This window comes from Halomonas sp. ND22Bw, from assembly GCF_003011945.1.
GTDB lineage: Bacteria > Pseudomonadota > Gammaproteobacteria > Pseudomonadales > Halomonadaceae > Halomonas > Halomonas halophila.
Window position 1 is genome coordinate 1 of sequence record NZ_PXWD01000013.1, and the last position, 57,079, is coordinate 57,079.

The 57,079-nt window shown below is 69.0% G+C and carries 46 protein-coding genes and 1 other RNA gene (1 of these 47 cut by a window edge); 27 read left to right on the top strand and 20 right to left on the bottom strand.

Annotation, left to right across the window (positions count from 1 at the left end; genetic code table 11):
• The first annotated feature begins 80 nt into the window (after positions 1–80).
• The 4 genes from CVH10_RS14385 (at position 81) to CVH10_RS14400 (ending at position 4,647) form a co-directional block, all read left to right on the top strand.
• Positions 81–737, top strand: coding sequence for an SOS response-associated peptidase (locus tag CVH10_RS14385; RefSeq protein ID WP_106489047.1), 657 nt, complete (start codon positions 81–83; stop codon positions 735–737).
• 246 nt (positions 738–983) lie between these two features.
• Positions 984–1,757, top strand: a complete 774-nt coding sequence (locus tag CVH10_RS14390; protein WP_200880077.1) for a glutaredoxin — start codon at positions 984–986, stop codon at positions 1,755–1,757.
• Between the two features lie 649 nt (positions 1,758–2,406).
• Positions 2,407–2,712: a hypothetical protein gene (locus tag CVH10_RS14395; protein WP_146142936.1), complete on the top strand. Its 306-nt coding sequence runs from the start codon at positions 2,407–2,409 to the stop codon at positions 2,710–2,712.
• A 144-nt stretch (positions 2,713–2,856) separates the two neighbouring features.
• Positions 2,857–4,647, top strand: a complete 1,791-nt coding sequence (locus CVH10_RS14400) for a diguanylate cyclase (RefSeq protein ID WP_106489049.1) — start codon at positions 2,857–2,859, stop codon at positions 4,645–4,647.
• Between the two features lie 23 nt (positions 4,648–4,670).
• Here the strand turns inward: CVH10_RS14400 and CVH10_RS14405 are convergent, their stop codons facing one another.
• The 9 genes from CVH10_RS14405 to CVH10_RS14445 all read right to left on the bottom strand — a co-directional run bounded on the left by CVH10_RS14405 (position 4,671) and on the right by CVH10_RS14445 (position 16,438).
• Positions 4,671–5,405, bottom strand: coding sequence for a hypothetical protein (locus CVH10_RS14405; protein WP_106489050.1), 735 nt, complete (start codon positions 5,403–5,405; stop codon positions 4,671–4,673).
• A 75-nt stretch (positions 5,406–5,480) separates the two neighbouring features.
• Positions 5,481–6,296, bottom strand: coding sequence for a cytochrome c (locus CVH10_RS14410; RefSeq protein ID WP_106489051.1), 816 nt, complete (start codon positions 6,294–6,296; stop codon positions 5,481–5,483).
• 94 nt (positions 6,297–6,390) lie between these two features.
• On the bottom strand, positions 6,391–7,158 hold the full coding sequence (locus tag CVH10_RS14415; RefSeq protein ID WP_106489052.1) for a copper resistance protein B: 768 nt from the start codon (positions 7,156–7,158) through the stop codon (positions 6,391–6,393).
• 9 nt (positions 7,159–7,167) lie between these two features.
• Positions 7,168–9,105, bottom strand: a complete 1,938-nt coding sequence (locus tag CVH10_RS14420) for a copper resistance system multicopper oxidase (RefSeq protein ID WP_106489053.1) — start codon at positions 9,103–9,105, stop codon at positions 7,168–7,170.
• A 45-nt stretch (positions 9,106–9,150) separates the two neighbouring features.
• Positions 9,151–10,494 carry an ATP-binding protein gene (locus CVH10_RS14425; protein WP_369335810.1) on the bottom strand — a complete coding sequence of 448 codons (1,344 nt, stop codon included), beginning with the start codon at positions 10,492–10,494 and terminating at the stop codon, positions 9,151–9,153.
• A complete protein-coding gene (locus tag CVH10_RS14430; protein ID WP_035595133.1) occupies positions 10,481–11,146 on the bottom strand; it encodes a response regulator in 666 nt (221 codons plus the stop codon). The genes CVH10_RS14425 and CVH10_RS14430 overlap by 14 nt, the downstream gene beginning before the upstream one ends.
• Positions 11,147–11,624: 478 nt before the next feature.
• On the bottom strand, positions 11,625–12,029 hold the full coding sequence (locus CVH10_RS14435; protein ID WP_106489054.1) for an STAS/SEC14 domain-containing protein: 405 nt from the start codon (positions 12,027–12,029) through the stop codon (positions 11,625–11,627).
• A gap of 153 nt (positions 12,030–12,182) precedes the next feature.
• Positions 12,183–15,296, bottom strand: a complete 3,114-nt coding sequence (locus tag CVH10_RS14440) for an efflux RND transporter permease subunit (RefSeq protein ID WP_106489055.1) — start codon at positions 15,294–15,296, stop codon at positions 12,183–12,185.
• Positions 15,296–16,438 (bottom strand): efflux RND transporter periplasmic adaptor subunit, encoded by a 1,143-nt coding sequence (locus CVH10_RS14445; RefSeq protein ID WP_106489056.1) that lies wholly within the window; start codon positions 16,436–16,438, stop codon positions 15,296–15,298. Before CVH10_RS14445 ends, CVH10_RS14440 begins: the two co-directional genes overlap by 1 nt.
• Positions 16,439–16,726: 288 nt before the next feature.
• Between CVH10_RS14445 and CVH10_RS14450 the strand changes: the two genes are divergently transcribed.
• Positions 16,727–17,902, top strand: a complete 1,176-nt coding sequence (locus CVH10_RS14450; protein WP_035595121.1) for an NAD(P)/FAD-dependent oxidoreductase — start codon at positions 16,727–16,729, stop codon at positions 17,900–17,902.
• A gap of 90 nt (positions 17,903–17,992) precedes the next feature.
• Positions 17,993–18,973, top strand: a complete 981-nt coding sequence (locus tag CVH10_RS14455; RefSeq protein WP_106489057.1) for a CHAD domain-containing protein — start codon at positions 17,993–17,995, stop codon at positions 18,971–18,973.
• A gap of 23 nt (positions 18,974–18,996) precedes the next feature.
• Here CVH10_RS14455 and CVH10_RS14460 read toward each other — a convergent pair whose 3' ends face one another.
• The 5 genes from CVH10_RS14460 to CVH10_RS14480 form a co-directional block, all read right to left on the bottom strand.
• Positions 18,997–19,731, bottom strand: a complete 735-nt coding sequence (locus CVH10_RS14460; RefSeq protein WP_035595192.1) for a ParA family protein — start codon at positions 19,729–19,731, stop codon at positions 18,997–18,999.
• A gap of 105 nt (positions 19,732–19,836) precedes the next feature.
• Positions 19,837–20,130, bottom strand: a complete 294-nt coding sequence (locus tag CVH10_RS14465; RefSeq protein ID WP_106489058.1) for a YqjK family protein — start codon at positions 20,128–20,130, stop codon at positions 19,837–19,839.
• A gap of 3 nt (positions 20,131–20,133) precedes the next feature.
• Complete coding sequence (locus CVH10_RS14470) at positions 20,134–20,529, bottom strand: phage holin family protein (protein WP_035595115.1); 396 nt, start codon at positions 20,527–20,529, stop codon at positions 20,134–20,136.
• Entirely contained in the window at positions 20,529–20,861 is a 333-nt protein-coding gene (locus CVH10_RS14475) for a YqjD family protein (protein WP_035595112.1), read from the bottom strand. Before CVH10_RS14475 ends, CVH10_RS14470 begins: the two co-directional genes overlap by 1 nt.
• A gap of 92 nt (positions 20,862–20,953) precedes the next feature.
• Positions 20,954–22,021 carry a phospholipase A gene (locus tag CVH10_RS14480; protein ID WP_035595110.1) on the bottom strand — a complete coding sequence of 356 codons (1,068 nt, stop codon included), beginning with the start codon at positions 22,019–22,021 and terminating at the stop codon, positions 20,954–20,956.
• Positions 22,022–22,174: 153 nt separating this feature from the next.
• Between CVH10_RS14480 and mscK the strand changes: the two genes are divergently transcribed.
• Positions 22,175–25,606, top strand: a complete 3,432-nt coding sequence (gene mscK, locus CVH10_RS14485) for a mechanosensitive channel MscK (protein WP_106489083.1) — start codon at positions 22,175–22,177, stop codon at positions 25,604–25,606.
• A 277-nt stretch (positions 25,607–25,883) separates the two neighbouring features.
• On the opposite strand, the gene CVH10_RS14490 is transcribed toward mscK, so the two are convergent.
• From CVH10_RS14490 to CVH10_RS14500, 3 genes are all read right to left on the bottom strand, one after another.
• Positions 25,884–26,639, bottom strand: coding sequence for a TlyA family RNA methyltransferase (locus CVH10_RS14490; RefSeq protein WP_106489059.1), 756 nt, complete (start codon positions 26,637–26,639; stop codon positions 25,884–25,886).
• A 63-nt stretch (positions 26,640–26,702) separates the two neighbouring features.
• Entirely contained in the window at positions 26,703–28,718 is a 2,016-nt protein-coding gene (locus tag CVH10_RS14495) for a hypothetical protein (RefSeq protein WP_035595101.1), read from the bottom strand.
• Positions 28,719–28,763: 45 nt separating this feature from the next.
• On the bottom strand, positions 28,764–29,987 hold the full coding sequence (locus tag CVH10_RS14500) for an acetyl-CoA carboxylase biotin carboxylase subunit family protein (protein ID WP_035595098.1): 1,224 nt from the start codon (positions 29,985–29,987) through the stop codon (positions 28,764–28,766).
• 247 nt (positions 29,988–30,234) lie between these two features.
• On the opposite strand from CVH10_RS14500, the gene ffs reads away from it, so the two are divergent.
• The 4 genes from ffs to cysK all read left to right on the top strand — a co-directional run bounded on the left by ffs (position 30,235) and on the right by cysK (position 33,268).
• An RNA gene (ffs, locus tag CVH10_RS14505) (signal recognition particle sRNA small type) lies at positions 30,235–30,331 on the top strand.
• Between the two features lie 185 nt (positions 30,332–30,516).
• Positions 30,517–31,236, top strand: coding sequence for a tellurite resistance TerB family protein (locus CVH10_RS14510; protein ID WP_035595095.1), 720 nt, complete (start codon positions 30,517–30,519; stop codon positions 31,234–31,236).
• A gap of 1 nt (position 31,237) precedes the next feature.
• On the top strand, positions 31,238–32,272 hold the full coding sequence (locus CVH10_RS14515) for a histone deacetylase family protein (protein ID WP_106489060.1): 1,035 nt from the start codon (positions 31,238–31,240) through the stop codon (positions 32,270–32,272).
• Between the two features lie 24 nt (positions 32,273–32,296).
• Positions 32,297–33,268, top strand: coding sequence for a cysteine synthase A (gene cysK, locus CVH10_RS14520; protein WP_035595089.1), 972 nt, complete (start codon positions 32,297–32,299; stop codon positions 33,266–33,268).
• Between the two features lie 49 nt (positions 33,269–33,317).
• Here the strand turns inward: cysK and CVH10_RS14525 are convergent, their stop codons facing one another.
• Positions 33,318–34,355 (bottom strand): sodium:calcium antiporter, encoded by a 1,038-nt coding sequence (locus CVH10_RS14525; protein WP_035595086.1) that lies wholly within the window; start codon positions 34,353–34,355, stop codon positions 33,318–33,320.
• A 134-nt stretch (positions 34,356–34,489) separates the two neighbouring features.
• On the opposite strand from CVH10_RS14525, the gene CVH10_RS14530 reads away from it, so the two are divergent.
• The 7 genes from CVH10_RS14530 (at position 34,490) to CVH10_RS14560 (ending at position 40,909) form a co-directional block, all read left to right on the top strand.
• The gene (locus tag CVH10_RS14530; protein WP_369335811.1) at positions 34,490–35,569 is read left to right on the top strand and encodes an endonuclease/exonuclease/phosphatase family protein; all 1,080 of its coding nucleotides are present in this window, start codon (positions 34,490–34,492) and stop codon (positions 35,567–35,569) included.
• A 145-nt stretch (positions 35,570–35,714) separates the two neighbouring features.
• Positions 35,715–37,814, top strand: a complete 2,100-nt coding sequence (gene dnaX, locus CVH10_RS14535) for a DNA polymerase III subunit gamma/tau (protein ID WP_106489062.1) — start codon at positions 35,715–35,717, stop codon at positions 37,812–37,814.
• Between the two features lie 100 nt (positions 37,815–37,914).
• Positions 37,915–38,241 carry a YbaB/EbfC family nucleoid-associated protein gene (locus CVH10_RS14540; RefSeq protein WP_035599551.1) on the top strand — a complete coding sequence of 109 codons (327 nt, stop codon included), beginning with the start codon at positions 37,915–37,917 and terminating at the stop codon, positions 38,239–38,241.
• A gap of 87 nt (positions 38,242–38,328) precedes the next feature.
• On the top strand, positions 38,329–38,934 hold the full coding sequence (recR, locus tag CVH10_RS14545) for a recombination mediator RecR (RefSeq protein ID WP_106489063.1): 606 nt from the start codon (positions 38,329–38,331) through the stop codon (positions 38,932–38,934).
• A gap of 34 nt (positions 38,935–38,968) precedes the next feature.
• Positions 38,969–40,096 (top strand): ribonuclease D, encoded by a 1,128-nt coding sequence (gene rnd, locus CVH10_RS14550; RefSeq protein ID WP_035599612.1) that lies wholly within the window; start codon positions 38,969–38,971, stop codon positions 40,094–40,096.
• 5 nt (positions 40,097–40,101) lie between these two features.
• On the top strand, positions 40,102–40,395 hold the full coding sequence (locus tag CVH10_RS14555) for a YcgL domain-containing protein (RefSeq protein WP_035599614.1): 294 nt from the start codon (positions 40,102–40,104) through the stop codon (positions 40,393–40,395).
• 61 nt (positions 40,396–40,456) lie between these two features.
• Positions 40,457–40,909: a YcgN family cysteine cluster protein gene (locus CVH10_RS14560; RefSeq protein ID WP_106489064.1), complete on the top strand. Its 453-nt coding sequence runs from the start codon at positions 40,457–40,459 to the stop codon at positions 40,907–40,909.
• A gap of 58 nt (positions 40,910–40,967) precedes the next feature.
• Here the strand turns inward: CVH10_RS14560 and CVH10_RS14565 are convergent, their stop codons facing one another.
• Positions 40,968–43,040 carry a S9 family peptidase gene (locus CVH10_RS14565; protein WP_369335812.1) on the bottom strand — a complete coding sequence of 691 codons (2,073 nt, stop codon included), beginning with the start codon at positions 43,038–43,040 and terminating at the stop codon, positions 40,968–40,970.
• 111 nt (positions 43,041–43,151) lie between these two features.
• On the opposite strand from CVH10_RS14565, the gene CVH10_RS14570 reads away from it, so the two are divergent.
• The 8 genes from CVH10_RS14570 to CVH10_RS14605 all read left to right on the top strand — a co-directional run bounded on the left by CVH10_RS14570 (position 43,152) and on the right by CVH10_RS14605 (position 55,066).
• Positions 43,152–43,583 carry a hypothetical protein gene (locus tag CVH10_RS14570; protein WP_046080143.1) on the top strand — a complete coding sequence of 144 codons (432 nt, stop codon included), beginning with the start codon at positions 43,152–43,154 and terminating at the stop codon, positions 43,581–43,583.
• Between the two features lie 9 nt (positions 43,584–43,592).
• On the top strand, positions 43,593–45,461 hold the full coding sequence (locus CVH10_RS14575) for a VWA domain-containing protein (RefSeq protein WP_035599568.1): 1,869 nt from the start codon (positions 43,593–43,595) through the stop codon (positions 45,459–45,461).
• Entirely contained in the window at positions 45,454–46,239 is a 786-nt protein-coding gene (locus tag CVH10_RS14580) for a class II glutamine amidotransferase (protein ID WP_035599571.1), read from the top strand. Before CVH10_RS14575 ends, CVH10_RS14580 begins: the two co-directional genes overlap by 8 nt.
• 148 nt (positions 46,240–46,387) lie before the next feature.
• Positions 46,388–48,079: an AMP-binding protein gene (locus tag CVH10_RS14585; RefSeq protein WP_106489066.1), complete on the top strand. Its 1,692-nt coding sequence runs from the start codon at positions 46,388–46,390 to the stop codon at positions 48,077–48,079.
• Between the two features lie 369 nt (positions 48,080–48,448).
• Positions 48,449–52,477: an ATP-dependent RNA helicase HrpA gene (gene hrpA / locus CVH10_RS14590; RefSeq protein ID WP_106489067.1), complete on the top strand. Its 4,029-nt coding sequence runs from the start codon at positions 48,449–48,451 to the stop codon at positions 52,475–52,477.
• A gap of 119 nt (positions 52,478–52,596) precedes the next feature.
• A complete protein-coding gene (locus CVH10_RS14595; protein WP_035599581.1) occupies positions 52,597–53,370 on the top strand; it encodes a VacJ family lipoprotein in 774 nt (257 codons plus the stop codon).
• A 9-nt stretch (positions 53,371–53,379) separates the two neighbouring features.
• Positions 53,380–54,570 carry a PP2C family protein-serine/threonine phosphatase gene (locus CVH10_RS14600; protein WP_106489068.1) on the top strand — a complete coding sequence of 397 codons (1,191 nt, stop codon included), beginning with the start codon at positions 53,380–53,382 and terminating at the stop codon, positions 54,568–54,570.
• Positions 54,557–55,066, top strand: coding sequence for an STAS domain-containing protein (locus CVH10_RS14605; protein WP_035599584.1), 510 nt, complete (start codon positions 54,557–54,559; stop codon positions 55,064–55,066). Before CVH10_RS14600 ends, CVH10_RS14605 begins: the two co-directional genes overlap by 14 nt.
• Positions 55,067–55,204: 138 nt before the next feature.
• Here the strand turns inward: CVH10_RS14605 and tal are convergent, their stop codons facing one another.
• A complete protein-coding gene (gene tal, locus CVH10_RS14610; protein WP_035599586.1) occupies positions 55,205–56,143 on the bottom strand; it encodes a transaldolase in 939 nt (312 codons plus the stop codon).
• Between the two features lie 130 nt (positions 56,144–56,273).
• Here tal and CVH10_RS14615 point away from each other — a divergent pair, with 130 nt between their 5' ends.
• Positions 56,274–57,079, top strand: the 5' portion of a protein-coding gene (locus tag CVH10_RS14615; protein WP_035599588.1) for a Bcr/CflA family multidrug efflux MFS transporter. Its footprint extends 379 nt past the window's final position; 806 of the gene's 1,185 nt are visible here — the first part of the coding sequence; the start codon lies at positions 56,274–56,276; the stop codon falls past the right edge of the window.

Genomic DNA, 57,079 nt, shown 5'->3' on the forward strand with positions numbered 1-57,079 from the left:
TCTATAACCCACGGGGGGCACTATGGCCACTTTGCTTTTCAGCGGCCGACTGTCAGGTAAATACCGTCACACCTCATACAATGTGCGGCCGCTTCGCTCTCTATAGCCCATATCCCAAGCTCTCCCAGGCTCTGCGCTTGCCGCTGGAGCCGGGAGAGCTGATGCCCCGCTACAACGTGGCGCCGGGCACCTGGATCACCGCGGTACGCCATCCCAGCGATGAGGCGCCGCTGGTGATGGACGAGGTGTGGTGGGGCTGCCGGCCGCACTGGGCGAAGGAGAAGGCGCCCGAGCCGATCAATGCCACCGTCGAGAAAGTGGCCACCTCCAACTACTTCAAAGGGGCTTTCGCCCATCACCGCTGCCTGGTGCCGGCGGATGGCTGGTACGAGTGGCTGCCGGTGGACGGAAAGAAGCAGCCGCACTTCCTGTGCCGCGAGGACCGCGAGCCGATCTGGCTGGCGGGCATCTGGAGCCAGCGGCCGGACGGCACGCCCGGCTGCGCGATCCTCACCGAGCCGGCCCGCGGCGTGGCGGCGGAGATCCACTCGCGCATGCCGCTGGTCCTGGACGCCGAGAGCCTCGAGCCCTGGCTCGATTCCCACCTGACCGACCGCGAGACGATCCGCCACGTCGTCCATCACATGCCCGCCGAGCATCTGACTCAGTGGCCGGTGAGTACGCGCGTGAACCGCCCCACTCAGGACGGTGCGGAACTGATCGCGCCCGTCGACTGAATTGCCTCGGATCTCCTGGACGCATTGAGTTCAATGTCGCCCGCCGTTCGTCCTCCATGGATGACAGGTCAGGCTCTGGCCGATCTGAAACTGCTCGGCAACGCGGTCCAGTCGAGGCGGGCGGTTTGACCTTTGGGTGGCACAAGGGTTCTAGGCTAGGAAATTCATGGAAGCCATGGCCGAAGCGCCTGGCCATGAATGCCACACGCGCGAATGCCTGTCAGGCACTGAAGGAGGTGAATGCCCATGAACAGCGTCTCATCGGCGTCTTCCGCACCGCACCAGACGGCCCGTGTCTACCGCATGAAGACGGACGAGCACCTGTGTCCGTTTGGGCTGAAGACCGTGGATCTGCTCAAGCGCAAGGGCTATCGGGTCGAGGATCACCCCCTCGCCTCGCGGGACGCGATCGAGGAATTCAAGGAGAAGGCCGGTGTCGATACCACGCCCCAGGTCTATATCGGCGAGGAGCGCGTGGGAGGCTATGAGGAGGTTCGCGCCCACCTTGGCATGAGCGTGCCCGGCGAGAAGGAGACCACCTATCAGCCGGTCATCGCCATCTTCGCGATTTCCTTGCTGATCGGCCTGGCGGTGAGCTGGGCGGCCAGTGGCACTCTGGTATCGCCACGCATGCCCGAGTATGCGGTTGCCACCGCCATGGTGCTGCTGGGGCTCCAGAAGCTGCAGGATGTCGAAAGCTTCAGCACCATGTTCCTCAACTATGACCTGCTCGCCCAGCGCCATGTCCCTTACGGCTACGTCTACCCCTTCGCCGAGGCCCTGGCCGGTATCCTGATGCTGGCAGGCGCCCTGATCTGGCTCGCGGCGCCACTGGCGCTGTTCATCGGCACGGTAGGGGCCGTGTCGGTCTTCAAGGCCGTCTACATCGACAAGCGGGAGCTCAAGTGCGCCTGCGTGGGCGGCAACAGCAACGTGCCCCTGGGCTTCGTCTCCTTGACCGAGAACCTGGTCATGATGGGCATGGGGCTCTGGATGCCGCTGAAACAGCTCATCCTGTGAATGATACGGAGGCGGATGGCCGAGTCCTCGGATCATACACCCGAATACCAAGAGGCTAACCCGACGCCGGCGGGCGCGGTTATCTCGGGCACGAGGGCATGATCGGGGCCGGCAGCTTCGCCCTGAGCGGCCAGGTGACACCGAGCTTCGGCGCGCTTCAGGCGTCGCCGAGCTGGAGCGACTACCCGGAGATCAGCCGTGCCCCTGGCGGTACCTGATATCGCAGCTCATGGCACGGGCCGGGCGGTGGCTGCTGGCCGGCGGGCCGGTCCGGATACCAGATGCGGCACTCACCGGGCGGTGGCTGGTGGCCGCTGGGCACAGGGGTTCCGTACCGGTGATAGCCATCGTCGCGATGCCGATCCTCGTATCCTCCATAGCCACCGTATCCGTCTGCGTACGCCACGCAGCCTGCCAGCGTTCCCAGCAGCCCCAGTGCGGCGCCAATCCTCGCGATTCTGATCATGACGTCCTCGGTGGGGAAGTGAAGCGACGGTCATTCTAGCCACCGTGGCAGGCAGGGCTGGCTCTCCACGGGTTCTTTCACGATATTGCCTCCAGCTGTTGCCTTTTTGCCACAGGGGCATCCCGGCAATGTCGGTTAACTTGCAGGTGACACTTGCCGCCGCACATCGCCGGGAGAGTTACCATGCGTTTTCCTCATATGCTGCTGTTCATCATTGCCCTGGCGAGCCTGGTGGGATGCAGCTATCAGCCTGCCCGGATCAGCTCGGTACCGGCCATCATCATCGATGACGGATACCATCGCGACCGTCATAGAGAGGATCGTGACTGGGATGACGATGACCGCTGGGAGCGAAGGAGAGAGTGGGAACGGGAGCGTCTCGGGGAGGCGCGCGAACGCCGGGAGGAGCGTCGTGAACGTGAGCGCCGGGAGGAGGCCAGGGAGCGTCAAAGAGAGCGCTGGGAAGAGGCGCACGAGCGATGGGATTGACCGCGCTTGCGCGATGACGGCTGGGGCGGCTGACTGGCTGAGGGAGGTCCGGTGCCGCCGTTGAGCCTCCGGTTTGCCTGTTTGGCCCCTCCATGAGTAGCCTTTCCGTATACGGCCTGCCGGCGCCTCCGAGGCTCATGCTGCATGATCCTGCGCGTTTCCTTCCCGAATATCCTGCTGTCGTGCGGTTTGCGCTCGATGCTGACGGCCATGGTGCTGCCGTTCTTGCTCTCCACCGGCGCCATGGCGTCGTCGGGGCCGCCGCCGACCATCGAGAGCGTCGCCATGCTGGACGATCCGGGAGGGCAGTGGCAGGCAAAGGAGCTGGTCGGCCGGGAGGATGTCTTCCGGCCGGTCGAGACGAGGGCTGACCTGAGCGTCGGCTACACCGGGTATCCGGTCTGGCTGCGGTTGCGAATCTCGGGCGGGGCGCATGGCGCGAGCGAGGCCGTGCTGCGTTTCGTCTATCCGCTGCTGGAGCACGTCTCGCTCTATCGGGTGCAAGGCGGTGCGATCGTGGACGCATGGCAGAGCGGGCTGGTGGTGCCGTCCGAGCGGCGAGCGGTGGCGCATCGCCTGCCTTCCTTTCCGTTGAACCTCGAGGCCGGCGAGACCGCCACGTTGCTGGCGCGGGTGGAAAGCGCCGGCAGCATGGCGCTCGGCGTCGAACTGCTGAGCCTCGAGGCCTTCCGGGTCGCCAACGACCGGGAGATGTTCTGGCTGTCGGCCTACGTCGGCCTGCTGGTGGCGCTGGGCGCCTACAATCTGCTGCTGTTCGTCGGGCTGCAGGAGCGCGTGTTCCTGCTCTATGCGCTGTTCGTCGGCAGCTTCTGCGTGGCGGTCATCACCGCCAATGGCCTCGGGCCGCTGCTGCTGTGGGGCGGACTGGGCGAGGCGACGGTTCGCTTCGTCACCTTAGGGTTCACGCTCTCGGCGGCGCTGGGCACGCTCTTCGCCCAGCAGTTCCTGCGTACCCGGCATTTCGCGCCGGGCTGGCATCGCGCCCTGCGCTGGCTGCTGATGGCGTGCCTGGCGGGCATGATCGGCGCCGTCCTTCTGCCGCGCCGCGGGGCCCTGCAGCTGATGGACGTGGTCGGACTGGTGACCTGCCTGTCGCTGCTGGCCTGTGCCGTCACCTGCGCCTACCGCCGCGTACCGGGCGCTAGGCTGTTCGTGCTGGCCTGGGCCTTCCTGCTGGTGGGCGCGTCGATCTTCGCCCTGCGCAACCTGGGCATCATTCCCTCGAACGCCTTCACGCTGTACGGCATCCAGGCGGGATCGGCGCTGGAGATGCTGCTGCTGTCCTTCGCCCTGGCGGCGCGCTTCAACACGCTCAAGCGCCAGAAGGAGAAGGCCCAGGCGCAGCTGGTGGCGTCGCTGAAGACCCAGGAATCGATCCTCGAGAAGCGTGTCGCCGAGCGCACCGCGGAGCTCGAGGAGATGGCCCGCCAGGACACCCTGACCGGGCTGTTGAACCGCACCGGCCTGGCCGATCGCGCGGCGGCGGCCTGGGGGCGCCGCGAGAAGAACGGCAGCCCGCTGGCGGTGCTGATGCTGGATCTCGACGACTTCAAGCCGATCAACGACCGGTACGGCCACGCCACGGGCGACAGCGTCATCCAGGTCATTGCCGGGCGGCTGCGCCACCAGATACGCCAGCACGATCACTGCGCCCGCATCGGCGGCGATGAATTCCTGGTGCTGTGTGAGGACCTGAGCGGCCCCGAGGAGGTCGAGGCGCTGAAGCAGCGCCTCGATGCCGCGATCCACCAGCCGATCCGGCTCTCGGACGACACGGCACTGCGGGTCGGGGTCAGCATCGGCATCGGCTTCGATGCCTCCGGCACCCAGGACCTCGAGTCGCTGATGCGCCGCGCGGACGCGGCGATGTATGCCAGCAAGCGTGACGAGCGGCGGTGCGCCGAAGGCTCGTGATGGCCGGCCGGAGAAAGCGATGCTTAACGAGCGTGGTCCGAGAGGCCGATCAGTCGGTCGGTGCGCTGGGCGCTGAGCCGCTGGATCAGCCGCCGCAGTCGACGTCGTTGCCGCCAGGACGCGAGGCGCTTGGTGTCCCAGCTCGCCGGCGTCAGGGCACACTGATCCCCGCGATCCTCGAGCCGGAAACGCCGCTCGGCGCCGACCGGCATGTCCTCTGGCCCGTAGATGCCGATGAGCCGGATCGTCAGGCTGTGCAGCACCAGATCATCCGCCGGGCGATGGCCGGCCATCTCGATGCCCTCCAGCTCGGCGATGCTGTGGATCAGCCCGGAAAAGGTGCCGATGTGCAGGAAATCGCCCGAGTCCAGCGGCCCCTGTCGGGTGTCATGCCGTCCGGCACTCGGGTCGTGGCGCCGCTCGGGGGGAGACCCGTCGTGCGTGGTCGTGTCGCCCCGCGTCTCGTCACCTTCGCTGTACTGCTGCTCGCGATCGGTCACGTCCACGGTGATGGTGCCCCGCGAGGTCTCGAGGTCGGCGACGATGTACTCGAGGAAGATCGATTCGGCGCTCATGTTGCTGATGATGCAAAGGGCATCGATGTCGCGTTTCTTGCCGCGGTTGATCAACAGCCTGGGGCGCCGCTGTCGGCGAAAGCCCCAGTAGAGCAGCTGCGCATACACCAGCCAGATGGCCAGCGTGACCAGGTTGATGAAGACGACCAGCACGTCCCGGTGCTGCGCTAACCATTCGAACATGACGTTCCCTGTCGTTGCCTCGCGGATCGCTCCCCAGCCTAAAGCAAAAGCCCCGGCGCTGTCCGGGGAGCCGACTCAATGATCGTGGTTCTCGTGGCCATCGTCGTGGTTCGTCGTGTTCTGGGCCGACATGCCACTCATGTCGCCATGCTCGTGATCGTGGCCGTCGTCGGCCGTGGTTGAGCCGGGCGCGGGGGCGGTGTCGTCATGGTGCTCGGTCATGGCGCTCGTGTCGCCATGCTCATGATCGTGGCCGTCGTTGGCCGTGGCGGAGCCGGGCGCGGGGGCGGTGTCGTCATGGTGCTCGGTCATGGCACTCATGTCGCCGTGTTCGTGATCGTGGCCGTCGTCGGCCGGGGACACGTCGCGCGAGGCGGCTGCCATGCTCGGACCGTCATCCCGCAGCAGTGCGTCGTACTGCTGCTCGGAGAGCGAGGGCATCTCCTGCAGAAAGGCGACCAGTTCCCACAGCTCCTGGTCTTCATGGGTGGCGCCCCAGCTGGGCATGCCGGTCATCTTGATGCCGTTCTCGATGATCCAGAACTGTTCCTTGGGAGTGGCGTCACCGGGTTGGGTCAGATCTGGCGGCATGGGATTGAGGCCCTGGCGCAGCACGGTGTCATCCATGCCAGGCTTCAGGTGGCAGGCCGCGCACAGCGACTCGTAGGCGCTTGCGCCCTGGCGGATCATCGCTGCGTCCGTCAGGTCGGGCGTCTCGATGGACTCGGCGCGAGCGTCCACGGACTGGCGCATGGTGGTGTGCAATGCCCATTCGACGACGGGCAGGTGCTCCTCCTGCGCGGAGACGTTGTAGACGCCACTGTAGACGAAGGCGCCGGCGCCGAGGGCGACCGAGACGCCGCCGATGAAGAGTCCGTGCCAGGCTTTCATTGTCAGGCTCCTGGAGTGGTGGGAAGGCGCGGGAAGGTCAGGCTGGTGGCAAAGGCTGAAATGGTGCTGAATCCCGGGCGACCATGATGCCTTGTCAGTACCACAGACGCAGCCCGGCCACGACGCCAGTGTCTTCCGTGCTGCCGCCGTCGGCGCGGGCGAAGTCGGCCGTGTCGCCGTAGCGCTTCTCCCAGTAGACGCCGACGTAGGGCGCGAACTTGCGGGTGATCTCGTGGCGCAGGCGCAGTCCGGTGCGCAGGTGATTCAGCCCCTCGCCGATGCCGAGCCGCGGCACCTCGTCGGCGGCCAGCGCGACTTCCACCCGCGGCTGCAGGAAGGTGCGCTGGGTCAGCCTGAGGTCATATTCGCCCTCGAGGCTGGCCGAGACATCGCCCTCGTCGCTGACCCTGAGGTCGAGCTCGGTCTCGATGCGGTAGGGGGCGAGCCCCTGCAGGGCGACGACGCCGAAATAGCGCTCATCATGGTCGTCGGTGGCGATGCCGCCCTGATAGCCGACACCGCCCTGAAGCTCCCAGAAAGGCGCGATCAGGCGGCTGTAGAGCAGGTCGAGGCTCTCGAGTTCGGCGTCCTCGCCGTCGCCCTGGACGTTCTCGCCCTCCGCCTGGAGGTAGACACGGTTGACGTCGCCGCCGTACCAGGCGCTGACGTCCCAGACCAGGGCATCGTCGCCCTCGTCGGGCATGGCGTACTCGAGGCGGTCGACGATCAGCGCGCCGTGGAGGTGCTCGACGACCGGCGACGGCCAGTCCACCGGGGCCCGGTAGCCGTCCTGCGCCTCGGCGATGCCGGTCAAGGTGGCGGCGCCGACAGCGACGCCCAGGGCAATGTGATAGCGTTTCATGAGCCTTCCTTACGCGACGTTGACGACCCGGAACATGCCGGCATCCATGTGATAGAGCAGGTGACAGTGGAACGCCCAGCTGCCCTCGGCATCGGCGGTGATCAGCGCCGAGACGCGCTCGCCGGGCTTGACGTTCAGGGTGTGCTTGCGAGGAATCAGCTCACCGGCGCCGTTCTCCAGTTCCATCCACATGCCGTGCAGGTGGATGGGGTGCTCCATCATGGTGTCGTTGACCAGGATCAGCCGCAGGCGCTCATCCTTCTCGAAGTGGATCGGCCCGTCGACCTCACTGAACTTCTTGCCGTCGAAGGACCACATGTAGCGCTCCATGTTGCCGGTCAGGTGAAGCTCCAGCTCGCGGCCGGGGGGGCGGCGGTCCGGCCAGGGATGCCGTGCCTTGAGGTCGCGATAGACCAGCACGCGGCGCGTCTCGGGGTCGAGGCCGATCCCCGGATGGTCGAGGCGCGAGCCGGCCACGGCCGTGCCGGGAGGCTGATGGCCCGCGCTCGAGGCCATCGTGCCGGCGGCCATGGCGCCGTGTGAGGCGTCATCGTGCACCTGGGCGGCCATGCGCGCGCCGGCGCCGGCCTCATGTGCCATTCCGTGCTGGGCCATGCCGCCGTGATTCATGCCGCTCATCGAGGCGGCGGTCATGCCCGAGGTGGCGGCGGCCGGCTCGGCCATCGCGGCGTCGTTCGCGTGCCCCATTCCCGCATGATCCGTGGCAGCGCCCGCGCCGGCCATGCCGCTGTGCTCCATGCCCGGCATCTCGCTCTGCGACATGTCCATGCCGCCGTGGCCGCCCATGGCCTCCATGCCGCGGTCGACGATGCGGCGCCGCTCGGGCAGGGGAGCGGTCATGCCCAGCCGCGGCGCCAGGGTGGCGCAGGCGTAGCCGCTGCGGTCCATGGACTCGGCGAACAGGGTATAGGCGGTGTTCGTCTCGGGCGTCACCAGCACGTCGTAGGTCTCGGCGATGCCGATGCGGAATTCCTCGACCGGCACCGGCTGGACCGGCTGGCCGTCGGCGGCCACCACCGTCATGGTGAGGCCGGGGATGCGCACGTCGAAGTAGGTCATCGCCGAGCCGTTGATGACCCGCAGCCGCTGGGTCTCGCCGGGCTTGAACAGTGCCGTCCAGTTCTGTTCCGGCGACTGGCCGTTCATCAGGTAGGTGTAGGTGCTGCCGGTGACGTCGGCGATGTCCCGGGAGCTCATGCGCATCCGCGCCCACATGGCGCGCTCGGCGGCGGTATCGCCCAGGCCTTGGCGGCGGACGTCGGCGATCAGGTCGGCGACGGTGCGCTGCTGATAGTTGTAGTAGCCCTCGGCGGTCTTCAGGTGGCGAAAGATCGTGCTCGGTTCCTCGAAGCTCCAGTCGGTCAGCAGCAGCACGTGCTCGCGGTCGTAGTGGAACGGCTCCGGCTCGGCGGCATCGATGATCAGCGGCCCGGCGTGGCCGAGCTGCTCCTGCAGCCCCGAGTGGCTGTGATACCAGTAGGTGCCGTTCTGGCGCACCGGGAAGCGATAGCTGAAGGTCTCGCCCGGGGCGATGCCGGCGAAGCTGACGCCGGGTACACCGTCCATCTCCGGCGGCAGGATCAGGCCGTGCCAGTGGATCGAGGTGGGCTCGTCCATCAGGTTGGTGACCCGCAGCACCGCGTCGTCACCCTCGCGCAGGCGCAGCAGCGGCCCCGGGCTGGTGCCGTTGATGGTGATCGGGCGAGCGTCGCGGCCGGCCACGGCGCCGGACTCGCGGCGAACGGCCAGCGAGATCTCGGGTCCACGCTCGATGCCCTGCGGATAGGCCGCCGTCTGGCCCCAGGGGGAGGCCCAGGCTGGGGCGTTGCCCAGCCCCAGAGCGAGAGAGCCGACTCCCAGGGCGCTGGCGCCCTTGAGGAGCTGGCGCCGGGTCAGGGAAGTCCCTGGGGACGTGGTCGCCGTCATGCGTGATGCCTCCCGAAGCGATGTAAGGCATCGAGGATGATCGGCTCAGCTGAATCCTGGCTGAATCGGGACGTCGTGCGGTGGCACGCGAATCGTGACCCTGAGCCCCTTTCCGGGCGGTGAATGGAAGTCGACCCTGCCGCCGTAGTGGTCGAGCAACTGGATCAGGATCGAGAGCCCCAGGCCGTGGCCCGGACGGCCCTGATCGAGTCGTTGGCCGCGCTCTCCCAGCCGGTCGAGCCGATCCTCGGGCACGCCGGGGCCGTCGTCCTCGATCTCCAGCCACAGGCCGTCGTCGAGGTGAGCGCGCACGGCGATGCGATGCCGGGCCCACTTGCCGGCGTTATCCAGCACGATGCCGGCCATTTCCATGAAGTCCTGCCGTTCCATCGCCAGGTTGACCGCCGCGTCGGGCATCGCCTGCACGTCGAAGTGCTTGTCGGGGTAGAGGCTTCGGAACATGTCCAGCAGAGCGGAGAGGTCCCGCTGCGGCCGGGTGTGCTGGCCGGAGTCGGTGCCGGCGATGCGCGAACGGCGCAGTTCGGCGTCGAGCTGGGCCTGGATGTCCTCCAGGCGGGTCAGGATCTTGGCCCGGCGCGAGGCATCGATGGGCCGATTGCCGCGCATGGCCTGCATGACCGCGGCCAGCGGTGTCTTCAGGGCGTGGGAAAGATCGGCCACGGCGTGGCGCGAGCGCTGTAGGCGGCCGTCCTGGGCATCCATGAAGCGGTTGAGCTGCGTGACCAGAGTCTCGAGCTCGCTGGGCACCGTCAGCTGCAGTCGCGAACGCCGCCCCTGTCGCAGCTCGTCGATCTGCTGCTGCAGCTGCGCGATGGGGCGAAGGCCGGCTCGCACTGCCAGCAGGTTCAGGACGATCAGCAGCAGCAGGATCAGGCCGGCGATGATGCCGATCCACCAGTGGAGGCGGCTCAGCCCGGATTCGACACGCCCGAATCCTTCGCCGACCAGCAGTACGCCCTCGTGGCCGTCCAGCGTGAAGGCTTGGCGATAGACCAGCAGGTGGCTGCCTCGTGCCTTCACGTCGTGCAGCGCCCTGTTATTTGATGCCAGCAAGGGGGCGAGGGCGTCGAGCCAGTCCGGATGTGAGGTGGTGATCTCGCCGTCGAGCTCCAGCACATATAGGTGGTGGAAGACCCGCGCTGTCAGACTGGACGACGAGCCGAGCGGTGGACGCTGGTCCGGTGCCTGGCGTAGCTGTTCCAGGGTGTAGTCGGCTTCCTCGCGCAGCCGGTCGCCGAGGAAGTCCCGGGCCAGGTCACGTAGCAGGATGCCATGGAGCAGCCAGGTCACGGCCATCACCACCAGCGCGCCGCCGCCCAGCCAGATCAGCAGGCGCGTCTTGAGGCTGCGTCGATCAGGACGAGGCAAGCAGATACCCCTGGCCACGCCGGGTCTGGATGACGTCGCGGCCGAGTCGGCGGCGCAGGCGGCCGATGTAGACCTCGACCAGATTGGGCGCCGGGGCGTCCTGCTCCAGGGTGTAGAGCTGGTCGAGCAGTCGCGACTTGGAGTGTACGCGGTCGGGGTGATGCATCAGGTAGCGCAGCAGCCGGAACTCGGTGGCGGTCAGGGTCTGCCAGGTCTCGCCATCGGTACTGACCCGCTGTTGATACTCGTCGAGGTGCAGGCCGGCGACCGACAGCAGCTGGCCGGTGTGGCCGCGTTGGCGTCTGAGCAGGGCGTGGAGCCTGGCCAGCAGCTCTTCCTCGTGGAAGGGCTTGGTCAGGTAGTCGTCGGCGCCGCGGCGCAGGCCATCGACCTTGTCTTCCCAGGTGTCGCGGGCGGTGAGTGCCAGTACCGGGTGCCGGTGGCCCCGGGCGCGCCAGCGTTCGAGCAGCTCGAGGCCGGAGCCGTCGGGCAGTCCGATGTCGAGGATGATGAGGCCGTATTCCTCGGTCTGCATCAGGGCATCGGCCTGGTGCAGACGGGGGGCAATGTCGACGAGATAGCCGTCGTCTCCGAGGGCCTCTGCCAGGCTCTCGGCCAGCAGGTCATCGTCTTCGACGAGCAGCAGTTTCATGGCATTCCTCGGTGTTGGCTTTCCCAGGCTGGCAGGACACAGCACGACGCCGCCCCGGCGGCAGGGCGGCCGACCCTTCATACCCCGGCACGCTGAATGGCCGCTGAAAGGACGGTGTGACTCGTCCGCGCGATGTCGCCATGGCTGACCCGGTGGTTCAACGAGCGTCGCCTCGGTGTCTGCCATGTCCTACGTGCCGTGGCGTCGATGCCATGCGGCCGGAAGCCGGGCGGAGCGTCATTATGGAGTCATGGCGTGCACTCGGCCACCAGGGCCGGGGCAGGTCGGGCCATGGACGGCCCGCGCATGCCAGGGGCTCGGTGAGCGCCCGGCGGTGCCCGTACCCCCTGCGGGCAGCCGCCAAGTCTCATTGTTCCGACGTGATCGAGACGTCACTTTTCCCTGCTTGGCCCCCCTCGTGGGGGCATTTTTTGGCGTGGACCACGTTTGGGGTGAGCCGCGCGCCGTGTCGCCGGCGCTATGCCCCGGTGCGGCGGCCGGCCGGCGGGGAGGGCAGATGCGCCACCCACTCCAGGGCGTCGGGCTTGTGGCGGTGGGTGAAGGTGCGGATCTCCATCGACTTGAACAGATGATTCTCCAGCCGTGTCAGGTGGCGCACCCAATGCTTGTCGCTGAGCACCGCGGCGCGATAGTAGCGGTTGAGATCGCCGATCTGGGTCAGGCCGTAGCCGAGGTCGCGCAGGAAGGCGGTGAAGGTCATCCAGCGCATCTCGTCGATCTCGGCGTAGAGACTGATACGGGGCTGGGTCTTCTTGGTCGCCTCGATGGCATCGATGGCCACCTGAAGGTCCGGCGCGGTGACGCGGCCGCTGACCTTCATCGCCACCACGTGATCGGCCCCCGAGGGCAGGAGTTCAAGCATGATCGGGCCTCCCTGGCTCTGGCTGGGATGGTCGTGTCTTACCCTGAGCATAGTCGCTGGCGAGGCGAAAGGCCGTGGCTCGGCGCCGAAAGGCAGCGAAGCCCGGCGTCGCGTGCGACGCCGGGCCCCGTTTTTGACGGCGGTGACGCGGCCTCAGTGCTGGGCCGGCAGCTCGTCCATCTCCCGTTCCAGGCGGCGGGCCACGTCGCCGGGCGAGCCGGTGCGCCGGGCCAGCAGGTCGTAGGCCACCGGTACCACGAACAGGGTGAAGAAGGTCGCCGCGGCCACGCCAGTGAAGATCACGGTGCCGATCACCAGACGGGTCTCGGCGCCGGCGCCGCTGGAGAGGATCAGCGGCACCGAGCCGGCGATGGTGGTGGCCGAGGTCATCACGATGGGGCGCAGCCGGGTCATGGCGGCGCGCAGCAGGGCCTCGCGGAAGGCCGTGCCCTGGTCGCGCAGCTGATTGGCGAACTCCACGATCAGGATGCCGTTCTTGGCCGCCAGGCCCACCAGCATCACCAGTCCCACCTGGCTGTAGATGTTCAGCGACTGACCGGTGAGCCACAGCCCGAGCAGGGCGCCGCCGATGGCCAGTGGCACGGTGAGCATGATCACCAGCGGGTGGACGAAGCTCTCGAACTGGGCGGCCAGTACCAGGAACACCACCAGGGTGCCGAGCACCAGCAGGAAGGTGGTGGCGCCGCTGGACTCGCGATAGTCCCGTGCCTCGCCCTTGACGTCGGTCTGCACGCCGGGCGGCAGCACCTCGTCCACGGCATTTTCCAGGTAGGCCAATGCCTCGCCCATGGAATAGCCCTCGGCCAGGTCCGCCTGGACCGTGATCGCCCGTAGCCGGTTGTAGCGATTGAGCTGGCTGGGCCCGGCGTAGGTCTCGATCTCGACCAGGCTGGATAGCGGTATCAGCTCGCCGGTGCGCGCCGAGCGCACCCGCAGGCTCTCCAGGGCGCCCGGCGTCGGGGTGGCCCCGCGCTCGCTCTCGAGGATGACGTCGTACTCCTCGCCGCGGTCGGTGAAGCGAGTGACGGTCCGCCCGCCGAGCAGGGTCTCCAGGGTGCGGCCAATATCGCTGACGGTGACGCCGAGGTCGGCCGCGCGATTGTAATCGATGTTCACGCTGAGCTGAGGCTGGTTCTCCTCGTAGTCGCTCTCCAGGTTCAGAAGCCCCGGGTTGTCCTGGCGGATGTGATCCATCAGGGCGTCGCGCCAGGTCACCAGCTGCTCGTAGCTGCCGCCGCCGAGCACGAACTGCAGGCCCTGCTGGCTGCCGCCACCGAACCCCTGGGGCATGATCGGGAAGGCGCGGATGCCGGGGAGCTCGGCCAGGTCCCGGCGTACCTCGTTCAACACCGGGCCGGCCGGGCCTCGCTCGTCCCAGTCGGCGAGGCCGACGATGGCGAAACCGGAGTTGAAGTTCTCGGTGCGGCCGCGCCCGCGGGGCGACATGACCATCACGTCCTCGACTTCGCCGTCCTCGCGCAGCGGCAAAAGCCGGGCTTCCACCTCGTCCATGTAGTCCTCCATGTACGAGAAGGTGGCGCCGGGCGGGCCATTGATCAGCACGAAGAAGCTGCCGCGGTCCTCCTGCGGGGTGTATTCCGCCGGCAGCTGGGGATAGAGCCAGGCGATGGCCGCGATCAGCCCCACGAAGCCTGCCACCACCAGCCAGCGCAGCCTGAGCACCGCCTCCAGGCAGCGTCGGTAGACCTCCTGGGCCCAGTTCAGCCCGCCGTCGACCCAGTGGGCGAGGCGGCCCTCGTACAGGCTCGGCGAGAGGATCTTGGAGGCCATCATCGGGCTCAGCGTCAGGGCCAGCAGCGACGAGATGGCCACCGCCGCCGAGAGCGTCAGCGCGAACTCGGTGAACAGCTTGCCGACGTCGCCCTGAATGAAGCTCAGCGGCACGAACACCGCGATCAGCACCAGGCTGGTGGCGATCACCGCGAAGGCCAGCTGGCGCGCGCCGCGGTAGGCGGCGACCAGCGGCGTCTCGCCGTAGAGATGCATGCGCCGGTGGATGTTCTCCAGCACCACGATGGCGTCGTCCACCACCAGCCCGATGGCCAGCACCAGGGCCAGCAGGGTCAGCAGGTTGATGGTGAAACCCATGGCCGCCAGGGCGGCGAAGGTGCCGATGAGCGTCACCGGCACCGTGACCGCCGGGACCAGGGTGGTGCGCAGGTTGCCGAGGAACACGAAGATCACCACCACCACCAGGCCGATGGCGATCAGCAGCGTGCTGACCACCTCGCGGATGGCGCCGGAGACGAAGGTGGAGGCGTCGTAGTTGACCGCCAGGCTCATGCCGTCGGGCAGCCGCGGCCCGACCCGCTCGGCCTCGGCGCGCACCGCGTCGGAGAGCGCCATGACGTTGGCGGTGGACTGCTTGATCATGCCCAGGCCGACCACCGTCTGGCCGTTGCCACGGAACAGCGACCGCTCCTCGACGGTGCCGATCTCCACCCGGGCCACGTCGGCCAGGCGTACCAGGTAGCCGCCGTCGCTGCGGGCGAGCACCAGCTCGCGGAAGTCTTCGGGGGTGGCGAAGCTGCGCGGCAGACGCACGATGAACTGGCGGTCGGCGGATTCCACGGCGCCGCCGGGCAGCTCGACGTTTTCCTCGCGCAGGGCGCTCTCGACGTCGCTGACCGCCAGCCCGCGGGCGGCGAGGGCATCGTTGTCGAGCCACACGCGCATGGCGTACTCGCGGCCGCCGCCGACGAACACCCCGGAGACGCCTTCCTGCACCGAAAAGCCGTCGACCAGGTAGCGCTCGGCGTAGTCGGTCAACTCGGCGGTGGTGTAGCCCTCGCCGGAGAGCATCAGCCACATCACCATCTCGGAGCTGGTGTCCTCCTTGCGCACCTCGGGCGAGTCGGCTTCTTCGGGCAGATTGTCGGCGGCGCCGGAGATGCGGTCGCGCACGTCGTTGGCGGCGGCATCCACATCGGTGTTCAGGCCGAACTCGATGGTGATGCTGGAGTTGCCGTCGCTGCTGGTGGAGGAGATCACCTCGATGCCGGCGATGCCGGCGACGCGTTCCTCCAGCACCTGAGTGATGCGGGTCTCGACCACCTCGGCGTTGGCCCCGGGGTAGGAGGTGCTGATGCTGACGATCGGCGGATCGATGGTGGGGTATTCCTGCAGCGGCAGGCGGGTCAGGGCCAGCAGGCCGAAGGCGACGATCAGCGCCGCCATGACGATGGCCAGCACCGGTCGCTGGACGGAGATGTCGGACAGTCGCATCAGGCGTCATCTCCGTCGCGGGTCGCGCGCAGGATGTCGCTGACGCTGGTGGTGTCGTCGGCGATACCGATCAGCTCCACGCTGGAAGCGTCGTGCAGGCGATCGGCGCCGTGGCTGACCACCAGGTCGCCGGGGGCCAGGCCCTCGATGACCTCCACCTCGCCGCGTCGGCGCGCGCCCACGGCGATCTCGCGGCGCTCCACGTTGCCGTCTTCCGTTGAGGTGACCACCCATACCCACTGACGGCTCCCCTCGGGGACCACGGCGGATTCGGGGATCACCAGTGTCTGGCGCGGACGGCGGTCGAGGGTGACGCGCATCAGCATGCCGGGTCGCAGCAGCCGCTCGTCGTTGTCGAGCATGGCCCTCACGCTGACGCTGCGGCTGGCTGGATCGATCCGGGAGTCGATGATGGCAATCTCGCCCTCGAACACGCGCTCCGGATAGGCGGCGGTGGTGGCGCTCAGCGTCAGCCCCTCGGCCAGGGCACCGAGCTGGACCTCCGGCACCTCGAAGTCGAGCTTCATGCGCGAGACGTCGTCCAGGGTGGCCAGCTCGTCGCCCGGCGAGACCAGGGCGCCCACGCTGAGGCCGCGCACGCCGACCACGCCGTCGAAGGGCGCGGTGATGCGATAGTCGTCGAGTCGCGCGCGCAGCCCCTGGATGGTGGCATCCACCTGCTGCAGCTGGGCGCGGCTGTCCTCGATGTCGGCCCGGGGGGCCAGGTTGCGTTCCTGCAGCTGGGCCAGGCGGTCAACGGCGTTCTGGCGCTCGACGCGCAGCGCCTGGGCCTCTCGCAGCGATGCCCGTTCCTCGGCGTCGGACAGCTCGACCAGCACGTCGCCGCGGCTGACCGTCTCGCCGCCCTCGAAGTTGATCGCCGTCACCGTGTCGGTGACCGTGGACGACAGCGTCACACTCTCGTTGGCGGCCAGGGTGCCGAGCGATTCCAGCGGGTCCGACCAGGCCTCCAGGCCGGCCTCGGCGCCGATCACCGGCGTCGGCGGCATGCCGGCGGGCTGGGCCAGGGCGGCCGGGGCCAGAAACGTCAGCGCCGAGCAGAGGGCGAGCAGCAGCAGGCTCGGCATGGCCGGCCCGGATCGGTGGAGCCTGGCGCGGCGCGTGGCGAATGCGTGGTTCATGAGCGAGTGTCCGAAAGAGAGGCGTCGGCCCTGACAGGGGAGAGGGTCGAGTGGTGATACGAAAAACGTCGAAGAATGGCGACAGCATGCCTCAAGCCGGGCGCCAGGATGTCAACGCGGCGCGCTTTGCACAATGTTTTCGCAACTCGTTCTCCCTGCGACAACACGCCGTTGCGCGAGGCGCGTCGTGGCGGGCTCGCGCCGACAGGCTCTGGTACCATGTCGCCCTTTTGCGGGCGTCCGCCCCGGGCGCGGTCCGGTGGCATGGGGAGTGAGATGAGTATTGGCATGACGTATGACGTGGTGATTATCGGCGCCGGCGCCGCCGGCTTGATGTGCGCGCTGACCGCCGGCTATGCCGGACGGTCGGTGCTGGTCATCGATCATGCCAACAAGGCCGGCAAGAAGATCCTGATGTCTGGCGGCGGGCGCTGCAACTTCACCAACCTCGATACTGCCCCGGCCAACTTCTTCTCCAGCAATCCCCACTTCTGCATCTCGGCGCTCAAGCGCTACCGGCCCGAGCACTTCGTCGAGCTGGTCGAGCGCCACGGCCTGGAGCACGTGGAGAAGGCGCCGGGGCAGCTGTTCTGTGCCGACTCGGCCAAGGACCTGCTGGCGGTGCTGCTCACCGAATGCGACTGGGCGGGCGTCGAGATCCGCCTCAAGACCTCCGTCGAGTCACTCGAGCGCCAGGGCGAGGGCATGCGGCTCGACACCTCCGCCGGGCGCATCGAGGCCGGGGCGGTGGTGGTCGCCACCGGCGGGCTGTCGATCCCGACCCTCGGCGCCAGCGGCTTCGGCTACGAGATCGCCCGCCAGTTCGGCCTCGAGGTGACCGACACCCGGGCCGCCCTGGTGCCCTTCACCCTGACCTCGGCCTGGAAGGAACGCACCGCGGCGCTGTCCGGGCTCTCCACCGAGGTGGTGGCGCGCTGCCGCGACGGCGAATACCGCGAGCCGATGCTGTTCACCCACCGCGGGCTGTCCGGGCCGGCGCTGCTGCAGGTCTCCAGCCACTGGCATCCCGGCGATGAGCTGGCCATCGATCTGCTGCCTGGGGAGTCGGCCTTCGAGGGGCTGGCGGCCGCCCGGCGCGAGGCGCCGAAACGGCGCCTCTCCACCTGGCTCGGCGAGCGCCTGCCGCGGCGCCTGGCCCAGGCGCTGGTCGAATGGCATGGCGGCGACGGCCCCATGGCCGAACGCTCCAATGCGGACCTCGAGGCCTGGGCCTCACGCCTCAACGACTGGCGGATCAAGCCCGCCGGCACCGAGGGCTGGCGCACCGCCGAGGTCACCATGGGCGGCGTCGACACCCGGGCGCTGTCGTCGAAGACCTTCGAGGTCAACGGTCTGCCCCAGCTGCGCTTCATCGGCGAGGTGCTGGACGTCACCGGCCAGCTCGGCGGCTACAACTTCCAGTGGGCCTGGGCGTCCGGTGTGGCCTGCGGCCAAGCGGTCTAGGTCGTCTGCCCGGGCAAGACTCCTCATGCTATCAACGGTTTAGGCCGGCCTATACTGGGGGCATCGCTCGCCACCGGAGGGAAGGTCGTCATGAGCAAACCGCTGCATCGCAAGCGTCTGAGCCGCGTGGTCGGGCGTCAGGGTCTGGCCCTGCTGGCCCAGGCCCGGTCGGCCTGGCCGCGCATCGAGGACCCCGAGGATCCCGAGGGGCTGCACGACTTTCGGGTGGCGCTGCGCCGCCTGCGTTCCTGGCTCAAGGCCTACCGCAGCTATCCGGGCGTGGCGATTCCCAAGACGCAGCGGCGTCGTCTGCGCGACCTGGCCCGGGCCACCAATGAGGCCCGCGACGGCGAGGTGATGCTGGCCTGGCTAGAGGCCGAGCGGCCGTCGCTGGGCAACGCCGAGCGCGGCGCCGTCGATTGGTGGAGCGAGCGGCTGAGGGCCCGGGTCGAGGCCGATTATGCCGAGGCCCGCTGCGTGCTGGAGGCGGGGTTTCCGGGGCTCGATCGCGAGCTCGGCGAGACCCTGGCGGCACTGGCGAAGAAGGGCGGTGGGCCCCGCTTCGGCGAGGCGACGGCCCGTGAGCTGGCTGCCCTGCACGAGACCCTGATCGCAGAGATCGCCGCCATCGACTCCCCGGAGTCGCAGGAGGCGCTGCATCGTCCGCGCATCACCGGCAAGCGCATCCGCTACCTGCTGAAGCCCTTGAAGGGGGAGGCGCCGATCTTCGATGAGGCGGAGAAGGCCATGAAGGCGTTCCAGGATGCCTTCGGCGTGCTGCACGACGACCTGGTGCGGGAACCGGCCCTGACGGCGGCGGCCGCCGCCCATGCCGAGGAGGAGGCGCGGGAGAAGCTGGCGCTGGCGGCCGAGGGCGAGGAGGCTCGGGCCGCGGCGCCGCGTCATCTGCGCGGCTTCATGGGGCTGGCGAGGGCCCATCGCGAACGTCGCCTGGCCCACTACGACCGCGCCCTGGAGGTGGCGCGCTCGGCCGGGCCGGGCGACCAGGGCGGGCCGCTGACGCTGGCAGACCGGCTGGAAGCGGCCCTCGCCGCCATGCGCGTCGACTGAGCGCGCAGAACGGGGGCGGCGCCTCAGCGCAGGCGCTGCTCGATCTCCCGCCACAGGGCGGTGTAGGCCTTGGCCGCGGCGGTGCGCGGGGCGTAGTCGCGCACCGGGGCACGCTCCAGGCCCATGCGTTCCACCGCACTGGCCGAGGGAATATCGATCGACAGCCGCAGCGGCCAGCGTTCATGGAAGCCGTCCATGACCTGACGGTGCAGGGTGCGTCGGCGATCGGCGAGGGTGATGAAGGGCCACACCGTGCAGGCGATGTCGTGGTCGTCGAGGAAGTCCTGAAGCTGGTCCAGGGTACGCAGCGATAGCACCGTCGGCACCACGGGCACGAGCAGGGCGTCGACGCTGGAGAAGATGTTCTCCGAGAGGTGCGAGAGGCTGGGCGGGCAATCGAGGATCACCAGGTCGTAGTCGTCGCGCACCGGCTTGAGAATCCGACGCAGGTGGCTGCCGTCACGCTTGGCGAGCAGGGCATCCATCTCGCGTGACGCCAGCGCCGCCGGCAGCAGGTCGAGCCCCTCGATCTGGGTGGCGCGAATGGCCTTGTCGAAGGACGCCTTGCCCTTGACCAGCTTGTCCACGCCGCCGCGGACCTTCGGTTTGACGCGCAGATAGAAGCTGGTGGCCGCTTGGGGGTCGAGATCCCAGAGCAGTACGCGATATCCCGCCCGGGCGGCTTCCGCGGCCAGGTTGACGGCGGAGGCGGTCTTGCCGACGCCGCCCTTGATGCTATAGAGCGCCAGCATGCGCATGGGGTCCATGTCCTGTCGTCGTTCCGTCACGTTGTCGAAACAAAATCATAACAGGCCTGCCATGTCAGTGTGTTACGGCAGGATGATAATCACGTCGAGGTGGCATCAGGGCAGTGGCAGGAAGCGCTGCAGCCGCTTCAGTCGCCGCGCGGTGACCGCGACGAGCAGCGATCGCCTGACCAGCCGCTTGGCCGCCGCGGGGTGACGCATCGACCACCACAGCAGCATGGCGCCACCGCCCAGTGCCGGCAGCCGGTAGCGCTGCAGGGTCTGCCAGCCGGCCTCGAGGGGGCGGGCGGCCTGCTGCCAGCGTTCGGCCTCCACCAGCAGGTCGAGGCGCTGCTGTTCGATGGCGGCTTCGAGAGCCGCCTTGCGGGCTCGACGCTCGGCGTTGGTCATCGGTCAGCGCTCCTCGCTCCGGGTCTCCATTAGCTCGCGGTCCAGCGCCAGGTGCTTGAGGGTGTCGACCAGCAGGGTGCGGCGCCGGGCCAGGTGCATCACCCAGCCCGCCAGCCCCAGGCCGCCGAGCAGCAGCACCGCGGCGCAGCCGCCGATGGCAGCCAGCCGGTAGCTGTCCCAGAAGGCGACGATGATCAGGGTGGTGAGCACGCCGAGCCCCAGCAGCAACAGCAGCAGGCTGAGGCCGGCCAGCAGCAGCAGGGTGACGAGTCGTGCGCGCTCCTCCTCGAGCTCCACCACGGCGAGGCGCAGGCGTGTCTCACCGGTGGCAAGCAGGCTGCCCAGCAGGCGCTTGCCGGCGCCGAACAGCCGCTGAGCCGGTCCCTGGCCCTCCGACATCAGCGCCGCCCGATCAGCATGCCGACGACCACGCCGACGGCGGCGCCGATGCCGATGCTGGTCCAAGGGTTGTCGCGGACGTAGCGGTCGCAGGCGTCGGCCTGCTGGGTCACGGCCTCGCGGGTGTCGCGGTAGGCGCGCTCGCCGCGGGCCTCGAGCCGGGCGCGGGTCTCGCTGAGGCGCTTCTCGGCCCGCTCGCGCAGCTCCTTGATGTTGTGGCGGGAATCGTCGGCCGTGGCGTTGACCAGCTCCTCGACGGTCTGCGAGAGATGCTGCAGGTCTTCCTTGAGCTGTTCGGTGGTCTCACGGGTATGGGACGTATGGTCGCTCATCGGGTCTTCCTCTGACGGTGCGTGACAGGCCCAGCATAGCAGCCGTTGTCGGGGGTGCGTAATGACCGGGCACAGGTCAGCGCGATCACAGGTCAGCGCGAGAAGGTGCCGGTGGAAAACAGCGGGTTGAGGCTGAAGCCGAGACTCACGCGCTGCGTGCTGCGATCGTAGTCGATCAGGCTCTCGCCGTAGCCCTGGTAGAACTGCACATGGCCCCGGATCTTGCCGAACAGCGGCCAGGAGTAGTCGAGCTGGGCACCCATGTGGCCCTGGTCGGGATTGCCTCGCCACAGCAGGCTGGCCTCGTGGTCGTCGAACAGACGGCGTGCCACGGTGACGTCGGCGTAACCCAGATAATCCTCGATGTCGGGATTGTCGTCCTCGCCCTCGGTCTCGGGCAGGCGCCAGTAGGGCGACAGCGAGACGGCCCAGTCGTCGTTGATGAAGGTGCTGGTCAGGATCAGCCGGTTCCAGCTGCGCGAGAGGCTGCCGGAGCGGCCGTTGGACTGGTGGTTGAGCGAGACCCGGTTGTTGATGTTGGTCCAGCCGAGCAGCGACCAGTCGTTCTCGAAGTCGGCGAAGACTTCCGGCTCGTAGTTGGTCTCGCGGAACGGCGATGAGGCGTCGGCGTTGTAGGCCTGCCACCAGCTGCGCTGGGTATAGCCGAAGTAAAGGTCGGCGCGGTCGAACAGCACGTCGTCGGCGATCTTGAACTTGGCGCTGAACTGGAACTTCACCTCGAGCCGGTCGGGATCGGCCTCGCGGTCGATCTCGTTGAAGCTTTCCCGGTTGGGCGAAGTGGTGTAACTCAGCGGCAGCAAGTAGTTGCGATGGTGCGCGGTGATGGAGAAGGGGTTGTCGGACGATTCCTCCTCCAGCAGTCGCCGCTCGGCCACCGAGGCGCCGATCGGTGCCTCGGTCGGCGGTGTGGTGTCGGCGGTTTCGGCGCTGGCCGCCGGAGCCGTCTGCGGCGGCTCTTCCGCCGGCCGGGCCAGGCGGGTGCGCAGTTCGCCGATCTCGGCCTGCAGCGACTGGATGCGATCGCGGATCGCCTGGCGCTCGGCGTCGCTCGGCGCGGCGTCCGTCTGGGCCTGTCCCTGGCCGGCCAGGCCGGCGCCGAGGGCGGCCGCGAGCAGCGTGGCGATGGAGCGTGAAGCCATGGGGAGTGACTACCCTGTCTAGGAGGAATCGTCGTTCTATCATGCCCGTCCGGGGAGTCAACGGCCAGGGTCGCCGCTGGTGTCGTTGCCATGTCGCCCCGGGACGCCGACAATCCGCTGCCAAGCCCATGGTATCGCCTTGTCGAGGTGCTCGTGATCGCTTTATCGCGCTGTCGGCGGCCCGTCCGCTTTCACATTCTTTGCTGCCTGCTCGTGCTCATCGCGCTGCTGGTACCGGTGCCGCTTGCCGCCCAGACCGATGCGCTGCCCGAGCGTTCCGCGCTCGAGGAGCGCCTCGCCTCGCTGCGGCCCGAGGAGGGGGCGACCGTGGATGCGGCCACCCAGGAAGGCATCGACGCACTGGAGGCGACGATCGAGGCCCTGTCGAGCCTCGATGACGTCGAAGGTCGGCTGTCCGAGCTGGAGGCCCGGGCCGAGCGTGCCCCGCAGTCCCTCGACGAGACGCGACAGGCGCTGTCCGAGGCTCAGGATCGGCCGCGCCAGGCGCCTGATCGCGAAGCGCTGGAAAAGCTGGAGCTCGAGGTCCTCACCGAGCGGTTGGACACGGTGACCGATGAGCTGGAGGCGGCCCAGGATCGCCTCGCCGAGGTCGAGACCCGGCTGCTGGGCACCCAGACCCTGCCCGAGCGCGCCCAGCAGGCCATCGTCGAGGCCTCCGCGGCGATGGAGGAACACCGGCGTGCCCTCGAGGCGCTGGACGCCCAGGGCGTGGCGTCGGAGGCGCCCCGGCGCCTGAAGCATCGCGTCGAACGCACGCTGGCCGAGCGGCGCCTGGCCCTGCACCGGCGCGAGCTGGCCACCAATTCGCGTTTCCGCGAGCTGGCCCAGCTGCAGCGCGACCTGTACCGGCTCAGGGTCGAGCGGCTCGAGACCCGGGTGCGGGCCTTGCAGGCGGCGCTGGAGGCCCGGCGTCGAGAGCAGTCGGAGCAGGCCGTCGCCGAGGCGGTGAGCGACGAGCCGGAGAACGTGATCAGTCATCCGCAGATCCTCGAGGCGCGCCAGGCCAACCGCGACCTGAGCCTCGAGCTGCTGCGCGCCACCAGTCGCGCCAACGAGCTGGGGCGACAGAGCCAGGAGGCGCGTCGCCAGCTCGAGCGGGTGCGCCAGCTGCAGCGGGGGCTCGCGGAACACATCGAGGCGATTCGCGGCAGCCCATTGCTGTCGCGCATCCTGCGCGAGCAGCGTCGGGCGCTGCCCAGCGTCGAGTCCACCGCCGGCCTGAAGGAGGAAATCGCCGACCTGCGCCTCCAGCAGTTCGAGCTCGATCGTCAGCGCGAGCGCCTGCAGAATGCCGAGCTGCAGGCCAGGCAGCGTCTCGACGAGGCCGACGCCGATGCCCCCGAGGCCGTGGAAGAGGCGCTGGCCCAGCTGCTGCGCGCCCGCCGGGATCTGCTCTCGCGCCTCGAACCCACCTACGGCGAGCTGTTGACCGCCGCCATCGAGCTGCGACTCAACCAGCAGCAGCTGCTCGAAACCAGCCGTGACCTGCGTACCGCCATCGACGAGCAGCTGTTCTGGATCGCCAATGCCCGTCCCATGGACCTGGGCTGGCTGAGCCGGCTGCCGAGTCATCTGCGTGCCGAGTGGGGCGAGGGTGAGTGGCGTCGTGCGCTGCCGACCCACTGGCGCTGGCCGGATCCGGCGGCGTTTCTGGCCTCGCCGCTGCTGCTGCTGGCCGGCGTGCTGCTGGGGCTGCGCCGGCCGCTGTCGCGTCGCCTCGCTCGCCTGCACGACGAGATCGGTCATCTGCGCCAGGACAGCCAGGGGCATACGCCGCTGGCGGTGGGCGTTGAGGCCCTGCTGGCACTGCCCGGGCCGCTGTGCCTGCTGGCGGTGTCGCTGGGAATGACGCTGGGTGGCGCCGGGTTGGCGGTGAATGTCGGCTGGGCGCTGCTGTATCTGGCCCTGGCCTGGGCGGGAATCGCCTGGATGCGACGGCTGCTGGTGCCCGAGGGCGTGGCGACGCGCCATTTCCACTGGCCGGCCGGCTACGTGTCGCAGCTGCGCCGCTGGCTGTGGTGGCTGGGCCTGGCGCTGGTGCCGGTGCTGTTCGTGGGCACCCAAGCCCGTGATGTCGATATCGACCTGACCCAGCGCCCCCTGGCGATATTGTTGCTGCTGGCGGGGTTGGTGGGCATGAGCGTGGCGCTGGCCAGGCTGATCCTGGCCCATACGCCGTTCTTCGGCGTCAAGCTGTTCCGCCTGCTGCTGGGCCTGGCCATGGCGCTGGTGCCCCTGGTGCTGGGCGGGCTGGTGATGCTGGGCTATGCCTATGCGGCGCTCAGCCTGGTGGGGCGTTTCGTGATCACCATTTACCTGCTCGGCGCCTGGATCCTGGTGGAGGCGACGGTGGTGCGCGGGTTGGCCGTGGCGGCGCGGCGCCTGGCCTACCGCCGCGCACTGGCGCGTCGGCGGGCGATGGCCCAGGAGGGTGGCAACGGCGAGCACGGCCAGGAGGTGGTCGAGGAGCCGCCGCTGGACATGCAGCAGGTCAATCAGCAGTCGCTACGCCTGTCCAAGCTGATCCTGATGCTGGGCTTCGTGGTGGTCTTCTACCTGGTCTGGGCCGACCTGTTGACGGTGTTCGGCTACCTCGAGCAGGTGATGATCCTCGGTGGCGACGGCCAGCAGGGCAGCGAGCTGGTGGGCACGTCGATCTCGGTGGCCGACCTGTGTGTCGCGCTGCTGGTGGTGGCGCTGACGCTGATCATGGCGCGTAACCTGCCGGGGCTGCTGGAGGTGATGGTGCTGTCCCGCCTCGAGCTCAAGCAGGGTAGCGCCTACGCGATCAGCTCGCTGCTGTCCTACGTGATCGTCGGCACCGGGGTGGTCTGGGCGCTGGGCACCCTCGGCGTGTCATGGAGCAAGCTGCAGTGGCTGGTGGCGGCGCTGGGCGTGGGGCTCGGCTTCGGGCTGCAGGAGATCTTCGCCAACTTCATCTCGGGGCTGATCATCCTGTTCGAGCGCCCGGTGCGCATCGGCGACACCATCACGCTGGGCAACCTCACCGGCACGGTCAATCGGATTCGCATTCGCGCCACCACGGTGACCGACTTCGACCGCAAGGAGATCATCATCCCCAACAAGACCTTCGTCACCGACCAGCTGATCAACTGGTCGCTGTCGGACAACATCACCCGGGTGATCCTCACCTACGGCGTGGCCTACGGCTCGGATCATCGTCTGGTGCAGCGGCTCCTCGCCCAGGCCGCCGAGGAAAACCCCCGAGTGCTGCCCGACCCCGAGCCCCAGGTGCTGTTCATGCGCTATGGCGACAGCAACCTGGAGTTCGAGCTGCGTATCTTCGTCAACAGCCTGGGCGACCGGCTGCTGGCCACCGACGAACTCAACGGCCGGGTCGGCGAGCTGTTCGCCGAGCACGGCCTGGAGATCGCCTTCAATCAGATGGACGTCTGGCTGCGCGACGACAGGGGCCGGGAAGCGCGGGTGCCGAGCCGCGGCTCCGGCGAGGCGCCCGCCAATCCACCGCCCGGAGCGGGCGGCGATCCCGGCGAGCTGGACGCGGGCGATGCCGGTGGAGGGGGAGGCGACGCCGGCCGTTAAAGCCCCTTCTGTATCGGAAAAGTCTTCGAGCGAAGGCTAGGGCTAGGCCCGTTCCCTACGGACCAACGCATTTCCCACCTCCATGTGGGTCACAAGGCAAAAAACAGCGACAAATCGGCAGGGATTGCCGATTTGGGCAGCTTCGCTGCTCGAAGAGCGAGTGACAGGATGTCACGAGTCATAAGCCGGAGTTTACGAGCCGTAAATGAGGACTTTGACCGGGCTCGCGTACGAGATGATTTTTAACGCCGTATAGCCGAGCGCAGATACTTTTCGGTTAGCGGCGGCGGGCGTAGAGCAGGAACTCCCTGTTCCCGTCGCCGCCGCGGATCGGACTCTCCTGCCAGTGCGCGATGGCGAAACCGGCGTCGTTGCAGGCCCCGCGGATGCGTGCCTCGACATCGGCGTAGCGCGCGGGATCGGTGACCAGTCCGCGGGCGTTGACGCCCTCGGGGCCGACCTCGAACTGCGGCTTGACCAGCGACACCAGCTCGCCGGCGGCCGGCAGCAGGGCGCCGAGCTCCGGCAGGATCAGCGTCTGCGAGATGAAGGACACGTCCATCACCGCCACCTCGGCGGGATGCGCGGCCAGCGCCGCGGTCAGGCGCGGGTCGTCTCGCATGGCGCGGGCATTGAGCCCCTCCAGGCAGGTCAGGCGCGGCTCGTCGAGCAGCTCGTCCGCGAGCTGGTCGTGGCCGACCTCGACGCCGATCACGTGGGCTGCGCCGTGGCGCAGCGCGCAGTCGCTGAAGCCGCCGGTGGACTGGCCGACGTCGAGCACCGTGCGGCCCTCGAGCGGTAGTGCCAGCGCCTCCAGCACCGCCTCCAGCTTGAGCCCGGCCCGGGACACGTAGCGCTCCTCCGGATCCTCCTCGACGTGCAACTCGGCGGTGTCCGGCAGCTTCTCGCCGGGCTTGGTCAGCACCCGGCCGCCGTCCCTGAGGCTCACTCGGCCGTGGCGGATCAGGCGCTGGGCGCGGGTGCGCGAGCGCGCCAGTCCCTGGAGGAGCAGCAGCTGGTCGAGGCGTGGCATGGGCGGTCCTGGCAGTCGTGGAGCGGAAAACGGGGCCGCATTATGCCATAGCGGGCGGCCCGGTCAGCCGCCCGGTTCGGCCTGCAGCCCGCCCGGTGGCAGGCGGTCGGCGCCCCAGCTGCGATGCAGGTAGCCGATCACCCGATCCAGCTCGGCCTGTTCGATACGCGCCGGTTCGCCGCGCTCCAGCGGATCGTGGTGGAAGATGTAGAGCCGTGAGGCGAACTGGTCGAAGGGCAGCGAGGCCTCGCCGAAGCGCTCGCCGTGGCCGGCGGTGCTGACCTGCACGCCGTCGCCCCAGTCCTGGCCGCTGTCGTTGTTGGGGTTGTAGAAGAACACGCGCATCTCGCCGCCGGGGTCGATGCCGACCCGCAGCAGGGTGATGGCATGCCAGCCGATGAAGCGGGCGGCGCTGTCGGTGACCGCGATGCCGGCCGGCTGGGGATGAATAAGCGGCTGGTTGCCGTTGTAGTGCGGGTGGTAGCTGGCGTAGAAGTGGCGCAGGAAGCCGTCGAGGTCGACCAGCTGGCCGCTGGCGACGTCGACGTTGATGCGAAAGCCGCGCCCCGACCACCAGCCGTGGAACTCCGGGTTGACCCAGCGGTGCGGGTCGCCCTCGCGGCCGATGCAACGCCGTCCCATCTCGGCGTAGATGCGGTCCAGATGCGGCACCACGATCAGCGATACCGGGTCCAGATCCATGGGCAGCTCGGTGGCCACGCCACCGACGCTTGCCATCGACGAGATCGGCTGGCCCTCGAAGTGCATGATGATCTCGTCGTCGCGGGCCGCCCAGGCCACCATCTGCAGCAGGTAGTCCGGGTCGTTGTAGGCCCACATCGACAGCGCCCGGGCCGACTGGCAGGTGGGATTGTTGCCCTGGCCGACGCCCAGCGGCAGGCCGAGCATGCATAGCACGCCCTCCAGCAATCGCGCCCGGGGCGAGACCGCCTCGCCGAACGCCAGGTTGAGCCGCGCCGTCGACCAGTCCGACAGCGTGAGCCCCAGCTGGCGCCACATGGCCGGCGCCACCGGTGGCTGGTAGAGGATGCCGCGTTCGAGCATCAGCGCCAGGCCGTAGACCGCCTGGGCGGTATCGGGATGCAGCCCCCCGCGGATCAGCGCATGCACCAGTTCGCGATAGCACATCAGGCAGTCGCGGCCGGTGGAGGAGAGCCCCAGCGCCTCGCCGATCAGGGTGTCGCCCTGTTCCAGCAGGTAGCGCAGCAGCACCGGGTGATAGGGCGACACCAGGCCGGTGTCGTGCATCGCCCGGGCGAAGCCGGTGGCTTCGGCCTGGAGCGCGCTGGCATCCATGCTGGCCAGTCGCTGGCGATAGACCTCGAGGCCGGGGTCCTCACGGCAGGCGTGGGACGGGCCGAACAGCGAGCTGACCAGGCGGTCGGCGCCCTGGCCACTGGTGCCCAGATCGATCGTCGGATCGGCCTGGCAGATGGCGATCTGGGTGATCATCTGCTTGACCGGTCCGACCTGGATCGGCCGCTGCTGCAGGATGCGCCAGATCTCGCCGATCAGCCGGTCGATGATGTGCTCGTAGCCGATGCGCTCAGCCAGGTGGGCGAACAGGCGCCGCGGCAGCTCGGCGAGCCGCCCCTGGGTCTCTCGCTCGGCTTCGCTGGGAGCGCCGAACAGCAGCCACAGATTCAGGGCGATCACCTGGGTCAGGTAGTGGTGGGCCTGCTCCGCGGAGAGCATGGCATGGCGGACGTCGCCCTTGGCCACCGCCAGCAGGCGCAGTTCGCTGAGTGCCTCGATCGTCACCACGTGGGGGTCGGCGCTCTTCAGCGCCTGGGTGGTCAGCGAGGGCACCAGGAACTGGGGCGTGGCCCAGTCCGAGCCCTCGAAGACGCCCGCGGCCTCGAGCGCCGCGGTGCGGGGTTCGATCGCCGCGGCGCCGCCTTGCTGCAGCAGCACCCGGCGGGCGGTGTCGAGCACCCGGGGTAGCTTGCCCGGCTTGGCGAAGTCTCGGGCCTCGTTCAGCAGGGCCGTGGCCTCGTCCAGTCGAGCCAGCAGGCCCGTGAGCTTGTCGTCGCCGGTTGGCGTGGATGGACTGGTCACACCGACTCCTCGTCGTCCATGGGTAACGCCTCCATGACGCGCCCGTCAGACATAGAAATCAAGTTCTTCCATGTGCTTGAGCAGGTCGCGCATGCGGTGAGGCTCGTCGCCCTTGAAGTAGATCAGCCCCCAGTGGGTGCCGAAAGCGGTGCGCTTGGTGACGGTTTCCTGCAGCGGGGGCGTCAGCTCGTGGGATTCGAAGTAGGGATCGTCCTCGACCTCCTCGGGAATCTCCAGGCGGCTGACCACCCGCAGTCGCGGATAGACCCCGAAGCAGCCCGCGTAGCCGTCGGCATCGACGACTTCCTTGGGGAAGAAGTCGGCGACCTCCTCGGCGGTGGACTTGGGATCGAACACCAGCATGCTGGCCTGGTAGGCGTTGAAGCCGTAGACCCGTTCGAGCAGCTCGAAGACCTTGAACCCCGGTGGCCGATAGGCGACCTCGCCGAAGTACATCTCGCCGTCGCTGGTGACGAAGTACTCCGGGTGGATCAGGCCGAAGGAGATGTCGAAGGCCTTGATCAGCTTCTCGATCTGGGCGGTGATCTGCGGGCGATAGCGCTCGAGCTCCGGCGAGGCGGGCACGAACACCGAATAGCCCAGGGTCACGTACTCGGAAATGTTCAGGAAGGCGATCTTGCCGTCGTGGATCCAGGCCTCCACGGCGAACTCCCAGCCATCCAGGTGCGACTCCATCAGCACCGGGAATTCCTCCTCGGGGATGGTATCGACCTCGTCCGGCGTGCGGATCACTCGGTGACCCAGGCAGCCGGCCTTGTCGAAGGCCTTGAGGTGGATGGGGTCGTTGGGGTCGCCATCCAGCTTGAGCAGGGTCTGGTTGACGCGCTTGAGGAAGCGGATCACGTCATCCTTGTCGTGGGCCTCCTCGAAGATGCCCACGCGGATGCCGCCGAGCTGAGCGCGGCGCTTCATCAACGCCTTGTCGCGCAAGAGCAGCGACTGGCCGTAGAGCCGCGGGCTGTCGAGCAGCACCGAGTTGATGGCGCCGGCCCATTCCACGGTTTCCTCGAACAGCGGGATGGCGACATCGACGCCCATCTCCTTGAGCGTCTCGGCGATCTCCAGCGAGCGGTCGTTCAGGCGCTCGAAGTTCCAGGAAAGATAGGGGATGTCGTGCTTCTGGCAGTATTCCTCGGCCCAGTCCGGGGCCACCACCACGTAGCGGCGGTCGAAATTGGCGGCGGCCTCGATGGCATTCAGGCTCCAGCCCAGTAGTGCGATATGGCCCTTGTCCGGGTTCTTGTTCATGGACGCCTCCGTCGGCGGTTCACGATGAAGCCTCCCGCCGTGCGGCGAGAGACGAGTCACCCCTCACCATAGACCCTTGTGGCAGATCAGAAAGTGAGACGCTTCCACGCACCGGTATCCGGATCGCAATCGCTCCTTGCTGCGCCGGCGGTCGCTTGGTATAGTGCGCGGCGTTCGGCAAGTGACTGATCCCGCTCAGAGAACTGCCTGACCCAAATGGCACGTCAAGTGCCCGCTGTGGTGGCCCCTTAGGTCCTCCCGCAACGCTAAGTCGCAAACCCCGCCAGGCCCGGAAGGGAGCAACGGTAGTGATGGACGCGTGTGCCGGGATGTGGCTTTCGGGGCCGCCTCCATTTGTGCCCTCCTTTTTCTATCTTCTTTGTTCGATCACCTCGTTTCCTGCCCGTCGTGGGGCGTGCCCGTGCCTGCGCGTCCAGGCTTGCAGCGGCTATCGGCGCGCGTCATAGTCGTGGCCCGGGCGAGGCCGGCGTTGGCCGCCGTCCCGTGCAATTCCTGTCAGGAGGTGGCGATGAACGCGCAACGGATCCTTTCCCAGCTGATGCGCCAGGCCGGCGATGGCCGCCGCGGTGGCCTGGATGTCCAGGGGCTGCTCGGCGGGCTGACCTCCGGCGCCGGTGGCAAGGCCGGCGGGCAGGGTGGCGGCCGCCTTGGCAGCGCCCTTGGCGGCGGCGCCCTGGGGTTGCTGCTGGGCTCCAAGCGTGGCCGCAAGCTGGGCGGCAAGGCGCTCAAGTACGGCGCCATCGCCGGCGTCGGCGCGCTGGCCTGGAGGGCCTGGCAGAATGCCCGGGCGTCGTCCGGCGGCGAGGCCCACGAGGGCACGCCGCTGGACGATCTCCAGGGCGAGCCACTCGAGCGTCGCAGCCTGGTGCTGCTGCAGGCGATGATCATGGCCGCCCGAGCCGATGGCCACGTCGACGAGCGCGAGCGCGCGTTGCTCACCGAGCAGATCGATGCCATCGGCGCCGACGACGAGCTGCACGCCTGGGTGGAGCGTCAGCTGTCGGCGCCGCTGGATGCGCTGGCCCTGGCTCGCCAGGCCGACTCGTCCCAGGCGGCGCGGGAGATCTACCTGGCCAGCGTGGCGGTGATCGACGATGACAATCCTATGGAGCGTGCCTGGCTCGACCAGCTTGCCTCGGGCCTCTCGCTGGACGAGGACATGAAGCGCTCGCTCGAGCGCGAGGCCCTGGCCGCCGGAGAGGGGCCTGATCACGAGGAGCAATGGTGAAATGTTGACCTTCCACAGCGATGACACCGGCCTGCGCCGCGCCCGTACCGAGCTCGATGGTGGCGAGCTGGTGACACCCTACGAGTGTCCCGAGCGTGTCGAGCTGGTACTCAGGCGCGTGCGCGAGGTGGGGCTCGGCGAGGTGCGTGCCCCCGAGGCGTTCGGCCTCGAGCCGGTGCTGGCGGTGCATGACCGCGGCTACGTCGACTTCCTCGCCAGCTGCTGGGACGACTGGCGCGCCGCTGGCCATGGCGGCGAGGCCATCCCCAGCATCTGGCCGACCCGGACCATGCGTGACGACATCATTCCCGAGCATGTGGAGGGCCGTCTCGGCCACTACGCGCTGGCCGCCGAGACCTCGATCTGCGAGGGCACTTTCGAGGCCGCCGTGGCCAGCAAGGACATCGCGCTGTCGGCCGTCTCCCACACCCTGGCCAGCGGTGAGCCCAGCTTCGGGCTGTGCCGGCCGCCGGGGCATCACGCCGCGACCGATCAGTTCGGCGGCTACTGCTTCTTCAACAACGCCGCCATCGCCGCCCAGCATGCGCTGGACAGCGGGAAAGGGCGCGTGGCGGTGCTGGACGTCGACTTCCACCATGGCAACGGCACCCAGCAGATCTTCTACGAGCGCGACGACGTGCTGTTCGCCTCGCTGCACGGCGATCCGCGTACCTGCTTCCCCTACTTCCTGGGCCACGCCGACGAGACCGGACGCGGGCCAGGGGAGGGCTTCAACTTCAACTATCCGATGGCGCCGGGGACCGACTTCGCGGCCTGGTCCCTGGCGCTCGACGACGCCCTGACGCGCATTCGCGAGGCCGGCTGCGAGCTGCTGGTGGTCTCGCTGGGCGTCGACGCCTTCGAACACGATCCCATCAGCGCCTTCAAGCTGACCAGCAACGACTTCACCGAGCTCGGCCGGCGACTGGCCGGCGCGGGGCTGCCCACGACCTTCCTGCTCGAGGGCGGTTACGCGGTCGAGGAGATCGGCATCAACGCCGTGAACGTGCTGACCGGCTTCGAGGCCGCCCGTTAATTCGCCCATCACAAGGAACGATCCATGGCACGCATCTACGACGACAATTCCCGCTCGATCGGCAACACCCCGCTGGTCCGGCTCAACCGGGTCAGTGAAGGGGCCACGATCTGGGCCAAGATCGAGGGCCGCAACCCGGCCTACTCGGTCAAGTGCCGCATCGGCGCGGCGATGATCTGGGACGCCGAGGAGCGCGGCGTGCTCAAGCCCGGGATGAGCATCGTCGAGCCCACCAGCGGCAACACCGGCATCGCCCTGGCCTTCGTCGCCGCGGCCCGCGGCTATCCGCTGGTGCTGACCATGCCGGCCTCCATGAGCCTCGAGCGGCGCAAGGTGCTCAAGGCGCTGGGCGCCGAACTGGTGCTGACCGAGCCCGCCAAGGGCATGGCCGGCGCCATCGCCAAGGCCAAGGAGCTGGCCGAGGCCGAGCCGGAGACCTACTTCCTGCCGCAGCAGTTCGAGAACCCGGCCAACCCGCGCATCCACGAGACCACCACCGGTCCCGAGATCTGGCACGACACCGATGGTGAAGTGGACGTCTTCGTTGCCGGCGTGGGCACAGGCGGTACCCTCACCGGCGTCTCGCGCTACATCAAGCAGACCCAGGGCAAGGCCATCACCAGCGTGGCGGTGGAGCCGGTCGACTCGCCGGTGATCGCCCAGACCCGGGACGGCCAGGCGCCGACGCCGGCGCCGCACAAGATCCAGGGCATCGGTGCCGGCTTCGTGCCCGCCAACCTCGATCTGTCGCTGGTCGACCGCATCGAGGCCGTGGGCAACGACGAGGCCATGGAGATGGCACACCGGCTGATGCAGGAAGAAGGCATCCTGTGCGGTATCTCCTGCGGCGCCGCCGTGGCCGCCGCGGTGCGCCTCGGGCGTGATCCGGCCTTCGCCGGCAAGAACATCGTCGTGATCCTGCCGGACAGCGCCGAGCGCTATCTCTCCTCGCCGCTGTTCGCCGGCCGCTTCGGCGAGCAGGAAACCGAGCAGTAAGCCGCATCCCCCGTGCCAGCCCCGGCGGCCGCCGGGGCATCGCCGCCGCCTATCCCCCGGGCGGCGGCAGGCTCGGCACCAGGTCCACCACCCCGAACGTCTCCATCCCGATCCATGCCAGAAAGCCGGCGTAGAGCGCCAGCAGGGCCACGCATTCGCGCTTCGTCAGCACCATGCCGGTGCGCATCATCAGGAACAGCGCCACCGTGGCGGCGGTGAGCACCGCCATCATCGGGGCGGCGACGGAGAAGTTGACCATGGCGGTGCCGGCGATCAGCACGCCGGCCGGGATGCACACCAGCAGGTCGAAGGTGTTGCTGCCCAGCACGTTGGCGATGCTGGTGACGCCGCGGCCCTGGCGGGCGGCGCGGATCGAGACGAAGGCATCGGGAATCGAGGTGCCGGCGGCGACCACGGTGATGCCCCACAGGAAGCTCGGGGTGTCGAAGATCTCGCCGAACGCGATCGCCGCCCGGACCAGGCCCTCCACGCCGATCACGATCACCGCCAGCGACAGCGCCAGGCGGGCCCATTCGCGGCCCGGGCGCACGTCGCCGGCATCGACCTCGCTCTCGTGGTCGAGGGTGTCCTGGTACTGCACGAACAGGTAGAGCCCGTAGAGCGCCACCGGCATCAGCGCCAGGCCACGGGTCAGCTCGCCGCGGATGGCGCCGCCCGTCGCCTCGGCGGGGTGATAGATGGCGGCGAAGGCGAAGGTCAGGGTCAGCACCGCCACCGCGATCATGTAGAACTGGGCTTCCTTGTAGACCAGATCGCGGTTGGCGGTCAGCGGGTGGCGACTGGCCAGGCCGGAGACGGCGGGAATCACCAGGATGTTGAACAGCGCCGAACCGACGATCGCCGCCACGCCGAGCTCGAACTCGCCGTGCACCAGGGTGGAGATCACCGTGGTGGAGAGCTCCGGGAAGCTCGAGCCCACGGCCACCACGATGGCGCCCTGGACGATGTCCGGCAGCCGGTAGTGGGCCGCGAGCCGCTCGCTGCTGGTTTCCAGCAGCCCGCTGCCGCGCCAGACGATGGCGGTGGCCACCACGGCCACGAGGCTCCAGAGCAGGATGGCAGGCATCTGGGCGTCCCTTCCTTGAATGACGGGTTTCCAGCCTAACAGCCTGCTGCCGTCGGTAGCATATTGGCGACCGCTGATATTGATGTCGCCATCGCCGACCGGCAGGATAGCGCCTTTCCAACATGGAGGGGCGCATGCAACGTCTTGTCTTGGCTGTATTTCTTACATTGGCTATGGCCGGTTTCCCGGGCCTGGTCGGTGCCGCGGTGATCGGCAGCTGGAACCTCGAGCATCTGGGCTGGAACAACGACAAGCGGCTCGATCTGGTGGCCCGGGTGGCCGGACGCTTCGACCTGCTGGCGGTGCAGGAACTGATGAACGACGAGGCGCTGGCGGCGCTGGAGCAAGAGCTCGAGGCCGTGTCCGGCGAGGAGTGGTCGTCGATGGCCAGCCACGCCGTGGGGCGCAGCCGCTACCAGGAGCACTACGGCTTCCTGTGGCGCGAGTCGCGCGTCGAGTCGCTCGGCGGGGGCGCGCTCTTCATCGACAGCCGCGACGTCTTCGCTCGCGAGCCTTTCTCGGCGCGGTTCCGCGACCGTGAGAGCGGCGACACCTTCGTCGCCGCCACGGTGCACGTGGTTTACGGCGACGGTCTCGCTGACCGTCGGCCCGAGGTCGAGGCCCTGGCCGACTACTGGCAATGGCTCGACGAGGCCTATCCCGACACCCCGCGAATGCTGATGGGCGACTTCAACATGGCGCCGGACGATCCCGCCTGGGCGCCGTTGAGGGCGCTCGGCGCGGTGCCGGCGCTGAACGGTCAGGCCACCACGCTCGGCACCACGCCGGGCCGCTACGCCAGTCCCTACGACAACATCTGGTATCGGCCGGACCGCCTGAGCCCGCAGGCGCTCGGCATGCTGCGCTATCCGGCGCTGACCGGCCTCGATCATGTCGCGGCCCGCGAGCACGTCTCCGACCACGCCCCGGTCTACCTGGCCCTGCATCAGGGCGAGCTGCGTGCTCTGCCGCCCGGCGCCGGTGAGGTGGCCGGTGCCGGCGGCGCCTCCCATGCCCGTGCGGCCGGCTGCATCGACTTGAATGCCAGCTCCGTGGCCATGCTCGAGCGCCTGCCGCACATCGGCCCGGCCCGCGCCGAGGCCATCGTGGCCGGCCGCCCCTGGGCGGGCAGCGCCGAGCTCTCACGTATAGACGGCATCGCCGTCGGGCGTCTCGCCGACATCCGCGACAGCGGCCGGCTGTGCAGCGGCTGACCCGCTCCGGCCCACGCTTTGCGCCCGGGCCGCCACCCGGTAGAATGTGGGCCATCTCTTCAAGCCCGTCGGTCGGCGATTCGCGCACCGGCGGGGCTTTCGTGTTCGGCTGCCAGCCAGCCCAGCCGCAAGGATTCCGAGCTGCATGAGCTATCAGGTTCTGGCCCGCAAGTGGCGGCCGCGTACCTTCCATGAACTGGTCGGCCAGGAGCATGTCCAGCGCGCGCTGGTCAACGCCCTGGACCAGGGCCGGCTGCACCACGCCTACCTGTTCACCGGTACCCGCGGGGTCGGCAAGACCACGCTGGCGCGCATCCTCGCCAAGTGCCTGAACTGCACCGCGGGCGGGCACGGCGACGAGGGCGTGACCTCCACGCCCTGCGGCCAGTGCCCCAGCTGCGAGGCCATCGACGACGGTCGCTTCGTCGACCTGATCGAGGTCGACGCCGCCTCGCGCACCAAGGTCGAGGACACCCGCGAGCTGCTCGACAACGTGCAGTACGCGCCGACCCAAGGCCGCTACAAGGTGTACCTCATCGACGAGGTGCACATGCTCTCCACCAGCAGCTTCAACGCGCTGCTCAAGACCCTGGAAGAGCCGCCGCCCCACGTGAAGTTCCTGCTGGCCACCACCGACCCGCAGAAGCTGCCGCCCACGGTGCTGTCGCGCTGCCTGCAGTTCACCCTCAAGCACATGCCGCCGGAGCGCATCGTCGGCCACCTCTCCAAGGTGCTCGAGGCCGAATCGGTTTCTTTCGAGGAGAGCGCGCTGTGGCTGCTCGGCAAGGCGGCCGAGGGTTCCATGCGCGACGCCATGAGCCTGACCGACCAGGCGATCGCCTTCGGCCAGGGCGAGGTGCGCCACGCCGACGTGGCGGCGATGCTCGGCACCCTCGACCATCGCCACGTGCTGGCGCTGCTCGAGGCCATGGCCGAGGTCGACGCCGCGAGGGTGCTGGCCGAGGTCGCCGCCCTGGCCGAGCAGGGCCCGGACTTCGCCGGCGTGCTCGACGATGTCACCGGCGTGCTGCACCGCCTGGCCGTGGCGCAGATGGTGCCCGACGCCCTGGACAACGGCCACGGCGATCGCGACACGCTGCTGGCCCTGGCCGCGCGTTTCACCGCCGAGGATATCCAGCTCTACTACCAGATCGGCATCCAGGGTCGCGGCGACATGGCCCATGCGCCGGACCTGCGCACCGCCCTGGAGATGACCCTGCTGCGCATGCTGGCCTTCCGCCCCCAGGGCGTGCCGAAGCCGGCCCAGACGCCGCTGCCCATGCGCGGCGACGGTGGCGGCGGCGCTCCTGCGGCCGGAGGCGGCGCCGGGCAGTCGGGGAGCAGCGATCAAGCCGCCAGCGCCGCTCCAGCACCGAGTGCGGCGCCTGGCGCCGCGGCATCGCGGCCGGCGGCCGAATCCGCCCCGGCCCCAGAGCCGACGCCTGAACCGGCTCCGGCGCGAGCGCCGGTCGAGTCCGCCGCGTCGCCGGCACCGACCGAGGCCCCCGCTGATCCTCAGCCGGCTCCCGAGGCCGCGCCGGAACCCGCGCCGTCCGCGGTCGCGGCAGCCGAACCGGCCCCCGAGCCGCCGCCCTGGATCCAGGATGAGCCGGTTCAGGACGTGCCTGTCCAGGATGAGCCGGTTCAGGACGTGCCTGTCCAGGATGAGCCGGTGCAGGACGTGCCTGTTCAGGAGGCGTCCGCTCAGGCGGCACCCGCGCCTGAACCCGCAGCGCCTCAGCCACAAATGCCCGCGCCGGTCGCGGCGGCTCCCGAGCCCGAGGCTCAGGCCGTGCCGGCCGAGGCACCGGCCGCCCCCTCGGCTGCCGACGCCACTCCGGGCGAGCTGAGCCATGCCGACTGGCTGGAACGCTTCGACGCGCTGGGCCTGTCCGGCCTGACGCGCAACCTGGCGGCCCACTGCGTGGTCGAAGCCGACGATGGCGACGCCCTGACGCTGCGGCTGGATCCGTCCCAGGCGGCGATGCAGGCCGACGTCCACGTCGAGCGCATCCGCGAGGCGCTGGCCGGGGCCGGTTTCACGCGGCGCCTGACCATCGCCGACGGGCCGCTGCCCGAGGGCGTCGAGACGCCGCGCCAGCGCGCCGACCGCCTGGCCGCCGAGCGCCACGCCGAGGCGGTGGCCGCGCTGCAGGCCGACCCCCAGGTGCAGAAGCTTCAGCAGGCCTTCGGGGCCCGGCTGATCGAGACCACGGTGAAGCCCGTCGAGGCGGCGCGTCATTGAACGGACGCCAACGCCACGCGTCGGAAGGGGTAATATCGACCGTACACGACACCGGCTGCCCGGGTGGCCGGTCAGAACATCCAATCGAGAGGACGTCACCATGATGAAAGGTGGAATGGGCAACCTGATGAAGCAGGCCCAGGAAATGCAGGAGAAGATGCAGAAGGCCCAGGAAGAGGTCGCCAAGGCCGAGGTTCACGGCGAGGCCGGTGCCGGCATGATCAAGATCACCATGAACGGCCGCCACGACGTGCTCAAGGTCGATATCGACCCGAGCGTCATGGAAGAGGACAAGGAGCTGCTCGAGGACCTGCTGGCCGCCGCCGTGAACGACGCCGTGCGCAAGGTCGAGGCCAACTCCAAGGAGATGATGGAGGACGCCACCTCCGGCCTGAACCTGCCGCCTGGCTTCAAGATGCCGTTCTGAAGCCTCTGCCGGAACGCAACGACGAGAGATGAGCGCCCGCGTGGCGCTCATCTCGTCCCATGACGAGACCTGAGCCCTGAACGACTCATGAGCTTTTCTCCCCTGGTCGAACGGCTGATGGAGGCCTTCCGGGTGCTCCCCGGCGTCGGCCCCAAGACCGCCCAGCGCATGGCCATGCATCTGCTCGAGCGCGACCGCGACGGCGGCCGGCGGCTGGTCGAGTCGCTCGGCACGGCCCTCGAGGCGGTCGGCTACTGCCGGCGCTGTCGCACCCTCACCGAGGAGGAACTGTGCGGCATCTGTGCCAGTCCGCGCCGCGACGACGGCGTGCTGTGCGTGGTCGAATCCCCGGCCGACCAGCTGGCCATCGAGGAGGCCGGCGGCTACCAGGGCCGCTACTTCGTGCTGCACGGCCATCTGTCGCCGCTGGACGGCGTCGGGCCCGAGGACATCGGCCTCGACCAGCTGGAGGCGCGGGTCGCCGAGGCCGGCGTCGATGAGGTGATCCTGGCCACCAATCCCACGGTGGAAGGGGAGGCCACGGCCCACTACATCGCCTCCCAGCTCGCGCCGCTGGGGCTCAAGCTCTCGCGCCTGGCCTATGGCGTGCCCATGGGCGGCGAGCTCGAATACGTCGACGGCGGTACCCTGAGCCGGGCCTTCAACGGCCGGCTGCCTTTCCAGGGCGAATGATCGCCGTTCCATCCCTGCCATGCCGGATGACCGCATGTCCCTGACACCCGAGATCCGCTGGATCGACACTCCCGAGGCGCTCGACGCTGCCTGCGCCGAGGTGGCCGAGGCCGACGTCCTGGCCCTGGATACCGAATTCTTTCGCGAGCGCACCTTCCACCCGGTGCCGGCGCTGATCCAGTTCTGTGCCGGCGGGCCGGCCTACCTGGTCGACCCCCAGGAGGTCGCCTGCACCGAGCGCTTCCGCCGCCTGCTCGCCGAGGGGCCGCTGAAGCTGCTGCACGCCTCCAGCGAGGACCTGGAAGTCTTCGCCCACTGGGCCGGCGTGTCCATCGCGCCGCTGGTGGACACCCAGATCGCCCAGGCGCTGCTCGGCGAGGTGACCTCCATGGGTTACCAGAAGCTGGTCGAATACTGGGTGGGCGAGACCCTGCCCAAGGACGAGACCCGCTCCAACTGGCTCGAGCGTCCGCTCTCCGAGGCCCAGAAGACCTACGCGGCGCTGGACGTGGTCTATCTGCTGGATGTCTGGGCACATCAGCGCGAGTCGCTGGTGCGCCACGGCCGCCTGGCGTGGCTCGAGGAAGACTGCGCCGTCCTGGCCGATCAGGCCTCGCGCAGCGACGAGGCCGACGGCCAGTGGTATCTGCGTCAGCGCAACCTGTGGCGGCTGGGCCCGCGCCAGATCGAGGCCTATCGCCTGCTGACCACCTGGCGCGAGGGCGAGGTGCGTCGCCGTGACCTGCCGCGCAGCTGGCTGGTCAGCGACAAGCTGCTGTTCGCCATCGCCGAGCGCCTGCCCGAGAACCGCTATGAGCTGGCCGCGGTGGAGGGCATCAAGCCACCGCTGGTCAAGCGCGAGGGCGACGTCCTGCTGGCGCTGGTCAAGGAGGCGCGTTTCCTCGACGAGGCCGAGCTGCCGTCGGTGCCGCTGTCGCCCTTGTCGCCGGCCTTCAAGCGCTGCCTCAAGGCGATGAAGAAGGTGGTGAACCTCGAGGCCGAGTCCCTGGGCCTGGCCCCCGAGATGCTGATGCGTCGCCGCGACCTGGAGGCCCTGGCCAGCGCCCGGCTGCGTGGCCGCCCGCTGCCGCTGCCCGTCGGCTGGCGCGGCGAGCGCCTGGCCGATGCCCTGGAACGTGCCCTGAACGAGGTCCCCGCATGACCACCATGAACGGCAAGCTGCTGTGCGAGGTCTTCAAGAGCTCGCGCAAGGACGAGATGTACCTGTACGTGGACAAGCGCCGCGGCCTCGAGGACGTACCCGAGGCGCTGCTCGAGCGCTTCGGCAAGCCGGTCTCGGCGCTGACGCTGATCCTCACGCCCGAGAAGCCGCTGGCCCGCACCCGCGGCGCCGAGGTCATGGCCGCCATCGAGGAGAAGGGATTCTACCTGCAGATGCCGCCGGCCAAGGAGGACTATCTGCTGGATCTTTATCGCACGCCGACGGAAGCCCGTTACTAGTCTGAAGCATGGGTACAAGGGGCCTGCCTGGAGGGCTCCCCGTGAACGACACGAGAGACGAATGACCATGCGTGAAAGGTTCTGGGAGCGCTTCCCGCTGGAAGAGCTGACCGATGAGGAGTGGGAGGCGCTGTGCGACGGCTGTGGCCAGTGCTGCCTGCTCAAGTTCCAGGACGACGAGGGCGACCTGGCGGTGCTCAACGTGGCCTGCGAGCTGCTCGACATCGAGGGCTGCCGCTGCAGCGACTACGCCAACCGCTTCGAGAAGGTGCCGGACTGCCAGCAGCTCACCGTCGAGCGCATCGAGGAGTTCCGCTGGCTGCCCAAGTCCTGCGCCTACCGGCGCCTGGCCGAGGGTCGCAAGCTCGCCGGCTGGCATCCGCTGATCTCGGGCGATCCCGAGCGGGTGCACCGCAAGGGCATCAGCGTGCGCAGCTTCGCGGTGTCCCAGTCCGAGGTGCCCGAGGAGGAGCTGGAGGACCATATCATCGCGATCCTGCCGATCGATGGGTAAATGAGAAAGGCGGCCTCCCGGCCGCCTTTTTCATTGCTGTGCCTGATGCTCTCTCCGTTCAGGCCTCCCGCGTTTCCAGCCCCAGCGCCCACAGGATGAAGGCATCCTGGCGGGCGTTGTCGTGCCAGCCCTTGAAGCGCCCCGAGGCGCCGCCGTGGCCGGCCTCCAGATCGGTGCGCAGCAGTGTGGGGTGGTCGCTGCCGTCCACGCCGTGGGTCTCGGCCAGCTCGCTCAGGCGGGCGTAGAGCTTGGCCGGCTCCCAGTAGGGCACCCGGGTGTCGTGCCAGCTGCCCTGCAGGAACACCGGCGGCCAGGGCCGCTCGGGCAGGTTGTCCAGCGGCGAGTAGTCGCGGATGCGGCTGTGGGCGGCGGGCTCCCGCGGGTCGCCCCATTCGCTGTACTCGGCGGTGGTCAGCGGCAGGTCGGGGTTCTCCATGGTGCGCAGCACGTCGACGAAGGGCACGTCGAGCACCGCGGCGCAGAAGCGCTCCGGCGACAGGTTGAGGCTGGCGCCGACCAGCAGCCCGCCGGCGCTGGCGCCGTAGGCGACGATGCGCTCGCCGTCGCTGACGCCCTGTTCGACCAGGGCGTCGCGGGCGGCCAGGAAGTCGTGGAAGCTGTTGGCCTTGTGCTCGAGCTTGCCGCTCAGGTACCAGGGCTCGCCGCGGTCGCCGCCGCCGCGCACGTGGGCCACGGCGAAGGCCGCGCCGCGGGCCAGCAGCTCCAGGCGGGCCACCGAGAACCAGGGATCGAGCGTCTCGCCGTAGGCGCCGTAGCCATAGAGCAGGGTGGGCAGCGGGTGGCCGGCCAGATCGGCTCGCATCACCACCGAGACCGGCACGCGCTCGCCGTCGTGGGAGGTCGCCCACAGCCGCTCGCAGGTCAGCTGATCGGGGCGCAGGTCGCCGTGCACCGGCTGCTGCTTGAGGCGGCGGCGCTCGCCGCTGTCCAGGTCGAGCTCGGTCCAGGTCACCGGCAGGGTGAAGGATTCCTCGCGCAGCCGCAGGCGGCGCTCGTCGAAGTGCGGGGCGTCGGCGAGCCCCAGGCTGCAGGGCGTCTCGGGCAGCGCCAGGCGCTCGTCGCGCCTCACGGCGTGATCGGTGTCGAGCTCGATCACCCGCAGGCGGACCTGGGCCTGCTGATGGTCGCGCTCGCTGGCCACCAGTCCCCAGCCGAAGGCATCGATGCCCTCGAGCGTGGTGTCCTGGCGGTGCTCGATCAGACGATCCGGCTCGCCCTGCGGGTCGGCCTCGTCGACCCGGTCGAGGCAGAAGTGCGGCGCCTCTCGGTTGTGCAGCACGTAGAAGTGGCCGGGGCGGTGATCGACGCCGTATTCCACGCCGCGCTCGCGGGGGCGGAACAGCGTCGGCGCCGTGGCCGGGGCGGCCGCCGGAACCAAGTGGATCTCGCTGGTGTCCTTGGAGGCGGACTCCAGCATCAGCCACTCCCGCGAGCGGGTCTTGCCGAGTCCGAGCCAGAACTCCGGGTCGTCCTCGCGCAGCATCAGCACCGGCTCGTCGGCGTTCGGCGTGTCGCCGAGGGTCAGCGGTAGCCGCCAGATGCTCTCGGGGCGCTGGGTGGCGTCGTAGCGGGTGAACAGCAGGGTGGCGCCGTCCTCGGCCCAGCACAGTTCTGGGCCGATCTCCTCGAGCAGCGCCAGCGGCTCGCCGTCCGGCAGGCGCTTGAGCCACAGGGTGAAGATCTCGTCGCCCTGGGTGTCCTCGCTCCAGGCCATCCAGCGCTCGTCCGGCGACAGCGACATGTCGCCGACCTCGAAGAAGACGTGGTCGGCGGCGCGACGCTGCAGGTCGAAGAACGGCTCGCGGCGCTCGGGCTCGCCGTTGGGATGGCGCCACCAGACCGCGTGGTCGGCGTCCACCGCGGTCTCGCTCCACACCGTGAAGTGGTCGAGTGCCGTGGGCAGGCCGTGTACGGCCAGCTCGCGGCGGGCAAGATGACCGTGGTAGAGCCGCTCGGTGAGATCGTCCAGGGGCGCGAGCCAGGCCCGGGAGTGGGCGTTGGCGGCCTCGAGGAAGGCCGTCACCTGCGGGTCGTCGCGCTGTTCCAGCCAGTGCCAGTCGGGGTCGTCGGCGCGCCGGAAGGTGGCGGTCGGGTGGGGGGCGTCGGTCATGTTCGTCGGGCCGGGGTCACGTGGCGGCTGTGCTTTCATGGTGCGGGATGTACCATACTCGGAGTGAATTCAACGGGGTGCGTCTTTCGACGCCGCAATGACGAGGTACCGATGCTACTTTCGGATTCGATGTCTCTACTATGGCTGACCTATGCCGTGCTGTCTCTGGTGGTGCTCGGCACCGGCTACCTGGGATTGGCCTTCCTGCCACGCCTGCCGCGGCTGGTGATCACCTGGACCGTGGCCGGCATCATGTGGGTGCCGGCGAGTTTCCAGCTGCCGCTGACCACCGGGGAGGGGGTCTACCAGGGTTTCGCGCCCGCGGTGGTGGTGGCCGGGCTGGCGTTCCTCTCCCACGACGGCGGCGCCATGCTGCCGGCGCTGATGCTGGTGGCCGTGGCGGCCGGCCTGGGCGCGCTGGTGGGCCTGCTGCTGTGGCGGCGCGGACGCCGCGCGGCCGCTCGCCAGGCACCGGAGCAGGAGAGCGAAGACAAGGGCCGCCAGGACGGCGGTGAGGCGCGACGCGAGCCGGTGATCGGCTAAGGACGTTCGATGCAGAGGGGAAATCCCGGCGGCCGAGGCGCGCTGCGACTGTTGTGGCTGATAGCGCTGTGCCTGCTCGGGCTCGGTGCGAGCTCGTCTCACGCTCAGGCCCAGACTCAGACCCAGACCGAGCCTCGGGCCGTGCAGGAGCATGACGACGTGCGTGCGGTGGTCGACGTGTCGGGCAGCATGAAGAACCACGACCCGGATCGCCTGGCCGAGAGCGCCATGGGGCTGCTGGTCTCGCTGCTGCCGGAGGGCGCCAGCGCCGGCGTCTGGACCTTCGGCGAGCGGGTCGGCAATCCGCTGCCGCTGGGGCGGGTCGGGGATGACTGGCGCGAACGTGCGCTGTCGCTGCCGCCGTCGCCGCGCGATCAGCAGTACACCGATATCGAGGCCGCGCTGCGTGAGGCGGCGAACGGCGAGGCCAGCGGCGGGCTGCACCTGATCCTGATGACCGACGGCGTCATCGATCTGCCGCCGGGCAGCGGCGACAAGCCGGCCATCGATCGTGCCTCGCGCCGGCGCATCGTCGAGGAGCTGGCCCCCGAGCTGGCGGCGCAGGGGGTGACGGTGCATGCCATCGCCTTCTCCGACGAGGCCGACCTGGCGCTGGTCGAGCGCCTGGCCCAGCGTACCGGCGGGCTGGCCTCACGAGTCGCTTCACCGGAAGGGCTGATGGGCGCCTTCCTCGATATCTTCGAGCGCATCTTCCCCGCCGACCGCCTGCCGCTGGACGACGACGGCGGCTTCGTGGTCGACGAGGGCGTGGATCGGCTCTCGGCGCTGATCTTCCACGATCCCGAGGCCGAGCCGCTGACGCTGATCGCACCCGACGGCACCCGCTATCGCGCCGATTCGGCTCCGGAGGGAGCGAACTGGCAGGTCGAGCCGCGCTTCGACCTGATCCGCATGCCCGAACCCGAGGCGGGGCAATGGCGCCTCGAGGGACCGGTGGACGACGGCAGCCGCATCAGCATCAGCGGCCCCTGGCGGCTGCGCACCGCGACGCTGCCGGCGACCCTCTATCGCGGTTTCCCGGTGCCGGTGGAGGCCTGGCTGGAGGCGGAGCGCGAGGCGCTGCCCCTGCCGGGCAACCTGACGCTGGAAGTGTCGCTGGCGTCGCCGGACGGCGAGGCGCAGTCCTCGGTGACCCTGGCCGCGGACGACCAGGGCCGCTTCCGAGGCGAACTGCCGGCGCCGGCGCTGACCGGCAACGCCCAGCTGCTGGTGCGCGCCGTCGGCGACGGCTTCACCCGCCAGCGCCGCCAGGCGGTCAACGTGCTGCCGTCCATCGGCGTGGCTCACGACCCGGCCGAGGGCCGCGTGGTGCTGGCCGCCGAGCATCCGCGCCTGAACCGCGACAACACCGAGATCCGTGGCGAGCTGGCCGGCGCAGCGCTCGAGGCCGAGCCGGTCGGCGAGACGCGCTGGACGATGGCGCTGCCCGAGCTCGACCCGGACCTCCGCCAGCCGCTGACTCTGACCGCCCGCGTCACCCTCGACGGCGAGACCCGCGAGCTGAGCCTGCCGCGGCTGATGCTCAACCCCGACGCGCGGGTGGGCATCGCCGGGGCCGACGCCGGCCCGACGCTGGCCGCCGAGCGCTTCGGCGATGCCGACGAGGATGCCGCCGCCGAGGCCGAGCCGAGCCTCGCCGATCGCTTCGTCGAGGGCGTCAACGATCTGCCGGCCACGCTGCGAATGGCCTGGCAGGAGGGCTGGCCGGGGCTGGTCGAGCGCGTCCGTGGCTGGTCACAGGGGCCGACGTTCTGGATTCTGCTGGTGCTGGCCATCGGCCTGGTGCTGCTGCGCCTGCTGTGGCGACATACCAGCCGTTCCGCTTCCTCCCGCGAGCGCAGAGACCCGCATGTGTGAATTATTGGGCATGAGCGCCAACGTGCCGACCGACATCTGCTTCAGCTTCACCGGCTTTTTGACCCGCGGCGGCGGCACCGGGCCGCACCGTGACGGCTGGGGCATCGCCTTCTACGAGGCCGGCGGCTATCGCGACTTCCGCGACCCGCACCCCTCGGTGCATTCGCCCATCGCGCGGCTGATCTGCGACTATCCGATCAAGTCGCATATCGTGATCAGCCACATTCGCCAGGCCAACGTCGGCCAGGTGCGTCTGGCCAACACCCATCCCTTCACTCGGGAGATGTGGGGCCAGCCCTGGTGCTATGCGCACAATGGCCAGCTCGCCGGCTGGGAGGAGCTGGCGCTGTCGTTCTACCGGCCGGTGGGCGGCACCGACAGCGAGCACGCCTTCTGCTGGCTGATGGGCGAGCTGCGCCGGGTCTTTCCCGAGCCGCCGGACGACCGTCGCGCGCTGTGGGCGCATCTGCACGGGCTGTGCGAGCGTCTGCGCGGGCTCGGGGTGTTCAACCTGCTGCTGGCCGACGGCGAGTACCTCTACACCTACTGCACCACCAAGCTGGCGCATATCACCCGCCGGGCGCCGTTCGGACAGGCGAGCCTCTCGGACGCCGAGATGGCGGTGAACTTCGCCGAGCACACCACGCCCGACGACGTGGTGTCGGTGATCGCCACCGAGCCGCTCACCGACAACGAGGAGTGGGTGCGCATGGTGCCCGGCGAGCTGCTGGTGTGGCGTGACGGCGAGATCCAGGGGCGCTTCACCGCCGAAGAGTGAACGAAAGTTTCAAACGTAAGTTTTAATCGTGTATTCCCAGATGAGGCGTGACTGGGATAGGGTGGAGGGACAGCCGCAACACCATGACAATGCAGCAATAACAACAAGGCGCGATCCCCGCAGGGTCGACCACAGCCTGGAGAATGCCATGAGCGAGCACGCCACGCCTGCCGTCCTGCGCGGCCCCGATCTCGAGGGGCGCGACGACTATGACTCGGTGATGGAGGTCTTCCACGCCGCCATCGAGCGCTTCGCCGACAAGCCCGCCTTCACCTGCATGGGGCGGACCCTGGATTACCGTGAACTCGATCGCCTGTCCGCTGACTTCGCCGCCTGGCTGCAGCACGAGGCCGGGCTCGAGCCAGGGGATCGCATCGCCATTCAGCTGCCCAACCTGCTGCAGTTCCCGGTGGCGGTGTTCGGTGCCCTGCGTGCCGGCCTGGTGGTGGTCAACACCAATCCGCTCTATACCGAGCGGGAGATGGCCCATCAGTTCAAGGATTCGGGCGCTCGGGCCATCGTCATCCTGGCCAACATGGCGGCCAAGCTGGAGAACGTCCTCGACCAGACCCGGATCGAGCGGGTGGTGGTCACCGAGATCGCCGACCTGCACCCCTTCCCCAAGCGGCCGCTGATCAACGCCGCGGTGAAGTATCTCAAGAAGATGGTGCCGGCCTATCGGCTGCCCGGGGCGACGCGCCTTCGCGATGCGCTCGCGCGCGGTGCGCGCCTCGAGCATCGCGAGGTTGGCCGCGGCCGCGACGACATGGCGGCTCTGCAGTATACCGGCGGCACCACCGGCCGGGCCAAGGGCACGATGCTGACCCACGGCAACCTGGTGGCCAACATGCTCCAGGCGCGCCAGGCGATCGGCCCGGGCCTCGCCGAGGGCGCCGAGACCATCGTCGCGCCGCTGCCGGTCTATCACATCTACACCTTCACGGTGAACTGCCTGTTCATGATGGAGACCGGCAACCACTCGGTGCTGATCCCCAACCCCCGTGACCTGGAGGGTTTCGTCAAGACGTTGAGGTCGGTTCGCTTCACCGGCTTCGTGGGGCTCAACACCCTGTTCAATGCCCTGTGCCAGCGCGAGGACTTCCGCCGCCTCGACTTCTCCGCCCTGCATCTGACCATCTCCGGCGGCATGGCGCTGACCAGCGCCGTGGCTCAGCGCTGGGAGGAGGTGACCGGCTGCCCCGTCGCCGAGGGCTACGGCCTCACCGAGACCTCGCCGATCGTCAGCTTCAATCCCATCGACGACATCCGGCTCGGCACCATCGGCAAGCCGATGGGCGACACAGAGGTCAAGGTCGTCGATCTGGACGGCAATGATCTGCCCTTGGGCGAGACCGGGGAACTGTGCGTCAGGGGGCCCCAGGTGATGAAGGGCTACTGGAACCGCGAGGAGGATACCGCCGCCTCTCTCGATGCCGAGGGCTGGTTTCGCACCGGCGACGTGGCGGTCTTCGACGAGGACGGCTACATCCGCATCGTCGATCGCAAGAAGGACATGATCCTGGTCTCCGGCTTCAACGTGTACCCCAACGAGATCGAGGACGTGGTGGCGAGCCATCCCGGGGTGGTGGAGTCGGCCGCCGTGGGCGTGCCCGACGAGGACAGCGGCGAGACCATCAAGCTGTTCGTGGTGGCCAGCGACCCCGACCTGGACGCCGCGACCCTGCGCGCCTGGTGCAAGAAGGAGCTGACCGGGTACAAGGTGCCGCGCCACGTGGAGTTCCGCGACGAGCTGCCCAAGACGAATGTGGGGAAAGTGTTGCGCCGTCAGCTTCGCGACGAGGCGCAAGGCGAAGCGAAGGAAGCGGGCGAGGCGTCCTAGGGCAGCTCGGCTGCCCGAGACGCGATCATGTTCAGCAAAGTCCTGCGCCGACAGTTTCGCGACGAGGCACAAGGTGAAGCGAAGGAAGAGGGCGAGGCGTCTTGAGTCAGCACTGATCGCGAGCCGGGGACAGGTCGAAGAGGGGGTTTTTGGCCATGGATGGCCAAAGTAGCGCCCAGGGATGGGTTCACAGCGCCCCTCGCAGGCCTGTCGCCGGCGGGAGTGCTCCGATACTGGTACGAGCGGGCACGGAGGGTCGATTAGCCCCCGACTGGTTCGCGGCGTTACAATGGCCGGCTCGCATCGCCCGACCGATGCGAGCCGTTCTGTCGTCCCGCCCGTTCGATCACCGGAGCCTTCGAGTCCATCGTGAGTACCCTGACCCCAGCCCCCGACGCGCCCGAATCCGATGTTGCCGCCCTGGAGGCCCTCAGGGGCGAGCTCGACGGCGTGCAGCTGCGCGACGCGCCCCGCCTGGGCAAGCGCCTCGACGGCCTGACCCGGCGCTGCCGCCAGGGCAAGCCGGTGGACCGCGGGCTCGCCGAGCTGCGCCGCGAGATCGAGCGCTCCCGCGCCCGGGTCGAGGCCCGGGCCTCGCGCCCGGTGACGCTGTCCTATCCCGAGGAGCTGCCGGTCGCCGAGCGCCGCGAGGACATCCTCGAGGCGCTGCGCGACCACCAGGTCGTGGTGGTGGCCGGCGAGACCGGTTCCGGCAAGACCACCCAGCTGCCCAAGCTGTGCCTGGAGCTCGGCCTCGGTCGGCGCGGGCTGATTGGCCACACCCAGCCGCGCCGGCTGGCGGCCCGCTCGGTGGCCACGCGCCTGGCCGAGGAGATGGAAGTGCCGCTGGGCGAGCAGGTCGGCTACCAGGTGCGCTTCACCGACCACACCGACGATGCCACCCAGGTCAAGCTGATGACCGACGGCATCCTGCTGGCCGAGACCCGGCACGATCCCGACCTGACGCGCTACGAAGCGATCATCATCGACGAGGCCCACGAACGCAGCCTCAACATCGACTTCCTGCTCGGCTACCTCAAGCGCCTGCTCGACCGTCGCCCGGACCTCAAGGTGATCATCACCTCGGCGACCATCGACGTGGAGCGCTTCGCCGAGCACTTCGCCCTGGCGGGCGAGGACGGCACCCGGCGTCCGGCGCCGGTGGTCGAGGTCTCCGGTCGCACCTATCCGGTGGAAGTGCGCTACCGGCCGCTGACCCGCGAGGCCGAGGACGAGGAGGACCGCACCCTGCAGGAGGGCATCCTGCACGCGGTGGAGGAGATCCAGGCCGCCGAGCGCGAGAAGGGCTGGTTGCACGGGCCCCGCGACATCCTGGTGTTCCTGCCCGGCGAGCGCGAGATCCGCGAGGCCGCCGACACCCTGCGCCGTGCCGAGCTGCGCGACACCGAGATCCTGCCGCTCTATGCCCGGCTCTCCAACGCCGAGCAGAATCGGGTCTTCGCCCCGCACCGCGGGCGGCGTATCGTGCTCTCGACCAACGTCGCCGAGACCTCGCTCACCGTGCCGGGCATCCGCTACGTGATCGACCCGGGCCTGGTGCGCATCAGCCGCTACAGCTACCGGGCCAAGATCCAGCGCCTGCCGGTGGAGGCGGTCAGTCAGGCCAGCGCCGACCAGCGCAAGGGCCGCTGCGGCCGCGTGGCCGAGGGCCTGTGCATCCGCCTCTACGACGAGGAGGACTACCTCGGTCGCCCCGAATTCACCGATCCCGAGATCCGGCGCACCAACCTGGCCTCGGTGATCCTGTCGATGCTGTCGCTCAAGCTCGGCGACATCGAGGCCTTCCCCTTCGTCGACCCGCCCGACTCGCGCTTCGTCACCGACGGCTTCCGGCTGCTGTTCGAGCTCGGTGCGGTGGACGAAGGCCAGCGCATCACGCCGCTCGGCCGCAAGCTGGCGCGGCTGCCCATCGACCCGCGCCTGGCCCGCATGCTGCTGGCCGGCGCCGAGCAGGGCGGCCTGCGCGAGGTGCTGGTGGTGGTCTCGGCGCTGGCCATCCAGGACCCGCGGGATCGCCCGGCCGAGAAGCGCCAGGCCGCCGACCAGGCCCATCGCCGCTGGCAGGATCCGGACTCCGATTTCGTCGGCCTGTTGAACCTGTGGCACGGCTTCGAGGCCGCCCGCGAGGAGCTCTCCGGCAACCGCCTGCGCCGCTGGTGCAAGGACAACTACCTCAACTACCTGCGGCTGCGCGAGTGGCACGACACCTTTCGTCAGCTGCGCCAGCTGCTGCGCGACATGGACATCGACGTGCCCGCGCCGGCCCCGCTGCCGGCCCCGCTGCCGGCCGAGGACGACGACGGCGAGGCGGCCAAGAAGGCCCGCCGCGAGAGCGCCGTGCGGCTGCACAAGGCGCTGCTGCCGGGGCTGCTCTCGCACCTCGGCCAGCTGCTGGAGAACCGCGAGTACCAGGGCGCGCGCAACCGCAAGTTCATGATCCATCCCGGCTCGGGGCTGGCCAAGAAGACGCCCAAGTGGGTGATGGCCTTCGAGCTGGTCGAGACCTCGAAGCTGTTCGCCCGCACCGTGGCCAAGATCGACCCGGCCTGGATCGAGCCGCTGGCCGGCCACCTGGTCAAGCGCAGCTACAGCGAGCCGCACTGGGAGATGAAGCGCGCCCAGGTGGTGGCCTTCGAGCAGGTCACGCTGTTCGGCCTGGCGATCGTCAGCCGCCGCCGGGTGCACTACGGCCCGATCGCGCCGGCGGAGTCCCGCGAGCTGTTCATCCGCCGTGCGCTGGTGGAGGGCGAGTTCAAGACCCGCGGCGAGTTCTTCGCCCACAACCGCGCGCTGGTCGAGGAGGTCGAGGACCTCGAGGATCGCGCCCGCAAGCGCGACATCCTGGTCGACGAGGAGGCGCTGTTCGACTTCTACGACGCGCGCATTCCCGAGGACATCGTCAACGGCAAGGGCTTCGAGGCCTGGCGCAAGCAGGCCGAGCGCGACGACCCGAACGTGCTCAAGTTCGACCGCGCCGCGCTGCTCGCCCGGGAGGCCGAGGAGGTCACCCAGGCCGACTACCCGGATGAGCTGGCGCTGAACGGCGTGCGCTATCCGCTGAGCTACCATTTCGCCCCCGGCGCCGCCGATGATGGCGTGACCCTGACGGTGCCGGCGGCGATGCTGCCGCAGCTGCCGGAGGGCCGCCTGGAGTGGCTGGTGCCGGGGCTTTTGCGCGAGAAGTGCATCGCGCTGCTCAAGTCGCTGCCCAAGTCGATCCGCCGCCAGGTGGTGCCGATCCCCGACTGGGTGGACGCCGCCCTGCAGGCCATGACGCCGGACGACGTGCCCCTCACCGAGGCGCTGGGCGAGTTCCTGCGGGTCAAGACCGGGGTGCGGCTCACGCCCGACGACTGGCGGGTCGACCAGCTCGAGCCGCATCTGGTGATGAACCTGCGGGTGGTCGACCACGAGGGGCGTGAGCTCGGCCAGGGGCGCGACATCCGCGCCCTTGAGCAGCGCTTCGAGGCCGCCGCCGGGGAGGGCGCCCGGGCACTGGCCAGCGAAGCCAGCGAGGCGGACGCCCTGGAGACGCTGCCCGAGGCGCCGCTGCCGGAGTCCCGGGTCACTACCCAGGCCGGCATCCGCGTCGAGGCCTATCCGGCGGTGGTGCCGGAGGACGACAGTCTGCGGGTCGAGCTGTTCGACCACCCCGACAAGGCTCGCGAGGCCCATCGCCGCGGCGTGGTGCGCGCTGCCATGGCGCGGCTTCCCGACCAGGTGCGTGCCATCGAGCGCCTGCCCGGCCTGCAGCCCTGCGCGCTGCTGTTCGCCAAGGTGGGCAGCAAGCGTCAGCTGGCCGAGGACCTGGTCAGCGCGGTCTTCCAGCAGGTGGTGGCGGTCGATCCGCTGCCGCGCTCCCGCGACGAGCTGGAGGCGCGCCTGGCCGAGACCCGCGACGCCCTGGTGCCCCGTGCCGAGGAACGGCTCGGCATCCTCAAGCAGGCGCTGGAGGGTCATCTGGCGGTGACCAAGGCGTTGAAGGGCAACCTGAACCTTTCGCTGGCGCTGGTATACAGTGACCTCAAGGCCCAGATGCAGCGCCTGGTGCATCCCGGCTTCGTCACCGAGGCCGGCGACTGGCTGGCGGAATATCCGCGCTACATGGAGGCCGCTCAGATCCGTCTGGAGAAGGCGCCCCGAGAGCGCATGCGCGACCAGATGCACATGCAGGCGGTGCAGGACTTCGAGGCGCGGCTGGCGGCGCGGCGCGAGAGCGAGCGTCGCGGCGGGATCGAGGACCCGGCGCTGGTCGAGTTCGGCTGGTGGATCGAGGAGCTGCGCGTGTCGCTGTTCGCCCAGCAGCTGGGTACGGCGCTGCCGGTCTCGGAGAAGCGCCTCGAGAAGCGCTGGAAGGAGCTGACCGGACGTGCCTGAACGGGCCGTCCGGGCTGGAGTGTTGCGTCGCCGCGGGCTACAGTGCCGGCAGCGTCGCGGCCACGCGATACCGATCGACAATGGACACCAGAATGACGCGTAGGGAGACCGTTCGAGCCATGATTCCGACCTTCCCGAGCCGTCGGGCCGGCCAAGGCCTGGCGGCGCTGTGCGCCCTGTCGCTGCTGACGGGCTGCGCGACCACCTCGGGCGTCGACGATGCCCATCCGGACGACCCCTGGGAGGGCTTCAACCGGGGGGTGTTCGCCTTCAACGAGACGCTCGATCGTTACGCCCTCAAGCCGGTGGCCCAGGGCTACCGCTTCGTGACGCCGGACCCGGTGCAGACCGGCGTCGGCAACTTCTTCTCGAACCTCGGGGAGATCGGTAACACGGTCAACAGCCTGCTGCAGGCCAAGCCCGCCAACGCCGGCATCTCCACCGGTCGCTTCCTGGTCAACTCCACGGTGGGCGTGCTCGGCTTCTTCGACGTGGCCTCCCGCATGGACCTGGTCGGACGCGAGGAAGACTTCGGCCAGACCCTGGCGGTGTGGGGCGTGGGCGAAGGGCCCTACCTGGTGCTGCCGCTGCTGGGGCCGAGCACGGTGCGTGACACCGCGGGGCTGCCGGTGGACATGTACACCGACCCGGTCACCTATGTCGAAGAGGACAAGGTGCGCTACGGGCTGCGGGGCCTGGACGTGATCGATACCCGGGCGGGGCTGCTCGACCAGGAAGAGCTGATTCGCGGCGATCGCTACAGCTTCATCCGCGACAGCTGGCTGCAGCGTCGGCGCTTCGAGGTCAACGACGGCGAGATGGGGGAGGACCCCTTCGCCAGCGACGACTTCGATTTCGACGATGCCGACTTCGATGATGCCTTCGCCGAGTGAGGCCACAGGATGCCTGACGCCAATGAGCTGGTCTGCCTGATCGATGCCCCCGGAGCCGAGCGTGATGCCCTGGCCGAGGTCATCGCCAAGGAGGGGCTGGCGGTCATCGCCGTGGAATGCCTGGAGCAGCTGCCGGACGAGACGGTGCTGGCGGTGGCTCATGCCCGGGCGGTGCCCAGCGAGGCCTGGCAGGCGCTGGCCGAGCGTCTGCCGACGCTGGTGGTCAGCGATGACCGCCAGGACAGCGATCTGATTCATGCCGTGGATGCGGGGCTGGTCGACTACGTGATCGAACCGCGCCGCCACGGCCACCTGCTGCGTCGCATGATCCGTCGGGTCATCGATCTCCACCGCCTCGCCCGGGAGCGCGAGCGCGACCGTGAGCGGCTGTCCGAGCTCAACGAGCGCCTGGAAACCCACCTGGCGATGCTGCGCCTCGACCAGCAGGCCGGTGGCCAGATCCAGCGCAAGCTGCTGCCGCCGCGCCCGCAGAGCATCGGCGGGGTCCGCTGCGACTACTGGCTGGTGCCGTCGCTCTACCTGTCGGGCGACTTCCTCGACTTCCAGCGCTTCGACGATCGCTACACCCTGTTCTACTTCGCCGATGTCTCGGGACACGGCGCCTCGTCGGCCTTCGTCACGGTGCTGCTCAAGTCGCTGTCGCACCGCTGGCAGCAGGAGTGGGACGGCCGGCACCCCGAGGAGCTGGCGCCGCGCTGGCTGGCGGGGCTGAACCGCGAGCTGCTCGATACCGGCATTGGCAAGCACGCGACCCTGTTCGTCGGCGTCATTGACCGGGAGCGGGGCTATCTTCACTATTCGCTCGGCGCGCAGCTGCCGATGCCGATGCTGATGACCGAGGGCCGGGCGCACTATCTGGAGGGCGAGGGCATGCCCGTCGGGCTGTTCCCGGACGTCGAGTATCCTCGGCTGGGTTGCGCGCTGCCGGCGGACTTCCGGCTCTGGCTATGTTCCGACGGCATCCTGGAATGCCTGCCCGGGGAGACCCTGGAGGCGCGACTCGAGGTGCTGAGGGCACGGGCCGAAGGCAGCGAGACGATCCTGGACCTTCGTCGGGGGCTTGCCCTGGGCGACGACATCGCCGAGGCTGACGGTGAAGACGATGCCTCCGGCCGGGACGAGCTTCCCGACGACCTGACGATCATGATGTTGAGCGGATTTGGCAATGATGATGCATGAAGGCCGCCTCAAGGCGGCGTTCGACTCCGGCGTGTTCGTGCTCAAGCTGTGCGGTGACGTCCGCCTGACGCTCTGCGCCACGCTCGACACCCAGGCGCAGCAGCTGGCCGAGACGCCGGGGCTGGAGGCGGTGATGGTGGACCTGCGCGAGGCCACCAACGTCGACTCCACGGCCCTGGGGTTCCTGGCCAAGGTGGCCATGGCGCTGCAGGGGCGCCTGAAGCAGCCGCCGACCATCGTCGTCGACAACCCGGACGTGCGGCGCATGCTCGACGTCATGGGATTCGCTCACTACTTCACCCTGGTGGAGTCGCCGATCACCGAGCCCCATGAGCTGCGCGACCTGCCCGAGGTGCCGGCCGACGAGGAGGGCATGCGTCAGCGCATCCTCGAGGCGCATCGCATCCTGATGCACATGAACGAGCACAACCGCGAGCAGTTCCAGCCGCTGGTGGAGATGCTCGAGGATCACAAGGACGAGACGCCGGGCGCCTGAGCCAAGCGGGCATGGTATGGGGCCAGAAACGCCGCGCCTGGCCGGAATGAAGGAAGGCCGGAATGAAGAAGGGGGAGGCGCCGAACGGCGCCTCCCCCTTCGCGTTGCGAGGGCTGCCGGCACGACGCCGGCCGGCGATCAGCCCTGGCGCAGCTCGCCCAGCAGCGTCTCCAGCTTGCGCTGGTCGGCCATGAACTTGCGGATGCCCTCGGCCAGCTTCTCGGTGGCCATGGCGTCCTCGTTCAGCGCCCAGCGGAAGTCGGCCTCGTTCTGGGGTTCCGGGGTGCGGGTCTCGGCGTCCAGCGGGGTGAGGCGGCGCGTCAGCGTGCCCTGGCTCTGTTCCAGCTCTTCGAGCAGGGCCGGCGAGATGGTCAGGCGGTCGCAGCCGGCCAGCGCGGTGATCTCGCCGCTGTTGCGGAAGCTGGCGCCCATCACGATGGTCTCGTAGCCGTGGCCCTTGAAGTGTTCGTAGATGCGCTTGACCGACTGCACGCCCGGGTCGCGGTCGCCGCTGAAGTCGGCGTCCGGCTGCTGGGCCTTGTGCCAGTCGAGGATGCGGCCGACGAAAGGGGAGATCAGGGTCACGCCGGCATCGGCACAGGCGCGGGCCTGGTCGAAGTTGAACATCAGCGTCAGGTTGGTGTGGATGCCTTCTCGCTCCAGTATCTGGGCGGCATTGATGCCCTCCCAGGTGGCGGCGAGCTTGATCAGGATCCGCGACGGGTCGACACCGTGACGCTGGTAACGGTCGATCAGCGAGCGGGCCCGGTCCAGCGAGGCCTGGGTGTCGAAGGAGAGTCGCGCGCTGACTTCGGTGGACACGTAGCCGGGCACCAGGGCGCTGATCTCGCTGCCGATGTCGACCGCCACGGCGTCGAGGGCATCGTCGATATCGGTGGCCTGGCGGGCGATCTCGGCCAACCGGGCGCGGCGGCCTTCCTGCTGGGCGGCCTGAAGGATCAGCGAGGGGTTGGTGGTCGCATCGGTGGGCTGGAAGCGGCGGATCGCCTCGATGTCGCCGGTGTCGGCGACCACCGTGGTCATGCCTTTGAGTTGCGTCAGCAGGTCGTCTGCCATGGGTCCTGAGTCCTCCGTGTGTCGAACCTTCACTCTAACAAGCGCGGGAAAGGGAAAACAGGCGCGTCCAGCATCGGCCAGTGAGGTGCGTTATCATTAGCGTCCTTTTGGCATGCTTCTAGGAGGTCGCTTGACCCTCAGTGCTCGACGCGTGGCCCTGCTGGTGGCCACCAATACCGCCCTGGCGCCCTTCGCCATCGACGCCTATCTGCCGGCGATGCCGGCACTGGCCGAGGCTGTGGGGGCGAGCGTCCATCACACCGAGCTGTCGATCAGCCTGTTCCTGTTCGGCTTTGCCTTCGGCCAGCTGTTCGGCGGGCCGCTGTCCGATCGCCTGGGGCGCCGCCCGGTGCTGCTGGTCGGCCTGGTGATCTTCCTGCTGGCCAGCCTGATGATCATGCGGGTCGAGAGCCTCGGCGAGCTGCTGACCTGGCGCTTCGTCCAGGCCCTGGGCGGCGGCGCCTGCGTGGTCAATTCCGCGGCCATCGTGCGCGACTGCTTCAGCGGGCGCGAGGCGGCCAAGGTAATGTCGACCATGGCCATGATCCTGATGCTGGCGCCGCTGGTGGCGCCGGCGGTGGGCAGCGGCCTGTTCTACCTGGCCGACTGGTGGCTGATCTTCGCCTTCCTGGCGGCCTACGCGGCCTTTCTGCTGTGGCTGATGGGCACCCGGCTGCCGGAGACCCGCCCGGTCGATGCGCCGATCGCCTCGGCCGGTCAGGTGCTGCGCAACTACGGGAGCGTGCTGCGCCACCGTGAGGCCATGGGCTACGTGCTGTCGGTGGCTTCGACCTTCTCGGGCATGTTCGCCTTCATCACCGCCTCGCCGTTCCTCTACATGACTCACTATGGGGTCTCGCCGGCGATCTATCCGGTGGTGTTCGGCGCCAACGTGGTGGTCATGGCCTTTTCCAACCGCATCAACATCCGCCTGCT

What these genes read in the sequence shown, in the direction of transcription:
- CVH10_RS14420 (WP_106489053.1), bottom strand. Translation starts at nt 9,105, where the DNA reads ATGACGGCGACCACGTCCCCAGGGACTTCCCTGACCCGGCGCCAGCTC.
- CVH10_RS14595 (WP_035599581.1), top strand. Translation starts at nt 52,597, where the DNA reads ATGATTCCGACCTTCCCGAGCCGTCGGGCCGGCCAAGGCCTGGCGGCG.
- CVH10_RS14575 (WP_035599568.1), top strand. Translation starts at nt 43,593, where the DNA reads ATGCAGAGGGGAAATCCCGGCGGCCGAGGCGCGCTGCGACTGTTGTGG.
- CVH10_RS14465 (WP_106489058.1), bottom strand. Translation starts at nt 20,130, where the DNA reads ATGACCAACGCCGAGCGTCGAGCCCGCAAGGCGGCTCTCGAAGCCGCC.
- CVH10_RS14455 (WP_106489057.1), top strand. Translation starts at nt 17,993, where the DNA reads ATGAGCAAACCGCTGCATCGCAAGCGTCTGAGCCGCGTGGTCGGGCGT.
- CVH10_RS14385 (WP_106489047.1), top strand. Translation starts at nt 81, where the DNA reads ATGTGCGGCCGCTTCGCTCTCTATAGCCCATATCCCAAGCTCTCCCAG.
- CVH10_RS14475 (WP_035595112.1), bottom strand. Translation starts at nt 20,861, where the DNA reads ATGAGCGACCATACGTCCCATACCCGTGAGACCACCGAACAGCTCAAG.
- CVH10_RS14540 (WP_035599551.1), top strand. Translation starts at nt 37,915, where the DNA reads ATGATGAAAGGTGGAATGGGCAACCTGATGAAGCAGGCCCAGGAAATG.
- CVH10_RS14390 (WP_200880077.1), top strand. Translation starts at nt 984, where the DNA reads ATGAACAGCGTCTCATCGGCGTCTTCCGCACCGCACCAGACGGCCCGT.
- CVH10_RS14450 (WP_035595121.1), top strand. Translation starts at nt 16,727, where the DNA reads ATGACGTATGACGTGGTGATTATCGGCGCCGGCGCCGCCGGCTTGATG.
- tal (WP_035599586.1), bottom strand. Translation starts at nt 56,143, where the DNA reads ATGGCAGACGACCTGCTGACGCAACTCAAAGGCATGACCACGGTGGTC.
- CVH10_RS14585 (WP_106489066.1), top strand. Translation starts at nt 46,388, where the DNA reads ATGAGCGAGCACGCCACGCCTGCCGTCCTGCGCGGCCCCGATCTCGAG.
- CVH10_RS14490 (WP_106489059.1), bottom strand. Translation starts at nt 26,639, where the DNA reads ATGCCACGCCTCGACCAGCTGCTGCTCCTCCAGGGACTGGCGCGCTCG.
- CVH10_RS14410 (WP_106489051.1), bottom strand. Translation starts at nt 6,296, where the DNA reads ATGAAAGCCTGGCACGGACTCTTCATCGGCGGCGTCTCGGTCGCCCTC.
- CVH10_RS14600 (WP_106489068.1), top strand. Translation starts at nt 53,380, where the DNA reads ATGCCTGACGCCAATGAGCTGGTCTGCCTGATCGATGCCCCCGGAGCC.
- CVH10_RS14395 (WP_146142936.1), top strand. Translation starts at nt 2,407, where the DNA reads ATGCGTTTTCCTCATATGCTGCTGTTCATCATTGCCCTGGCGAGCCTG.
- dnaX (WP_106489062.1), top strand. Translation starts at nt 35,715, where the DNA reads ATGAGCTATCAGGTTCTGGCCCGCAAGTGGCGGCCGCGTACCTTCCAT.
- CVH10_RS14405 (WP_106489050.1), bottom strand. Translation starts at nt 5,405, where the DNA reads ATGTTCGAATGGTTAGCGCAGCACCGGGACGTGCTGGTCGTCTTCATC.
- CVH10_RS14435 (WP_106489054.1), bottom strand. Translation starts at nt 12,029, where the DNA reads ATGCTTGAACTCCTGCCCTCGGGGGCCGATCACGTGGTGGCGATGAAG.
- CVH10_RS14605 (WP_035599584.1), top strand. Translation starts at nt 54,557, where the DNA reads ATGATGATGCATGAAGGCCGCCTCAAGGCGGCGTTCGACTCCGGCGTG.
- cysK (WP_035595089.1), top strand. Translation starts at nt 32,297, where the DNA reads ATGGCACGCATCTACGACGACAATTCCCGCTCGATCGGCAACACCCCG.
- CVH10_RS14555 (WP_035599614.1), top strand. Translation starts at nt 40,102, where the DNA reads ATGAACGGCAAGCTGCTGTGCGAGGTCTTCAAGAGCTCGCGCAAGGAC.
- CVH10_RS14580 (WP_035599571.1), top strand. Translation starts at nt 45,454, where the DNA reads ATGTGTGAATTATTGGGCATGAGCGCCAACGTGCCGACCGACATCTGC.
- CVH10_RS14400 (WP_106489049.1), top strand. Translation starts at nt 2,857, where the DNA reads ATGATCCTGCGCGTTTCCTTCCCGAATATCCTGCTGTCGTGCGGTTTG.
- CVH10_RS14515 (WP_106489060.1), top strand. Translation starts at nt 31,238, where the DNA reads ATGTTGACCTTCCACAGCGATGACACCGGCCTGCGCCGCGCCCGTACC.
- CVH10_RS14525 (WP_035595086.1), bottom strand. Translation starts at nt 34,355, where the DNA reads ATGCCTGCCATCCTGCTCTGGAGCCTCGTGGCCGTGGTGGCCACCGCC.
- CVH10_RS14560 (WP_106489064.1), top strand. Translation starts at nt 40,457, where the DNA reads ATGACCATGCGTGAAAGGTTCTGGGAGCGCTTCCCGCTGGAAGAGCTG.
- CVH10_RS14500 (WP_035595098.1), bottom strand. Translation starts at nt 29,987, where the DNA reads ATGAACAAGAACCCGGACAAGGGCCATATCGCACTACTGGGCTGGAGC.
- CVH10_RS14470 (WP_035595115.1), bottom strand. Translation starts at nt 20,529, where the DNA reads ATGTCGGAGGGCCAGGGACCGGCTCAGCGGCTGTTCGGCGCCGGCAAG.
- recR (WP_106489063.1), top strand. Translation starts at nt 38,329, where the DNA reads ATGAGCTTTTCTCCCCTGGTCGAACGGCTGATGGAGGCCTTCCGGGTG.
- CVH10_RS14510 (WP_035595095.1), top strand. Translation starts at nt 30,517, where the DNA reads ATGAACGCGCAACGGATCCTTTCCCAGCTGATGCGCCAGGCCGGCGAT.
- CVH10_RS14415 (WP_106489052.1), bottom strand. Translation starts at nt 7,158, where the DNA reads ATGAAACGCTATCACATTGCCCTGGGCGTCGCTGTCGGCGCCGCCACC.
- rnd (WP_035599612.1), top strand. Translation starts at nt 38,969, where the DNA reads ATGTCCCTGACACCCGAGATCCGCTGGATCGACACTCCCGAGGCGCTC.
- CVH10_RS14570 (WP_046080143.1), top strand. Translation starts at nt 43,152, where the DNA reads ATGCTACTTTCGGATTCGATGTCTCTACTATGGCTGACCTATGCCGTG.
- CVH10_RS14460 (WP_035595192.1), bottom strand. Translation starts at nt 19,731, where the DNA reads ATGCGCATGCTGGCGCTCTATAGCATCAAGGGCGGCGTCGGCAAGACC.
- CVH10_RS14445 (WP_106489056.1), bottom strand. Translation starts at nt 16,438, where the DNA reads ATGAACCACGCATTCGCCACGCGCCGCGCCAGGCTCCACCGATCCGGG.
- CVH10_RS14530 (WP_369335811.1), top strand. Translation starts at nt 34,490, where the DNA reads ATGCAACGTCTTGTCTTGGCTGTATTTCTTACATTGGCTATGGCCGGT.
- CVH10_RS14440 (WP_106489055.1), bottom strand. Translation starts at nt 15,296, where the DNA reads ATGCGACTGTCCGACATCTCCGTCCAGCGACCGGTGCTGGCCATCGTC.
- CVH10_RS14430 (WP_035595133.1), bottom strand. Translation starts at nt 11,146, where the DNA reads ATGAAACTGCTGCTCGTCGAAGACGATGACCTGCTGGCCGAGAGCCTG.
- CVH10_RS14480 (WP_035595110.1), bottom strand. Translation starts at nt 22,021, where the DNA reads ATGGCTTCACGCTCCATCGCCACGCTGCTCGCGGCCGCCCTCGGCGCC.
- CVH10_RS14565 (WP_369335812.1), bottom strand. Translation starts at nt 43,040, where the DNA reads ATGACCGACGCCCCCCACCCGACCGCCACCTTCCGGCGCGCCGACGAC.